Origin of the sequence: Alistipes sp. DJF_B185, assembly GCF_964250025.1 — a bacterium.
Taxonomy (GTDB): domain Bacteria; phylum Bacteroidota; class Bacteroidia; order Bacteroidales; family Rikenellaceae; genus Alistipes; species Alistipes finegoldii.
The window spans coordinates 1-57671 of sequence record NZ_CAXUDY010000014.1 but is presented as its reverse complement, the minus strand read 5'-3'; the positions used below and the strand labels follow the sequence as shown (position 1 = coordinate 57671).

The following is a 57671-nucleotide window of genomic DNA, read 5'->3' as shown; positions in this document are numbered from 1 at the left end:
CGTGCCTTGGCACGACAAAGTCGTCGTCGGCACCACGGACATCGTGCGTCCCAAGGCAGAGGAAGACCCGCGCCCGCTCAAGGAGGAGATCGACTTCATCCTCGGCACGGCGGGACTCTACATGAACCCGGCTCCGACCTACAAGGATATTCTTTCGGTCTTCGCGGGCCAGCGTCCGCTGGCGGCGCCCAAGAAGGAGGGCAAGAACACGAAGGAGATTTCGCGCAGCCACAAGATCATCGTATCGGACAACGGTCTGGTTACGATCACGGGCGGCAAGTGGACCTCGTACCGTCTGATGGCCGAGGACACGGTGGACAAGGCGATCGAAGTCGCGAAACTTCCGGCCCGCAAGTGCGTCACCAAGAAACTGCACATCCACGGTTACCGCAAGAATCCCGATCTGACGGACCACATGTACGTATACGGCAGCGACGAGCCGAAGATTCTGGAGCTTATCAAGCAGCAGCCTGAATTGGGCGAAAAACTCTCGCCGAAGTACGGCTACACCTATGCCGAAGTACTCTGGGCCGTGCGCGAAGAGATGGCCATGACGGTCGAAGACGTGCTTTCGCGCCGCGTACGCCTGCTCTTCGTCGACGCCCGCGAAGCGATGGCCGCGGCTCCGAAGGTGGCTCAGCTCATGGCCAAGGAACTCGGACGCGATCAGGCATGGATCGACGGGCAGGTAAAAGATTTCACGGAATTGGCGAAAACTTATATCTTTGCAGGAGAAGCCGAGGCTTAGACCGAACGAACGAAACAACTTTTATAGGGAACAAATCCGAAGAATCCCGAATTTCTCCTCTCCGCGAGGAGGGATTCGGGAGGATTTGGAAAATGACCGGGCGTAGCCGAACGCCCCGACGCGGGTCCGACGCAGGGACGCACGTCGCCATGAATGAACCAATACCAACTTCAACTCAATCGGGTTCCTGCGTCGAGCCCCACGTCAATTATGTGGAAAATTCTTCAACCCCCTGCCTATAAACCGGAAATGGAGGCCGACAAGGTCGATGCGAAATACAAACGCATGCGTCTGCAGGTGTTTCTCGGCATCTTCATCGGGTACGCCGGATTCTACATCGTCCGGAAAAATTTCTCGATGGCGATCCCGGAGCTCGCCCTGCTCGGCTTTGACCAGAGCGAACTGAGCATCGTGCTGGCAATGAACGCCGTGTCCTACGCCCTGTCCAAATTCCTGATGGGAAGTGTCTCCGACCGCAGCAACGCGCGCGTATTCCTGCCGCTGGGACTGGTGCTGGCCGCCCTGTCGATGATGTTCATGATCGTTCCGGTTACGCTGCTCGGCCCGGAGCACAAGCGGCTGGCCATTTTCATCATGGCGGTCCTGAACTTCCTCGTGGGCTGGTTCAACGGAATGGGCTGGCCTCCGTGCGGCCGCGTCATGACCCACTGGTTCTCGATCAAGGAGCGCGGCACGAAGATGTCGATCTGGAACTGCGCCCACAACGTGGGCGGGGCTTTGGTCGGCCCGATGGCCGTCTACGGCGCCATCTGGTTCGGCTCATGGTTCTGCGGCAGCCACACAGAACTCTATTTCCTGATAGGAACCTATCTTTTCCCGGCGGTCGTCGCGATCTTCATCGCCATCCTCGCCTACGTGCTCATCCGCGACACGCCGCAGTCGTGCAGCCTTCCCTCGGTGGAGAAATGGCGCAACGACTACCCGAAAAATTACAGCGCCAAGCAGGAGGAAGTGCTCACGACCCGCGAAATCTTCTTCAAATACGTCCTGAACAACAAACTGCTGTGGTTCATCGCCATCGCCAACGCTTTCGTCTACATGGTACGCTACGGATGTCTCGACTGGGCCCCGACCTACCTCCGCGACGCGCAGGGTTACGACATCAAGCAGGCCGGCTGGGCCTACTTCGCCTACGAGTTCGCCGCCATTCCCGGCACGCTGATCTGCGGCTGGCTGAGCGACAAGGTATTCCACGGACGGCGCGCCGTTCCCACGATCCTCTTCATGGCGATCGTCGCGGTATTCATCTTCCTCTACTGGCAGTTCTCGTCGAACTATTTCATCGTCACCATGTCGCTGATCGCCATCGGATTTTTCATCTACGGTCCGGTAATGCTCATCGGCGTGCAGGCGCTCGACCTCGCTCCGAAAAACGCGGCGGGAACGGCCGCCGGACTGACCGGATTCTTCGGTTACTTCCTCGGCACGGCCATTCTGGCCAATATCGTGATCGGCTCCGTGGCCGAAGCCGCAGGCTGGGACTGGACGTTTATCCTGCTCATCGCGGCCTGCTTCCTCTCGATCGTATTCATGGCGTTCACCTACAAGGGTGAAAAGGAGATACTCGGCCAGAAATAGGACTGCCGAGGCTCAACGGATTGCGAAAGCCCTTAACTCACGGTTAAGGGCTTTTTCATTGCCCCCGACCATGCGGTCCACGAGCGCATGGAAACGCGGCGAATGGTTGTGGTGGACGGTATGGCAGAGTTCGTGGACGATCACGTAATCGCGCAGGTGTTCGGGCAGGGTCATCAGAAAAAGGCTCAGCGAAATGGTATTACGCCCCGAACAACTCCCCCACTTGGTACGCGAAGCCCGAATCGTGAGTTTGGCGTATTTCAGCCCCGTCAGCTGCGACAGCCGCTCGATACGCGCCGGGAGATCGGCTTTGGCGGCGCGGCGCAGCTCTTCGATGCGGGCTTTGGCCTCGGCGGGCGGAAGCGGGGGTTCCACAGGCATCCGGGCCGCCATACGCACGCGGGCCTGCTCGACCCAGTCGGCCTTCAGGTCGAGGAACTCCATGGCCCTGCGGACCGAAACGCCGTACGGAAAAGAGACCCGCACGGCCCCCGTACCGCGCACGCTGATCGAGATACGGCGTGCGCGCCGCGTCCGGGAAAGAGTCACCTCGCCCAGCCGGGGATGCGTCACGGTCGAAATCATCGCATCAGCACGGCATTGATCGACAGTCCCTGTATTACAACGGCCGAATCCGTACGTTCCAACTTGATATTCTCGAACAGAATCCGGCAACGGTCGTCGCGGTAGTCCAGCAGCCGCAACAGTTGATCGGACGTCGGCTCACACCCTTCGGAGGGTTCGAATCCGCTCTCTTTCAGCTGGCGTTCGAGCAGTTCCCGGCAGGGAATCCGGTGCACGGCACGCTCCTCGCCCAGAAACAGCCGGAGCGTATCGCCACCGAAATGATAGCTGCAGTCGCTCCAGCCCCGAAGATTCATATAGTAATGCGGATATTCGGCATTTACCTCGAACCGGGCATTGACGGGCGCTTCCAGTTCGATGATATTATTGACGCAATATGAATTGCAGTAATCGCAACCCCACCTCACGTAGCTGCGCATCCGCTCCGGGAATATTGCGGCAAACTCGTCAAGTTCGGTCCCGAACCGGGCAAAGACCGCAGTATCGCGCCTCTCGACGAACTTCAGCGATTCATAAAGTCCGTGATACGCCTCCCGATATACGCTGTCGGCCGGCGGCACGGGGGTCAGGATCAAACGCCCGTCGTTGCCGAGCCGTCCGAGGGATTCCGCAATGCGGACGGCGCGGCCGACCTGCGAGCGCACGGCCAGCCGTTCGGGTTCGAGCGACGGCACGTAAGCGAACGCCGCGAAGACCGCGAAAGCCGTCAGGCAGACATACATATAGCGTCCCGCGCGCCGGGAGAGGAACAGCACCACGCAAAGGGTCATCAGACCGCCGCAGACAAGCAGGTAGATACGCGGCGAGGTAAGCCCGTATTCGCTCGTACGGCGAATCGCACCGACCCAGAACAGGAGCTGCGTCGGCAGCGAGATCAGGCTGAACCGGTCGAAAAACCAGTCGTAAAGCCGCTTCCGCATCAGGAACTGCAGCGCCTTCTCGGCCAGCGCGAAAAGCGTGAATCCGAACACGAGATAGGCGACGCCGCCTTCGGGCAGCGACCACGTAACGAGGATTTTGGCCATATAGAGGTAGAGAATGGCCGTATAGATCAGCAGCGCCGGAGCGACGATGTAGTTGAGCAGGATTTCGAGAATGCGGTTGCTCTCGTACCCGGCTTCCCGCCAGCGGTCCGCCATCATCAGGAAGAGTACCGGCACGGCGAAGGTCTCGAAAACGATCAGCGCATAGGTCCACACATGGTCGATCCACGCCCCCTCCAGCCCGAAGATATAGGTCGTGGAGAAGAGAATCGCCCCGAACAGTCCGAGGGCGACATTGGCGAAGAACACCGCCAGCACGCCCGACCGCAGCCACAAAAGCGCGTCGCAGACGAAACGTTCGTTGTGCACGGCGCGGCGGCACATCAGCAGCGCCAGCGGGACCAGTATGCCGAAGGTCAGGAAAGCCGGCTCCGAGACTATCCACGCTTCGAGTCCTCCCCAGAGCGACAGCGGGACGATCGGTGTCCAGCTTACCCAGTAGACGCGCCGCCACGGGCCGCGGCCCGCAAGGTTATTGACGACCAGCGCGACGGCGAAAAACAACGCCGCGAGGGCCAGTTTCGGAAGGGAGTGGTCCCAATCCAACTCATAGGTGAGCAGGCATCCGGCGCAGGCGTATACAGTAAGCGCGCTCTCGACGGGATGCAGGCGCAGCATCTGCAGAAACCCCTCCCGGAGCCAGCGCAGATAACGTTCCAGTTTCGCTTTCATGGTCTTCGGTCAATTATACGGTTCGATGAATTATTCGGCAATTCGCTGGCGCACCGCTTCGAACAGCATCACGGCGGCGGCCGCCGAGACGTTCAGCGACTCGATATGGCCGATCAGCGGAATCGCCAGCTGCTCGTCGCAGAGTTTCAGCACCTCTTTCGAGATGCCCGTATCCTCGGCGCCCATCACCAAAGCCGTCGGCTTGCGGAAATCGGCGTCGTAAAGCAGTTTGCGGCTCTTCTCGGTCGCGGCGACGATCTGGAATCCCTCGGTTTGCAGCAGTTTGACCGTATTGCGGATCGAACCCACGCGACAGACCGGAATCGCCGTCAGCGCCCCCGCCGACGAGCGGATCGCCTCGGCGTTCACCGGCGCCGAATTCTTCAGCGGCGTAATCAGCCCGTGCGCCCCGGCGCACTCGGCCGAGCGGGCGATGGCTCCGAAGTTGCGGACGTCGGTCACCCCGTCGAAAATCACCACCAGCGGCGTTTCGTCTTCGGGCACGCGCTCCAGAATATCGGCCAGCCCGACATATTCGATGGCCGAGATCTGCGCCACGACACCCTGATGGTTGCCGCGCGTCAGGCGGTTGAGTTTCTCGACCGGCACCTCCTGCACACGCACCTTATGCCGGAAGCAGAGGTCTCTCAGCTCCGACATCAACTGCCCCTCGGCGCCCTTGCGGATGTAGAGCTTTTCGATCTGTTTTCCGGCCTCGATCGCTTCGGCCACGGGACGTATCCCGAAAATGATATTGTCCATATCCGTATGATTTACTGTTTTTCAATCGCTTATCCCGAATACCGGAAACGCGGCCGAGCAGGCTATCCCTGCTCTTCGACTATTTCAAGTTCGTACGACGCCTTCTCCCACTCGTGCATCTGGTGGTCGTAGCGGGCTTTCAGGTCGTTGTAAGCCTTGTAATCGGCTTCGTTGTATTCGGTCGCGGCGGCGAATTTCGCATCGTACGCCGCGATCTGCTTCTCGATTTCGGCCAGCTCCGCTTCGACCGTCTCGACCGCCCGGCGCAGTTTGCGGAGCTGCTTCTCCTGCTCCTTGCGCTGCTCGTAGGTCAGTTTCCCCGACGCCGCGGCGTCCCTGTTCGCAGCGGGCTGCGCGGCGGATTTCGCCGCGGGATTCGCCGCCGGATTCGCCGCCGGTTTTGCCGGAGCGTCGCGGCGTTCGATCTCCTGCAGGGATTCCAGCTTGCGCTTTTCAAGGAAGTAATAGATGCCGCCGAGATACTCCTTCACCCCGCCGTCGCGGAACTCGTAGACCTTCTGCACCATGCCGTCCAGAAATTCACGGTCGTGCGAAACGACCACGACCGTGCCGTCGTACTTCATGATGGCGTTCTTCAGGATGTCCTTCGAACGCATGTCCATATGGTTCGTCGGCTCGTCGAGAATCAGCAGGTTGCGCGGTTCGAGCATCATGCGGGCCATCGCCAGACGCGCCCGCTCGCCGCCCGACAGGACCTTGACCTTCTTGTCGATGTCTTCGCCGCGGAACAGGAACGCTCCCAGAATATCGCGCAGGCGGGTGCGGATATCCCCCACCGCCACCCGGTCGAGCGTATCGTACACCGTGAATTCGCCGTCCATCAGGTCGTCCTGATTCTGCGCATAGTAACCGATATTGACGTTGGCGCCGAGCCGCACCGAACCCTCGGTCGGCGTCAGCTGGCCGATCAGCATGCGCGCCAACGTGGTCTTGCCCTCGCCGTTGCGCCCTACCAGCGCGATCTTGTCGCCCTTTTCGATGATAAAATTCGCACCGCTGAAGACATGCTTCGTCCCGAACGACATACCAGCCTCGTTGATCTCGGCTACGATCTGTCCCGAACGGGGCGCAGGCGGGAATTTGATGTTGAGCGTCGAAAGATCCTCCTCCTCGATTTCGAGCCGCTCCAGCCGCTCCAGCTGCTTGATGCGCGACTGCACCTGATTCGACTTGGTGGGTTTATAGCGGAACTTCTCGATGAACTCTTCGGTCTTTTCGATCATCCGCTGCTGATTCTCGTAAGCGGCCATCTGCTGCGCCCGGCGCTCGGCACGCAGCACGACGTATTTCGAATAGGAGACCTTGTAGTCGGTAACCTTGCCCAGCGACAGCTCGACCGTGCGGTTGGTCACGTTATCCAGAAAAGCGCGGTCGTGCGAGATGAGCAGCACCGCCCCGTTGTAGTTTTTCAGGTACTCCTCCAGCCATTGGATCGACTCGATGTCGAGGTGGTTGGTCGGCTCGTCCAGCAGAAAGATCGAAGGACGGCGCAGCAGCAGTTTCGCCAGCTCGATACGCATGCGCCAGCCGCCCGAAAACTCGCTCGTGGCGCGGCCGAAATCCGTGCGCTTGAATCCGAGGCCCAGCAGCGTCTTTTCGATGTCGGCTTCGCGGGTGTCGCCTCCGAGGATATGGTAGTGGTCCTGCGCGTCGTTCAGACGATGCAGCAGCTGTTCGTATCCGGCGCTTTCGTAATCGGTGCGTTCGGCGATCTCGCGCGTCAGGGAAGCGATTTCCGCCTCCAGCCGCAGCACCTCATCGAAGGCTTTGGCCGTCTCTTCGGCCAGCGTCGTGGTGTCGGCCACGCGCATCGTCTGCGGCAGATAGCCGATCGTACATTCGCCGTTCAGGGTCACATGACCCGACGTGGGCTGCTGTTCGCCCGTGATGATGCGCAGCAGCGTGGTTTTTCCCGCACCGTTGCGGCCCACCAGACCGATGCGGTCCTTCGGGTTGATCAGAAATGAGATATTGTCGAAGAGGGTCCAGCCCCCGTAGCTTACAGTAAGGTTGTCTAACGAAATCATGGTGTCTGTAAAATCACCGCAAAGTTAATGATTTAATCCGACATATCGCTATCTTTGCAAGTCCTAAGATAGGATACTCCCCGGAGAAGCCCGAAAATGAATTGGCCCTGTCTCCCGGTTTTCGCTATCTTTGAAATCCGAAACGAAGTCCTGCCATGGAAAAATTGATCCGATACCTGCAGTTTATCCGCGAAGCCGAACGGCTGAAAAACGTCCTGCGCACCGCCTACACCTCGGAAGGACGGCACGAAAGCACGGCCGAACACTCGTGGCGGCTGGCGCTGCTGGCCGCCGTGCTGACCGGCGAGCGGCCCGAACTGGACATGCAACGGGTGGTGCTGATGTGTCTGATTCACGATCTGGGCGAAGCCTTCGACGGCGACGTTCCGGCCATTGCGCAGACCGCGCCCGGAGTCAAAGCCGCCTCGGAACTGGCGGCCATGGAGCGGCTGACACGACTGCTCCCGCCGGAAGCGGGAGCCACGATACGGGAAATATGGGAAGAGTACGAAGCCTGCCAGACGCCGGAGGCACGCTGGGTGAAGGCCCTCGACAAGGCCGAAACGATCATCCAGCACAATCAGGGCGCCAATCCCGCCGGATTCGATTACGCATTCAACCTCACCTACGGAAGCGAATACTTCGACGACGGAGCGCTGCTAAGCGATCTGCGGCTGCTACTCGACGAAGAGACCGGACGGCACGTCAGGCGTTGAGCATCTTCACGATCTCGGCCTGCGGGTCCTCGGCCCCGAACACGGCGTTGCCGGCCACCAGCACGTCGGCGCCCGCTCCGAAAACCTCGTGCGCGTTGTGCGACGAAATGCCGCCGTCCACCTCGATGATCGTTTCCGTCCCCAGCTCGTCGGCCAATGCGCGCAGCTGCGCGATCTTTTCGAGCGACGCGGGAATGAACGCCTGCCCGCCGAAACCGGGTTCGACGCTCATGATCAGCACCAGATCGATCTGCGGCAGAATGTCGCGCAACACCTCGACCGAAGTGGCCGGCTTGATCGACACCCCCACCTTTGCACCCGCGTTGCGGATCATTTCGATACATCCCTTGGGGTTGTAGGTGGCTTCGTAATGGAACGTCACCACGTCGGCGCCCGCCTCGGCGAAGCGCGCCACGTAACGTTCCGGCTCGACGATCATCAGATGCACGTCGAGACACTTCGCCGTCGCCTTGCGAATGGCTTTCAGCACGGGAAATCCGAAAGAGATATTCGGCACGAAAACGCCGTCCATCACGTCTATATGGACCCATTCGGCCGCACTGCGGTCGATCATCTGCGTATCGCGCTCCAAGTGGCCGAAATCGGCCGACAGCATCGAAGGTGCTACTATTCTGTTCATTGCTCGGTTAATATCGTGTTCTACAGACAAAGATAGTCATTTTTCGCGGATTCCCGCACTCCGGAGCGGGATTGCGCCGCGGAATATACAATTCGGCAGGCTCTGCGGCCATGCGTTTCCGGACAAACCGCCCGGACTGCCGCGCCTCAGCGCCTCACCCGATTCAGGCTATTGATTTTCCGGCGGATCGCCGCCCCGTTGAACAACGAAAGCAGAAGCGCAAGCGCAACGCCGCACAAAACCGTAAGCCCCAATCCCGCAGGCCGGTAACCCTCCTGCAGGGCGGCCAGCGAGGGCAAATAGCAGAGACGCACCAGCCACACCGCCAGCAGAGCCACGCACAGCACGCCCAAATTCAGTCCGAGCGTCAGCAGCTGATAGGGCCGCGCCACACGGGAGGGGGCATATCCCAGCAGGAGCAGGTTCTCCATTTTGCCGCTGTTCTTCTGCAACAGCAGGAAGATACTCAGCATCAGGATATAGAACGACATCGCACTGAACACCAGTCCCACGCCGGCCACGCCGCCCGCGGCGATCCGCAGGAAGCGGGCCGCCCTGCCGTCGTCCCGGCGGTCCCCCTCGGCTTCATAGCCCTTGCGGGCGAGGTAATCCGTCACGGCCGCATCGACCGGACGGTCGGTCTCGACGATAATCCGCGCCGGCTGTTTCGCGGCTCCGCTCCCGAAGCGCCCGTTCGACCAGCGGATGAACGCATCGGGCACCAGAATCGTATTCAAACGGTTGGACAACCCGACGATCCGCCCGCGGAACTGCTCCCGATGTCCGTTACCCGCAATCTCGATGCCGAGTGAGACCCGGCGGAAGATGCCTTCCGATATCTGCGGCAGTCCCTGCGACCGGGCGAATCCGTAATTATAGAGGTTCAGGTAGTTGCGCGGAATGATGATGGGAATATCCCTGTCCCCGGCCTTGTAATCCCAATTTTCTGCCCCGACGTCGAGGAAGCGGTCGGGCACCGACTCGAAAAACAGGTAGGTCGAAAGCTCCACGCCGCCCATGCCGACCGTTCCCTTTATCCGGTAATCGGCAGGCGTGAAGGCCCCGGCTTCGCGCACGAAGGGCTGCGCCCGCAGGTCGGCCAGCTCTTCAGCCGTAAAGTCGCTGCTGCCCAGACCGATCGCCTGAAGCGCCCCGACCTGCTTCGACAGCACCAGATAATCGCCCCGCATGAACGAATCGGGCCGGTCGAAAACCGGCAGGACGTCGCGGTATGCCTGCAAAGCCGTCAGCACGATCGCCATGCCGACCAATCCGGCGAGGGTGAATCCGACGGTCTGGGCCATGCTCAGATGACAGCGCAGCAATTTCCAAAGCAACCTCATAACGTAAAGATTTTATGGTACGGCAGCCGGAGCCGGCTGCCGACCGAGGTGACGATCACTCCCGCTCCCTGCGCCTGCGCGCCCTCCAGCAGCAACGCAGAGAGCACCTCCCCGTTGGCGGCGTCGAGATGGCTCACCGGCTCGTCGAGCAGGATGAAATCGAAGGGCTGGCACAAACAGCGGATGAATGCGACGCGCTGCTGCTGCCCGAACGAGAGCTTCCCGGCCGGAGTATCCCGCTTGCCGGCGATCCCCGCAGCTTCGAGCAGGCGCTCGATCCGGTCCGGTGTCAAAAAGTGGGTAAGTTCGTTCTTCAGCGCGAGATTCTCCGCCACGGTCAGCTCCCCGAACAGACGCAGGTCCTGAAAGAGCATGCTCAGCGACCGGCGGCGCAGTTCGCCCCACTGCGCCACGGAAAGCGTCCGGCAGTCCGCAGCGTCGAACAGGATGCGGCCCGCATAGTCGGTTCTGGCCCCGTACAGAAAACTGCACAACGAAGACTTTCCGGTTCCCGAAGCGGCTTCGACCAGATAATACTCCCCCTTGCGGAATGTCACGTCATGCAGCCACAAGTCCGATTTCGGCGGCTCCGGATTGCCCGCAAAGGCGTCAGGCAGCACCTGCTGCAAAGTAATCGACTCCATACATCATCTGTTTCAGGAAAAGCGGCCGTTCTTCGAGGACGGCCGCTTTTCTCTGTTTCCACGGATATTACAAATTCGCTTCCGGCACGTACTGACGAATCAGCTCGCCGGTCTTGCCGCAAATGGTCTTGAACGAGTTCTGCTCCTTGTCCACCATGTTTACGATCATCGTGCCGCCCTTCATCGTACCATAGGCTTCCATGTCGTCGAACATGCCGAGCACGGAGAGCGCCGCTTCCGCCTGCGGAGTGACATTGCCGCCGAGCAGTTGGGCGATCATCGCGTTCAGCCCCTCGAAATCGAGGTAGAAGGTCGAGGACTGACCTTTGAAAATCTTATCCATCGACTCCATCGACGCGATTTCGCCGCCGTCGAGCGCCATCTTCACGACCGCGTCGGTCGTGCAGTAGAGCACGTCGCCCTTCACGCCGAACAGGATCGTCACGCCGCCCATGTTCAACGTGTATTCACCCTCGGCGGTCTGCTGAACCGGCATGCCGGCCATGTTGGTGACGATCGTCTGCAGCACGGCAGGATCTTTCACCTGCGCCAGCATCGACGCCACGGGATATTTGCCGTCGATGCCCATTCCTGAGAAGGAAAGCAGGAAGTCGCCGTCGAAGGGTTCCATCACCTGCTTGACCATCGGATTTGCCATCAGCATGCCGTAACCGGGCATCGCCGAGAGCATCGAATAGAGCTTTTCGCCGTTGAGTCCCAGCGACATCGCGCCGATCGAAGCGGCCGGCACATAGCGCAGCAGCGCTCCGGTCTGGGGCTTGACATAGGCGTAGAAATCCATCATCTTGGCTTCGCTCTCCTTGTCCTTGTACGACACGGCGGCCTCCGTAACGATCCGGCCCTTCTCGAAATTGACCGAACCGACCATCGTCGTCCCCTTCAGCGCATCCATCATGGGCATCGAGCTGAGCATCGGATTGTTCATCATGGGGAGTATCTCACCGTACGAAAGCACCATGTTGATGTCGTTCTTCCGGGCGAGCTGCTCCGCAACGGCCTTGTCGCCCATCAGGCTCTCGCCGCTCTGCTGGGCGAACAGCTTGCGCACGTCGCCGGCCAGATCGTCAACGCCGTTCTGCACGAAATAGACCATGAACGCGATGTCGTTGTAGGCGCACAAAACGCCGGCATCGCCCTCTTTACCCAGATCGACGACCGAAACGCCGCCCTTGGTTTCGGGCGCGACACCGCTCTTTTCGTTGATCCGCGCAAGCAGAGCGTCGAATTTGGCCTTGTCGCCGATCGGCAGCAGCAGACCGCCCCGCATAACGGGAGCATCGACAGTGCCTTCCATCGCCGCAAAGAAGAAGAAATCCTTTTTCACGTCGATACCCGATTCGCCCGGATTCTTCAGCAAGGCGAGCAGGTACTCCTTCTCCTCGGCGGAGAGGTTCTGGTCTTTATCCAGTTCGGCCTTGATCCGGACATAAAGCGGATGCTGGTCCAAATCGCCGGCTTCGCACTTCTGCATCAGCGATGCGGGATTGACCGACACGGTCATAAACGAGTCTGCGGGCAGGATGCTGCGGTAATCCGCGCCGCTGCCGCAGGAAACAATCAGCATGGACGCCGCCGCAAGGCAGACCAGCTTCAAAGGTCGTAAGAAATTCTTCATATGCTTCAAATTTAAAATGAATCCGATTAAGGAACAAAACTATAAAAAATCGGCAAACCGCACGCTGTTTCAGGCAAATAAATTCGCATTCGGCGCCAAAATATTCCGCATGCGCTCCGAACGGCTCGTTTTCCGGGAATAAATTGCTATTTTTGCATGGAATAGATTACCGCACAAGCCATGACCCCGACCTCGCTTTTCACACTGACAACCTGCTGCCTGACAGCCATCCTCGCCATCGTCCTGCTGCTCTGGCACCGGGAATCCCGCCGTCTCGGCGCGTCGAACGCCGACGCCGAAGCGCGCGAACGCGCCGCCGCCCGTCTTTCGGCCGCCGAAGCCCGGCTGGCCGCAGCCGAGCAGGCCGTGTCGGCCGAAAGGGAGCTTCGCCAGCGGTACGAAGCGCAGGCACAAGCACTGACCGAACAGCGGACCCGCACCGAAGCGGAGTTGGCGGCGCTCCGGGCCTCGTCCGAGACTGAACTCGCGTCGCTGCGGGCGAAAAACGCCGAGGAGCGTGCGGCCGAGAAGGCCGAGCGCGAAAAGCTGGAGGAGACCTTCCGGGCGCAGTTCAAAAACCTCGCGACCGAAATTTTGGGCGAACACTCGGTGCGCTTCCGCCAAACCAGTCAGGAGCAGATCGACAGTCTGCTGAAACCCTTCCGCGACAACATCACCGACTTCCGCAAGCGGGTCGAAGAGATCTACACCACGCAGACCTCGCAGCGGGGCGAGCTGAAAGCCGAGCTGAAAAACCTCATGGAGCTGAACCGCCGCATCACGGCCGAGACGACCAACCTCACCAACGCGCTGAAAGGCAACTCGAAGGTGCAGGGAGACTGGGGCGAGATGCTGCTCGAAACCATCCTCGACAGCTCGGCCCTCATCAAAGGCATACATTACCAGACCCAATACAACATCAAGGACGAGGAGGGCCGCAACCTGCGCCCCGACGTAGTGCTGCACCTGCCCGAAAAGAAGGACATCGTCATCGACTCGAAGGTTTCGCTCACGGCGTTCGTCGGCTACACCTCGGCCGAAAGCGAGGAGGAGCGCCGCCGTCACCTCGCGGCGCACGTGGCCTCGGTGCGCCAGCACGTCGCCGAGCTGGGCCGCAAGGAGTACCAGCGGCGGCTCAACTCGCCCGACTTCGTCATCATGTTCATACCCAACGAACCGGCATTCCTCGCCGCCCTGCAGAACGATCCGGCGATCTGGGCGGACGCCTACGACCGGAAAGTCATCGTCTCCTCGCCGACGAACCTCTTCGCCCTGCTCAAGCTGGTGGCCGACCTCTGGAAATACAACGATCAGGACAAGAACACCAAGGAGATCGCCGCCTGCGGACTGAAACTCTACGAACAGCTGGTAGCCTTCACCTCTTCACTCGAAGGGGTCGGCACCGCGCTCGACAAGGCCCGCGACGCATACGAAGACGCCCACAAGCGGCTTTGCACGGGCAACGACAACATCGTCCGCGTCGGGGAACGGCTGCGCAAAACGGCGAGCCTGCAAACCAAGAAACGCCATTCGGCCCGCACGCTCGAAATCGCCGGAGCCGACGAAGACCCGGCGGCCCTCTCCGCAACGGAATCCGCGGCGGAAACTGCTGCAAAATCCGCGGCGGAAACTGCTGCAAAATCCGCGGTGAAAGCCGCTGCGACCGATACGACGGCGCAATAGCCCTCCGGCAAAACTTGCTTTCCGAAACCAATAATTTTCGTTTTGAAAGAAAAATATTTGCGGATTCGTTCCGAATTGCGTATCTTTACCCGGTAACCAAGCTAACCAAATAAAGATGAAACGATTTCTTGCCCTTTTGACAGCGCTCGCCTGCACGCTGTCGCCTGCAATCGCAGACAACCCGAAGGCCGACGCCAAAGCCGTCGTAACTTCGGGAAACGCCCGGTTTACGGTGCTCACACCGCAGTTGATCCGTATGGAGTGGAGTGCCGACGGACAATTCGAAGACCGTGCGACGCTGACGTTCGTCAATCGCGAGACTCCGGTTCCCGAATTCAAGGTCCGCGAAAGCAGATCGAAACTCACGATCACGACCCCGGCGCTGACGCTTACGTATCTTAAGAACGGCAAGTTCAGCGACAAAAACCTGAAAGCCGTATTCACGCTCAACGGCAGGGAGGTGGTCTGGACTCCCGGCATGGAAAATCCGCAGAACCTGCTGGGCACGACCCGCACGCTCGACGGCGCCGACGGTTCGAAACTCAAGGAGCCGATGGAGCAGGGCATCCTCTCCCGCGCGGGCTGGTCCCTGATCGACGATTCGCAGCGTCATGTGCTGACGCCCGACGGTTCCGAATGGGAAGAGTGGATCGAAGCGCGTCCCGAAGGCGACCGTCAGGACCTCTACCTCTTCGCCTACGGACACGACTACAAACAGGCGCTGGCCGACTACGCGCTCGTCGCCGGCCGCGCGCCGATGCCTCCGAAATATACGCTGGGCTACTGGTGGAGCCGCTACTGGCAGTATTCGGACAACGAATTCGTCGATCTGGTGAACAAACTCAAGTCGATGGACGTGCCGATCGACGTGCTGATCGTCGATATGGACTGGCACGAGACATGGGGCCTGCGCAAGAGCAATTCGCCGAAGGACGAATACGGTCAGCGCATCGGCTGGACGGGCTACACGTGGCAGAAGGAGCTGTTCCCCTCGCCCGCGAACTTCCTCAAGTGGACCGAGAACGAAGAGCTGAAGGTGGCGCTCAACCTCCATCCCGCTTCAGGTATCCAACCTTACGAAGCTGTATACGATGACTTTACCAAGGAATACGGATGGTCTGAGAAGGGCAAGAGCGTACCGTTCAAAATCGACGAACGGAAATGGGCCGACGCCTATTTCAAAACCGTACTCGAACCGATGGAACGCAACGGCGTGGACTTCTGGTGGCTCGACTGGCAGCAGTGGAAAGAGTCGAAATACACCCCCGGACTGAGCAACACCTTCTGGCTCAACCACACCTTCTTCAACCATGCGGAGCGTCAGAACCCCGGACTGCGCCCCTTCATCTACCACCGCTGGGGCGGGCTGGGCAGCCACCGCTATCCGCTGGCATTTTCGGGCGACACCTACGCCACATGGCCCATGCTCGCCTACCTGCCCTACTTCACGGCTACGGCTTCGAACGTCAACTACGGCTGGTGGGGCCACGACATCGGCGGCCACATGTTCCACAAGACGCAGAAGGCGACCGACCCGGAACTTTACACGCGCTGGCTGCAATACGGCGTGTTCACTCCGATCTTCAAAACCCATTCGACCAAAGACCCGCGCATCGAACGCTGCATCTGGTGCTTCCCCGACCATATGTTCCTCATGCGCGACGCCATCCGCCTGCGCTACACGCTGGCACCCTATATTTATAATGCGGCCCGCGAGAATTACGACACGGGCGTCGGCATGTGCCGCCCGATGTACTACGACTATCCCGAATCGGACAAGGCGTACGAGACGCCCGAACAGTTCATGTTCGGCAACGACATCCTCGCCACGACCATCACCCAGCCGGTGGACAGCATAACGGGTCTGGCTCCCCGCACGATCTGGTTCCCCGAAGGGGCGTGGTTCGACTGCGCGACCGGCTCGATGTACGAAGGCGGCCGCACCGAAGAGTTGCACTACACGCTGGCGGAGAATCCCCATTACGCCAAGGCAGGTTCGATCATTCCGATGAACCCGGCTACGGTGAAGAACCTCCAGCAGCCGTGCGATACGCTGGTGCTGACCTTCATTCCGGGCGGCGACGGGCAGCTGCGCCACTACGAGGACGACGGCATGAGCCAGCAGTACAAGACGAACTACGCCGTGACGACGGTCACCAAAAAACAGGAGGGCAACACGGTGCGCGTACGCATTTCGCCCCGCGAGGGTTCGTTTGCGGGCGCGTCCGACAGCCGCAGCTACGAACTGCGCTTCCCGGCCGTCTTCCCGCCCAAGTCTGTAAAGGTCAACGGCAAAGAACTGGCCTACTCGCGCTTTCCGAAGGCCGGGGAGTGGACCTACGACGGCTACACGCTCGCACCGGTGATCTACACGGGCACGACGGCCTGCGACGCTCCGGTGGAGATCGAACTCGCGTTCGACGACTATGCGACGGCGCATCAGGCCGACCTGTACGGCATGAGCGGCGTCTTCAAACGCTGTCTCGACCTGACCGTCGAATTCAAGACCGAGCAGGGCGCCCACAGCGAACCCTACCTGATGCTGCCCGAAGAGTACCTGCGCGTTTCGCAGTGCCCCAACTTCATCCTCGAAGAGCCGTTCCGCATCGCCGAATTCATCGGAGCCTATGCGAAGAACAAGGCCGCACTGTTCGAAAAGACCGATTCCATGACCATTATCGGCGACAACTTCAAGCAACGCCTGAAGGCCGTGATCGGCAGCGTGAAATAACCGGACGACATACCGCAACAAAAATCCCCGCGAAGCAAGTTCGCGGGGATTTGTTTTACGAAGTATTACATGCTCCGGACTCATCCCGTGGTCCGAATTAATCCCGGATTATTTTTTCAGGCTTTGTCGCTCCGACCCGGCTTCCAGCTCTTGCGCATCCGGCATTCGATGCCCGGCGTCGCGCCGTGCGCCATCGTCTCGACAAGATCGTCCCACGCCTCCGCTACCCAGCCGACCCGCTCACGGCAGTGTTTCAGCACCTCGACGGCCCAGATCCGCACCGCGACCTTCGTGCCGGGATCGACGGCCCACTGCGCCGCCGTCTCGGCGATCCGCTCCAGCGAAGAGGAATCGGGCGTATAACGTCCCAGCAGGTCGGCCATGATCTTTGCGAAATGGCGCTGCGCGCTCCGGTCCGTACAAGCGGGGAAGTCCCTGTCGCAGAACGCTCCGGCGAAGGGCATGAACGCATCGGGAGCGGCGAAATAGATCTTTTCGAGCACATAGGCGCTGCGGAAGGCCACTTTGTGTCTCGCAGGCTTCGGCAGGTTAGCATACGGCGAGGTCGCCACCCGATAAAGCAGCTCCACCGCCCCCGCATCGCGCACCCGCCGGGCCACCGTGTCTGCGAAGTCCGAATAGAACCGCTCCGAAAGACTCTTTACCAGTTCCGCTTCGGTCATATGTCGGCAACGGAACTAAAACAGACTTTTCTTCGAGGTCGTGACGACGAAATCCTTCAGGTAGAAAGGTTCGAAGTAAGCGATATCCTCCGTACGGCCTTCGTCGAGCGCCTGCTGGGCCAGCCGCGCAAGACCGCGGGCCGAAGGGGCCACCTCGACGAACTCGGCGCCGGCAAGCACGTCGGCGCATTTGCGGGCGCCGCTGCCGAAAATCACGAACGGACGGCCCTGCTCTCGGAATTCCCGGAAGCTGCCGGCATCGATCACCTCGGCCGTGACCTCGTTCTGCGGACGGCCCTCCGCATCGAAGACCTGCGCATAAACCTCCATGCGGCGGGCATCGACCATCGGGCAGAGCAGCGCACGGTCCCAGTCGGAAACAGAAAGAATACCCGCTTCGTAATCTTCGCGGGCAACCTCCGTCAGCGCGTCGAGCGATCCCACGGCGATCAGCGGCTTCTGCAATCCGTAACACAATCCCTTGGCGAACGACACGCCGATGCGCAGTCCCGTATAGGAGCCGGGACCTTTGCCGACCGCCACGGCGTCCAGCTCGTCGGGCGCAATGCCCGTTTCGCGCAGAAGCTCATCGACGAACACGCCGACCTTGCGGGCATGGTCGCGCCCCTCGTCGCTCTCGCGCAGCGAAAGCAGCTCCCCGTCTTTCGCAATACCGACCGAACAGATGTCCGTGCCGGTCTCGATACAAAGAATAAGACTCATATGATTTTGTAATTTACCTCACCAACTTCCGTTCCCGCCGGCGCATGCGCCGCCCCGTCAAATCACCCCCAGATGCGCCAGCGCCTTTGCGATACCGTCGTCATCGACCGAAGCGGTCACGTAGTCGGCGGCGTTCAGCGCCTCGTCGCAGGCGTTGCCCATCGCCACGCCTACCCCTGCGGCACGCAGCATCGCCACGTCGTTGCCGCCGTCGCCGAAAGCCGCGACCTCGGCCGCCGAGAAGCCGTAACTGCGCATAAACTCCTCCATTCCGGTCGCCTTGTCGATGCCGGCGACATTGACATCGGCGAAAATCGGGCACCAGCGGCTCGCTGCGAGCGTCGGCAGCTCGGCCATAACCCGCCGCTGGGTCTCCGCGTCGAAGTAGAAACAGAGCTGACAGCATTCGACCCGGCCGAAAAGCTCGCGCAGGTCGGTCTGTTCGGGCACCGGATGCGCCACCATATGCGCGACCCGCTCGACGTCGGGCGTCACGCGATTGACGAAAACGCCCTCCTCCAGTTCCAGCCCCATTGCAAAGCCCTGCTCCTCGGAGAGCGCCAAAGCGCGTTCGAAATCAGCCCGCGGAATCGGATGCAGGCTGACGACACGCCCGTCGTTGGCTACACAACGGGCGCCGTTGAGCGACACCACGCCGTCGTAAAGAATTCCTTCGAGCGGTCCGAGATCGTTCGCGGCGCGCCCCGTGGCGATAAAGAGCCGTACGCCGCGCTCATGCGCCTGCGCCAGCGCCCGAAGCGCCGAAGCGGGAATTTCATGCGTACTGAAACTGATCAGCGTCCCGTCCACATCCAGAAAAATCGCCCGTATCATCGTCTGTAGTTTTTCATCGCCTTGTCGATCTCCCGTTTGGCGTCGTTTTCCTTCAGGTATTCGCGTTTGTCGTAGGTTTTGCGGCCGCGGGCAAGCCCGATGACGACCTTCACCAGCCCGCGCTCGTTGAGAAACATGCGCAGGCCCACGATCGTAAGGCCCTTGTCCTGTCCGGCGCGCTGGAGTTTGTCCAGCTCGCGGCGGTTGAGCAGCAGCTTGCGGTCGCGGCGCGGCGTGTGGTTGTTGCAGGTCCCCCACGCGTACTCGGCGATATTGACGCCGCGGATCCAAAGCTCGCCGCGGTCGAAATAGCAGAACGAATCGGTCAGCGAAGCCCGGCCCGCACGGATCGACTTGATCTCGGTGCCGACCAATACGACGCCCGCAACGTACTCTTCCAGAATCTCATAGTCGAACGTCGCGCGCTTGTTGCGGATATTTATATTTTTCTGTTCACTCATATACTCGGAAACGGCACAATAATTGCCCATTTATTCGCAGGGGTGGGAATCGGTCAAGGTAACTAATTCTTTTATCTTTGATATGTTTTACACATCTTTCTGTTTATTTTCTGTTTGCACACGGTATGCGTAGTGATACGTGTACGACCCGATACCCGCCCCTTTTTTCGTTAAAAATTCAAAACACCACATATATTATTCCGGCGGCTACAAGATCAGCCGCTGCAATTTCCTTGCAATGGTCACCTTCACCTTGTTGAAGCCGGCCAGCCGCTGGATCACCTCGTTCTGCTGCTCCTCGGTCAGGCTCTCGTCGGCAAGTTTGGCCTGCCACTCCTTGATATAACCCTCGATCACCTTCGACTTGTAGAGCGTCACGGCCTTCGGCACACCCACGGCCAGCATCTCGGCATCGGTGTCGATATGAATCTCCTTGCGCCGCCACAACTCGCTGGGAACATAATTGTCGTCCGACGTAAGGATGTCCACCGACACGTTGCACACCTCCGGATCGGGGTGGTTCAGAAAAAAGTGCGCCGGCACCTCCGCTCCGGTGCCGAGCAGCTTCCACTGCTCCCGGTAGGTCGCCAGAATCTTGTCATACAGCGGATTGCTGAACGACAGTCCGTCGCTGTCAAGTTCCATGAAGATCACCTCGGCGACGTTGCACGCCACCATCGTACGCCCCTCCTTGAAGTCGAACGAGCAGTGGCCGTACTTCAGCAGGTATTTCACCAGTTCGCGTTCGAGCGCCTCGACGCTGCTGCCGGCCTGCACCTGCTTCACAAACTCGACCTCCGGCTCCCGCACTTCGGCACGCCGCTGGGCCGTCTGACGGCGGACGAATTCGTCCGTCTCGCGGTCCCCCGTGGTGGACATGCGCTTGCGGGCCACCTCCGAGATGAGGATGTTCTCGTCGATGTCCATGATGCGGGCGCACTCCTTGATATAGACCGACCGCTGGATCGGATCGGGAATCTGCGCGATCGACTGCACCATGTCGCCGATAAGGGCCGCCTTCTTGATCGGGTCGCCCTCGGCGTCCTGCAACAGCAGTCTGGCCTTGAAAGCAAGGAAATCCTGCTCGTTGGCGCGGATATACTCCTGCAGCTCGGCGGCCGTATGCGTCCGGGCGAAGGAGTCGGGGTCTTCAGGTTCGGGCAGCAGCACCACGCGCACGTTCATGCCCTCCTTGAGGATCATGTCGATACCGCGCAGCGAAGCGTGGATACCCGCCGAGTCGCCGTCGTAAATGACGGTGATATTCTTCGTAAAGCGGTTCAGCAGGCGTATCTGCTCGGTCGTAAGCGAAGTGCCGGAAGAGGCGACGACGTTTTCGACACCGGCCTGATGCATCGAAATCACGTCGGTATATCCTTCGACCATAATGGCGAAGTCGAGCTGCTGGATCGCCTTTTTGGCGAAATAAAGTCCGTAAAGCTCCCGCTTTTTGCTGTAAATCTCGCTTTCGGGGGAATTCTGGTACTTGGCGACCGTCTTGTCGGTACGCAGCGTACGGCCGCCGAAAGCGACGATGCGGCCCGAAATATTGTGGACCGGGAAGATCACGCGGTCGCGGAAACGGTCGTAGAGCGATCCGTCGCTCTCGCGCTGGAGCGAAAGTCCCGTCGCAACCAGAAACTCCTTCTTATACCCCGCCGCCAGTGCGTCTTTCGACATCCGGTCGCCTTTGGCCGGACAGAAACCGAGACCGAACTTCTTGATCGTGGCGTCGGTCATGCCGCGCTTCTGGCGGAAATAGGTCATGCCCGCGCTCATGCCTTCGGTCTCGTGGTGGAGGTAATCGGCGAAGTAGTCGGCCGCCCAGCCGTTGAGCGCGAACATGCTTTCGCGGTCGTCGTTGCGGCGCACCTCCTCGTCGGTCATCTCCTTCTCCTTGACCTCGATGCCGTAGCGCTTGGCCACCATCTTCAGGGCTTCGGGATAGGTGATGTTCTCGTGCTCCATCAGGAAAGTGACGGCGTTGCCGCCCTTGCCGCAGCCGAAGCACTTGTAGACGCCCTTCGAGGGCGAGACGACGAACGAAGGGGTCTTCTCGTTATGGAACGGACAGCAGGCCTGATAGTTCACGCCCTTGCGTTTGAGCGTGACGTATTCGCCGATAATATCCACGATATTGGCGGCGGCGTAAATGCGGTCTACTGTTTCCCTGTCAATCATACCTGCAAAGATAGGAATAATTCGGGAAAAGGAGCGGAAGAGCGGGCCCCTCGGCGCAAAATTCCCGCAAAAAGGCGACGGCGCCGCACCCGGCCCGAATACGGGTATTTTAAACGAGTATTCGCTCCGGCCGCAATTTATTTCGGATTTTATCGTTATTTTTGTCCTATGGATTTCAAACTCGTATCGGATTACGCCCCGATGGGCGACCAGCCGGAAGCGATCGAACAGCTCGTCGGCTCGATCCGCCACGGCTCCAAACATAACACCCTGCTGGGCGTCACCGGTTCGGGAAAGACCTTCACCGTGGCCAACGTCGTCGCGCAGCTGAACCGGCCGACGCTGGTCCTGAGCCACAACAAGACCCTAGCAGCGCAGCTTTACGGCGAATTCAGGAACTTCTTTCCCGAAAACGCCGTGGAGTATTTCGTCTCCTACTACGATTACTACCAGCCGGAGGCCTACCTGCCTTCGACGGACACCTATATCGAAAAAGACCTTTCGATCAATGCCGAGATCGAGAAACTGCGTCTGCGCACCGTCGCCACGCTGTTGTCGGGGCGCCGCGACGTGATCGTCGTGTCGAGCGTGTCGTGTCTCTACGGCGCGGGCAATCCCGCGGATTTCCACGCCACGGCGATCGACATCAAGGTCGGACAGATCGTCAGCTACAAGCACTTCCTCTACAAGCTGGTAGAAGCGCTCTACACCCGCACCGAGCGGGAGCTGGAGCCTGCGACATTCCGCGTGAACGGCGACACGGTGGACATCATGGCGGCGTTCGGCGAGTTCGGCAGCCAGTGTTTCCGCGTGATGTTCTACGACAACGAGATCGAAGCCATCCAGACCATCGACCCCGTGACGGGACAACGCATCCATTCGCTCGACAACCTGACGCTCTACCCCACGAGTCTCTTCGTAACCACGAAGGAGCGCATCAACGGCGCCGTACAGCAGATATACCTCGACCTCGGCCGGCAGATCGAATTCTTCGAGCGGGCCGGGCGGCCGATGGAGGCCCAGCGCATCAAACAGCGCGTGGAATACGACATCGAAATGATCAAGGAGCTGGGCTACTGCCCCGGCATCGAGAATTACTCGCGCTACTTCGACGGCCGCAGCGAGGGTACGCGTCCGTTCTGCCTGATCGACTACTTCCCGAAAGACTACCTGCTGGTCGTGGACGAGAGCCACGTGACCATCCCGCAGGTACACGCCATGTTCGGCGGCGACCGCGCGCGCAAGGAGAACCTCGTGGAGTACGGGTTCCGGCTCCCGGCGGCCAAGGACAACCGTCCGGTGACCTTCGCCGAGTTCGAACAGCTGCAGGGCACGTCGATCTACGTCAGCGCGACGCCCGCGGATTACGAGCTGATGAAGAGCGAAGGCGTGATCGTCGAGCAGCTGATCCGCCCCACGGGGCTGGTCGATCCGCCGCTCGAAGTGCGCGTAACGATAAACCAGATCGACGACCTGCTGGAAGAGATCGACAAGCGGGTGAAGAACGACGACAAAGTGCTCGTGACGACCATCACCAAGCGGATGGCCGAGGAGCTGTCCAAATATTTCGACCGCGTGGGGGTGCGCAACCGCTACATCCACTCGGACGTGGATACGCTGGAGCGCATACAGATTCTGGAGGACCTGCGGGCCGGCATGTTCGACGTGCTGGTGGGCGTGAACCTGCTGCGCGAAGGTCTGGACCTGCCCGAAGTGGCATTGGTGGCGATCCTCGACGCCGACAAGGAGGGATTCCTGCGCAACGTGCGTTCGCTCACGCAGATCGCGGGACGTGCGGCGCGTCATTCGCAGGGCAACGTGATCCTCTATGCCGACACCTGCACCGATTCGATGCGCTACGCCATCGAGCAGAGCAACCGCCGCCGCGAGAAGCAGGTGCGCTACAACATGGAGCACGGCATGCTGCCGCGCCGCGCACAGCGAAGCGGTTCGGGACAGAGCACGCTGCTGAGCACGCGGACCGACGTACCGGAAATCGCGGCGGTCTACCCCATCGCCGAGGATCATTACATGGCTGCGGCGGACGTGCAGAAAACTTATGCCGCGAGCGAAAACCTCGATGCGCTGATCGTCAAGGCGCGCGAAGACATGGAGCGTGCGGCCAAGTCGCTCGACTTCCTCGCCGCGGCGAAATTCCGCGACCGGATGTACGAACTGCAAAAACTCAGGGAAGAGACCGGAAACGGGAGCTCCCGCAAAACAGCACGGCACGAAACGCTGTAAAATCACCATTCTCAAAACGACGATCCACGAGGACCTCGCCCGCCAATATGCCGGGGCGGGGTTCACGAAGTGTCCCATGATGCACGAAGGGCAGGTATTTTACGCCGATTACGCAAAGCCCGCAGGATTTTGCGACGAAGCGTGGAAAGCCGTATACCAATACGTGTTCGCCCTCTCCCACGGGACCGGGCAGGTTATAATAGAGTAAGGATCGGGGGGGGGTCAGACCTCCGCATGGCGGAAGGTGAAGTATTTGGCGGCCAGATAGCTGTAGATCATCGTGACGAAAGTCGCCAGCATCTGCGACGGCGTGGCCCACAATCCGCAGAACTCCACGAAAAATTTCAACCCGGCATAATTCACGACCACCGAGCCGCCGATCGACAGCAGGTAACGGAACAACTGCGTCCCGGTCGGCAGCGGCGAGTGACGGAATGTCACATAGCGGTTCAGCCAGAACCCGGTGAAGAACGTGAAGGGAAAGATCAGCAGCATCGTCGCGACATACGCAGAGACAACCACGAAACCGAGGTCCAGCTGCTCCTTGTCGAGGACGAAATTATAAACCAGAAAGTAGCACACCCAGCTGAACACCACGTTCGCACCGCCGCAGACGATATAACGGAACGTCTGCCGCGGCAGGATCGCCGCGACGGGCTTGCGGTAGAACCAGTCGATCAAACGGATTATCAGCTCGGAAATGCGCATCAACGGGCGGTATAGGTCCAAAGGCCCGGAAACCGGTCGCTGTAATTGCGGACGAAGAGCGCACATGCCTCCATATCGGCCGATTCGAACGGCGAAACCATGAATTTCGTCCCGAAACGGTAGATTCCGCAGCGCACCGAAGGATCCTTTTCCGCCGCCGCATCGACGGCGCGCGCCGCATTCTCCGGCGTGCTGAACACTCCCAGCACGACATAACGGCGGCCCGAAACAAGCGATGCGGGCGCATCGGCCGTCCCTGCGGAACGGGTTTCAGGGCGTTTCGCCGGGGCAATATCCTTCTGCCCGGCAGGAGCGTTCCCCTGACCGCCGACCGACGAGGCGGCAGTACCGGCATTCGCACCGGACGCAGCGGGTTCCGATCGCGTTTCGGCGTTCGTCCCCGATGCAGTGTCAGCCGTCGTGCCCGCGGCCTTTGCGGCGTCCGCACCGGGCGCAGATGCCGCCGATCCGGTTGTCGCACCGGAATCCGCAGCAGCCGGAATCGCGGCCGGACTGTCGGCCGTCGCCGCGCCAGCGGTTGCCTCCGGTCCCGGAATACCGGTTGTCTGCGCGATCTCCTCCGGGCCTTCGTCATAGAGCTTCAGGAACTCATACCCCCCGAAACCGAGGGCGACCAGAATCGCCGCAATGCCGATCCACAAGGCCCAGTCGAACTTGCGGGCGGGTTTTATCCGCACCGGCTCACGCCCCTGCGGATTGAGTCGCCTGTCGAACGCCGCATCGGGCGTAAAATGTTTGAGTTTGAGCACGCCGACGCCCTCGATCGTCAGCACGCCGTTTTCGAGCGTGCGGGCCAGCCAGCGGTCGTATACATCCTGCGCTTCGGCGGCGTCGCACTGCACGGCGCCGGAGATTTCAGCGACCAGCGACACGCCCCGCTCCTGCGAGGTAAACGACACGGCCCGGCTCGGCGGCACCACGCTCCGCCGCGAAATGCGCCGCGCGCCGCGGCGTTCCGTATAGAGCGATCCCACCCCCGGCAGGAACACCTCTCCGCCCCCGGCGAGCAGGTCGCCTACGAGACGGTTGATCTCGTTTACCATCGGATAATTACTCATTTTCTCTTCTTTTTGGCAGTTGCAGCCGGGGATTTCGGCACAACCGGAACCACCTCCGGCTGCGTCGCACCCCGGTAAATCATATAGATACCCAGCAGAATGAACGGAATGCTCAGCCACTGTCCCATGTCGAGCAGCCATCCCCGTTCGAACGCCTCCTGCTCGGTCTTGATGAACTCGATGAAGAAGCGCGTCAGGAAGATGCCGATCAGTCCGATGCCGAACAAAATGCCCGGACGGCGGCGGGCCATGTCTTTCGCATAATAGAGCCAGCAGAGCAGACCGAACGTCGCCAGATAGCAGAGCGCTTCGTAAATCTGGGTCGGATGCACCGCCGCCGGGGCGAACTCGTTCACCCATTTGGCCGAGCGGACGAACTCGAAACCCCACGGCAGGGTCGTCGCCATGCCGAAAATCTCCGAATTGAAAAGATTGCCCAGACGCACGACTGCGCCGCCGATACCCACCGCGATCATAATGCGGTCCAGCGACCAGACGTAAGGCAGCTTGTTCTTGCGCGAGAAGAGCCAGAGACCGATCAGCAGGCCGATGGCGGCGCCGTGGCTGGCCATGCCGCCGTCGCGGAAGCCCGTGATGATGGTCCACGGCTTGCTCAGGTACTCCATCGGATCGTAGAACAGGCAGTGCCCCAGACGTGCGCCGATGATCGTCGCCAGCGTACCATATATAAATATAGACTCGGAGACTTTCGACGGAAGTCCCTCGCGTTTGCAGAAATTGTCGAAAAATTTGGCGCCGATCAGGATTGCCAGCGCCCACATCAAGCCGTAATAACGGATGTCGAGCGATCCGATGGAAAAGAACACCGGATTGAAATCCCAGACGATGCTTAGCGGTTGTATCATATTACTTGGAATGGGTTCTATGGATTTCTGCCGTTATTTGATGTCCTGCAGATTTACTTTCTTGAGCGTGAACGAGAAGGTGCTTCCCACGCCCAGTTCGCTGCGGCCGGTGATGCGCTCGCCGTGCGCCTCGATGATATGTTTCACGATGGCCAGACCGAGTCCCGTGCCGCCCTGCTCGCGCGAGCGGCCCTTGTCCGTGCGGTAGAAACGTTCGAAAACGCGCGGCAGGTCCTCCTTGCCGATGCCCGAACCGTTGTCCTCGACTTCGATCAGGATTTTGTCGAGCATGTCGCGGAAATGGACGCGCGTCTGCCCGCCCTCCTTGCCGTAACGGATCGAATTGATGATCAGGTTTACCATCACCTGACCGATATAGTGTTTGTCGGCAAGCACCCAGAAAGGCGACGGCAGGTTTTCGGCCCCTTTGACCGAAATCTTGATCCCCTTTTTGTCGGCCTCCATCTCGGCCTGCTCGGCAATCTCCTTGGTCAGCGCAACGATGTCGAACCGCTCCATGTTCAGGCGGTTCATGTTGCTTTCGAGTTTGGAGATCGTATCGAGGTCGTTCACAATGTTGATCAGGCGGTCGATGCTCTTTTCGGCCCGTTCGAGGTATTTGCGGTTGATCAGCTCGTCCTCCAGTCCGCCGTCCAGCAGCGTCGAGATATATCCCTGAATATTGAAGATCGGGGTTTTCAGCTCGTGCGCCACATTGCCGAGGTACTGTTTGCGGAACTGCTCGGTCTCCTTCAGGCGGGCGATCTCCTTGTCGTTGGTATCGGCCCACGCCGTAAGCTCCTCGCCGATATTCTCGACGTGCTTGTCCTTCAGTTCGGAGAAGATCTCATTGGTGTGCACGTCGCGCGAAAGGACGATCGAATAGATCGGCTTGAGCTTGTAGGCCACGTACTTGCGGATGATGAACAACGCCACGAGAGCCATGACGACGAAAACGCCGGCGACGGCGCAGAGCGTCATCCACCAGACCACATCGAGCAGGATCATCGTCACGGCGACGATGACCGCTGCGAGGAGTGCGACCAGAAGCGACGCCCCCTCCTTTGTTTTAATGTACACCATAGCTACTTCGTATATTGTTGCATGAGACGGGCGATGTATTTGCCCACGATATCGAATTCGAGGTTTACGACCGAGCCGACTTCGATGCGGCAGAAGTTCGTATGCTCGAACGTATAGGGAATGATCGCCACGCGGAAGCTGGATTCCTTCGAATCGCAGACCGTCAGGCTCACGCCGTTCACCGTCACCGAGCCTTTCTCCACGGTGCAGAGACCGCCGCCCTGCGGTTCGTACTCGAAGGTGAAGTACCAGCTGCCGTCGGCGTCTTCCTTGGCGGTGCAGACGGCCGTCTGATCGACGTGCCCCTGCACGATGTGGCCGTCGAGCAGCGCATCGGGTTTCATCGAGCGTTCGAGGTTCACCAGATCGCCCGTTTTCAGCAGGCCGAGGTTGCTTTTGTCGAGCGTCTCCTTCATCGCGGTAACGGTATAAGCGTCGTCGCGGATGTCCACAACTGTCAAACATACGCCGTTATGTGCTATGCTCTGATCGATTTTCAGCTCTTTGCAGAAGTCCGCGCGAAGCGTAAAATCCTTGTTCTGACGGTCGGTGCGGATCTCCACGACCTCCCCCATGCGTTCCACGATACCTGAAAACATACTTCTCAACTGTTAATTATCAACTTGCCTTTTACTTTGTAGACCGACTTTATGTCGCTGACATTCAGAATTATGTCGTCATAATTCTCTTTGTCTCCGGCCACCAGACGGAGTTTATCGTCCCCGTCGGAGAGCCGAACTATCCGCAAAGTTACAATTTTTCGGCTGACAATCACATATTCGCCCCCCGGAATAATCGCATCCGGGTCCACAGCTTTCAGCAGAACCACCGCACCGGGCGGCAGCGCGGGTCCCATGGCGCGTCCCATGTAGCACATCGCCAGATCGCACTGCCCGGCCTGCGGCACCATCAGGCTGCTCTCGGCTTCGAGGTGCGCGACATGGGCGACGGCCTGTTCGACATCCACATTATAAAAAGGTATCTGCACGCCGCGCAGCTTCTCGTCGGAGAACATCTGTCCTTCGCCCGTCAGCAGCCACAACTTGTCCACCTGAGGAAATTTAGAGACGATTCGGTCGGCGACATCGAGTGATATGCCGTTGTTGCCACGTTTGATCTGATAAAGGTTTTCCCCGCGGGCCAACCCGATATAACGCGCAAAATAGTTGGTCGACATGTTCGCCCACTTGATTACGGCCTCGATTCTTTGCCAATTATTCTGCTTTTCTCGCATTTTTTTAGCAATAATTAAAAAAAAATTTGCATCTTTGCACTCCCGGTCCCGTAGTTCAATGGATAGAATATAAGATTCCGGTTCTTACGATATGGGTTCGATTCCCGTCGGGACTACAAAGCACAAGTGCAGAGATTCAAGCACTTGTGTTTTTTTGTTCAACTCCAGTCACAATCTATTATTCAACAAAAATAATAACAAATTTCCATTAGACAATAGAAAATAGCACAATTAAGCTTTTTAATAACATATTCGGACACGACCGAAAAAAGTCCGCGCAACAGAAGATACGGACTTTTCCGGTCGTATTTCGTGCCTGAAAGGCACTGCAAAAGCCTGTTTCAGAGGGATTGTCAGAAGGAAAGACGCACGCCCAGCCGCAAGGTAAGCGACAGCGGCGAGTCGGTACGCGAGGTCCGCAGATCGGTTTCCGTGAAATAATAGGAGACTTCAGGCTCGAAATAAAGCCCGACAAGCCCGCCCAGATCGTACTGCGCGCCCGCGGCGCCCAGCACGGACCATTGCACGCCCGGCTCGTCCATCGCCCTCGAACCGAATTTCGCGGAGACGCACTTCTCGATCATACCGCCGGCGCCTGCATACAGCGAGAAGCGCCCCGTATCCAGAAACTGCCAGTTCATACGCAGCGGCACGCCGATAAAATGGAGTTTCTGACTGATGTCCTGCCGGCTGGACTTCATGCGGACATCGGCCCAGAGCAACGTGTAATTGACGCCGCTTTCGAGCGACAGACCGTGCGCGAATTCCTTGCGCACCGAGAGTCCGAAACTGAGCGGCTGGTGATGTTTGAAGGAATAATCGTCGTAATTGTATTTCAGCTGGGCCATCGTGCCGGCGCCGCCGCCTACCGGAGCGTCGGACATCATCATGCCGGGGCCGGGCCCCGCCGACACGGTTCCCCCGCCCGTCACGCTGCCTGCCGCAAAGAGCGACACGGAAGTCCGCCTGCGGGATTTCGGCTGCTCGAAGGCGATCTGGTCGCCGTAATAAGAAGTGGTGCTCGGATAGGTCCTCGCCGATGCAGCGTTTTCTTTTGGAGCCGTCCGTTCCTGCACGCCGGAAGTCTCTGCGGCGGCCTGTTTCTGCGCGATCGTTTCTTCCGACCGCAAAGTTGCGGCAGCTTCATTCTCCGGAACGGGTTGCGGCCGGGAGTCCGTCACATCAACCGCCACGACCGTCGGCGCAGCGTTCCGCGCAACGGCAGTCGCAGGATACGCCGCCCGCACCGCCTGCCGGGCTTGGGCCTCTCGGCCCGGAAGCGACTCGGCCCGCACCGCCTCCTGCGACGGCACGACGGCCCGAAGCGACTCTTCGAGCGTTCCGATCCCCCCGGCCGGATATGTCCGATTGTCCGCGGCGGAACTGCCGCCGTCTGTTGCCGATGCGATAACAAACCCTTTATCCCCCAAACTACGATTTTCATGCAGCAGCAGTTCCCCGCCTCCGACAAAAATCAGCACGGCAGCAGCAGCGGCAGCAATCCGCGGCCAATATCTGCGCAATACGGAAATCCGGGGCGCCGGAGTTTTCAGCTCCCGCTCCAGACGCGCCCATCCGTCGGCCGGGGGTGTTACCTCGGCGTCCCGGAGCGCGCTCCGCATTACATCTGTCCAGTCTTTATTTTGTTTCATAATCTAATGTGTCTCCATATACGCCGCAATCCTGCGGGCCAGCAGCGTCCGCGCCCGGAACAACTGCGACGAGGAACTTTTTTCGTTGATCCCCAGCATCTGCGCGATATCGCGGTGCGAATACCCCTCGATGCAGTAAAGGTTGAACACCGTACGGTAACCGTCGGGCAGCTCGCCCACGAACTCCATCAGCACGTCGCGCGGAATACGCGCCACCTCCGACGGATCGGGTTCGGGAACGTCGGGAAGCGCCCGGCCTTCGTCGAGCGTCCTGAAGTTGAGTTTATTCCGGTTCCGGAGCCATTCGAGCGCCACATTCACCGCTATACGCTCTATCCATGCGCGCAGCGAACCGGGTCCGCGGTAGGAGAATCGGTCGAAAGCCCCGTATATCTTCAGGAACGCATCGTGCATGAGGTCCTCGGCGGTAGCCCGGTCGCCCGAATAACGGAGACAGACGGCCAGCAAACGGGCTGCATAGCGGTCGTACAGCTCACGCCGGGCCGTATCTTCCCCCTCTCTGCACCCCTCGGCCAGTATCTGTTCCTCCATTTCCATATTTGCGTTCACTCTTATAAATGGTATAAAGACCAAAAGACTGCACGGGATCAAAAAAAATTTTAATCCGCATGCAGTATTATCCTCCAGAATACGTTTACTGACATGAAAGATAATACAAAAATAGTATAAAAATATGAAAAGATTCGGATTTATCACGCTTGCGGTCCTGACCGCAGTATTCTTCTCCTCCTGCAACGATTCGGACGGAGATTACGCGAGCAGCTGGGCATTCGCCTCGGCAGAGACGCTCAGCAACGACTACTACTTCGTGCTGGACGACGACAAAACCGTCTATCCGAGCGACAAATCGCGCGTAGCCGGCTACAAGCCCGAAGACGACCAGCGCGTCATCATCTTCTTCAACCTGCTGAAAACGGGAGTCGAAGGGTACGATTACAACATCGCGCTTTACGACGTGAGGAACATCTACACGGGAGAGACCAGAATCGTGACCACGCAGGAAGAGGTGGAGGAACTGCCCGACGCACAAACCAGCTATTTCGGCGGCAGCATGAACAGCAACTGGCTCAACGTGGGAATCGGCTTCAACGCTTCGGATCTCTCGAAGCATAAGTTCCTGCTCGTGCGCAACGACTTCACGCAGATCGACCCCGACAACAAGAAGGAGGGATACCTCAACCTCGAACTGCGCCACGACGCCGGCACCGACACCAGCGGAGTATACAGCTACGACGACCGCTACGTCTCGTTCAAGCTGGATCAGTTCAAGGAGGACCTCGAAGGCATGAACGGCATCATCCTGCGCATGAACACCCGTCAGAACGGCGTAATATATCTTCAGATCAACATGTCGAAGGAGAAGTAGCCACTCCCGAAACATGACCGCCCCGGCCCGCAGAATCTGCGGGCCGGATTTTTTTGTCTTGCCGCGGAAACCCCGCAACACCCCATCCTTTCAGGCCAAAACCGGGCCTTCCGGCGCGCCGCAAATAAATTTGTTTTTGGCCGCGGCATGTGCTATCTTTGCGTCATGTCTATCGTACGCAACACCGAGAGCGATCTCGAATTCGAAAACAAGATCCGCCCGCAGGAGTTGGAAACCTTCTCCGGGCAGGATAAAATCGTCGATAATCTCCGCATCTTCATCAAGGCGGCGCTCATGCGCGGCGACTCGCTCGACCACGTACTGCTGCACGGCCCTCCGGGACTGGGAAAAACGACCCTTGCCAACATCATCTCCAACGAGATGAACGCGCAGCTGCGCGTCACGTCGGGTCCCGTGCTGGACAAGCCGGGCGATCTGGCGGGACTGCTCACGAGCCTCAATCCGGGCGACGTGCTCTTCATCGACGAAATCCACCGGCTCAGTCCGATCGTCGAGGAGTACCTCTACTCGGCCATGGAGGATTACAAAATCGACATCGTACTCGACAAAGGACCTTCGGCGCGTTCGATCCAGATCGAGCTGGCGCCCTTCACGCTCATAGGCGCCACCACACGCAGCGGCCTGCTGACCTCGCCCCTGCGGGCGCGCTTCGGCATCCAGTGCCATCTGGAATATTACGACGCCCCGGTGCTGGCCGGCATCGTCAAACGCTCGGCGCGCATTCTGGACGTCTCGATCGACGACGACGCGGCGCACGAGGTGGCGCTCCGCTCGCGCGGCACGCCCCGAATCGCCAACGCGCTGCTGCGCCGGGTGCGCGACTTCGCCATGGTCAAGGGCGAAGGGCACATCGACCTCGAAATCACACAGATCGGACTCGCGGCGCTCAATATCGACTCGCGCGGACTCGATCAGATGGACAACAAGATCCTCGGAACGATCATCGAAAAGTTCGGCGGCGGTCCCGTAGGACTGAACACCATCGCCACGGCCGTCGGCGAAGACGCCGGAACGATCGAGGAGGTTTACGAGCCGTTCCTGATCAAGGAAGGCTTCCTCAAACGCACGCCCCGCGGCCGCGAAGCCACCGAGCTGGCGTACCGCCACATGGGATTCACTCCGCCCGGCGGAAGCGATACCCTGCTGTTCTGACCCGTCCGCCCGCCTAACCCTCAAAAATCCCATAGCATGCGCCATTTCTCCGCTTCACTGCAGGCCTTCGCCGCCGGAGCACTGTTTCTCACGACAGGCTGCGCCCCCTCGGTTTACACGAGCATTCAAAAGAGCTATCCGGCCCGCATCGAAGGTTCGACTGTGCTGGTTTACGACATGGCGGACTCGCTGCCGGAACCGGCCGAAGTCTTGGGCAGCGTCACGGTCAAGGACAGCGGATTTTCGGTCAACTGCAATTATGCGAAGGTCATGCAGCGGGCCAAGGACGAAACGAACAAAATCGGCGGCAACGGGCTTCATTTGTTCTGGCACAAGGAGCCGTCGGTGCTGGGCAGCTCGTGCCACCGCATCGCGGCCCATATGCTTCTCCTTCCCGACTCGGTCTACACGGCTTCCTATTTCGACAACGTAGCGGCCCAGAACGCCCGGCTGGCGGCATACGGTCTCATACCGGCAGACGGAACAGTTGCGCCGGGGAGGGAGACGCCCAAGGCGGCAAACAACAACACGCTGACATTCAATGCAGGATACGCCTTTATCACCAGTGACTTCTACCTTCCGGCAGGAGTCTCAGGCAATCCCAAGCAGGGACTCGACATCAACGCCGCCTATCAATGGACATCGCGTATCGGAATCGGTTTCGGACTGCGCTATTCGGGGTATTTCACATCGGTCATGAGCGAAGGGGCGAAATTAAAGGTCCGCCTGCACTACTTCGCCCCGGAATTCGTACTGCGGCAGGAGGCAGGCCGCAACCGCAGATGGGCCTTCCACGAGTCGGTCGGCTTGGGATACGCGCGTTATACGGAGCAAATGGGAAGTCTGTCAGGCGGTATCGGCGGACTGGGCTTCCATGTCGAGGTCGGCTTTGAATACAAATTGGCGCAAAACGTCGGAATCGGAGCCAGCGTCGGAACTTACGGCACACGGTTCAGTTCGATGGACGACGCGGTGTCGCAATACAACGACGACCAGAAAGGCGGCATTTCGCGCATCAGCCTCAACGGCGGCCTGCGTTTTTATTTTTAGCGGCAAGTCCCATTAGGGGACGTAGCATAAAACAGATGCGACTATGATTCAACGATCATCACTGACTTCACGAATCTGCGGCACGGCGGCGCTCGTCCTGCTGACCTGCTGCGCCGCGCGGCTCCATGCGGCCGCCCCCGGAGCGGCCGTATCCGGCACGAGTGGGTCTGCGGCGGCTTGCACGCCGGCGGAAGAGCGGGGCCGGACAACGGAAGAGCAAGCCCGGAGACCGGCAATGCAGGTAAGGACCACGGGAGAGCGGGGCCGGACAACGGAAGTGCAAACCCGGACGGCGAAAGTGCAAACCCGGACGGCGGAAGTGCAAACCCGGACGGCGGAAGTGCCGCTCAGAACGGCGCCGTCGGACGACCGGAGCAAACGCGCCCGGCATCTCGCCCCGCGGGGCCGTTCGCAGCACACGTTCTTCGCCAACGCCGGGTACACGGCGATCCTCTCCACGATCTACCTCCGCGAGAGTTCTTCCGGTTCGCTGAACGAGGGACTGGAGATCACCGCGGGATACAACTGGACGTCGCGCCGGGGTTTGGGCGTCGGCGTCGTCTATTCGGGCGGGTTCATCTCGGCCCGGCGCGGAGGTTTCGAACGCACCAGCCGCATTCATTACATCGCCCCCGAATTCGTCGCGCGGCAGCGCGTCGGACGCAGGTGGCTCTTCCGCGAAAGCGCGGGTATCGGCTACGGCCGTTACATCCGCGGCTACGCCGGCCTGACTGGCAGCAGGGGCGGCGTAGGCATTCACGAGTCGGTATCGGCCGAGTTCATGCTGACGCGCTTCCTCGGACTGGGAGTCACCGTCGGCGGGCAGTGGCTGATCGTCGATTCGCCCGACGTGGACGACGGGGCCGAGCTGAACTTGGCCGGCATCTTCCGGGTTCAGCTGGGCGGAGGCATCCGGTTCTATTTTTAATGCCGGCCGGGCGCAATAATTGCAGGTTATTTAACGTTGTGTCTTTTAGACGCAAACAAAACAGTTAGGATAATGAGCAAAGGTAACAAAATGGATCAGGCGGCGCTTCGCTATCATAGTGAGGGCCGTCCGGGGAAGATAGCGGTCGTACCGACGAAGCCCTATCACACGCAGCATGACTTGTCACTGGCCTATTCGCCCGGCGTCGCAGCCCCGTGCCGCGCCATCGAGGCCAATCCCGACGACGTGTATCGCTACACCAACAAAGGCAATCTGATAGCAGTCATTTCGAACGGCACCGCCGTCCTCGGACTGGGTAATATCGGCGCTCTGGCAGGCAAGCCCGTGATGGAAGGCAAAAGCATGTTGTTCAAGACGTTCGCAGACATCGACGCTTTCGACATCGAAGTCGATGAGACCGACCCCGAAGCGTTCATCCGCACGGTCAAGGCCATCGCCCCGACCTTCGGCGGCATCAACCTCGAAGACATCAAGGCTCCGGAGTGCTTCGAAATCGACCGCAGGCTGAGCGAAGAGCTGGACATCCCCGTGATGCACGACGACCAGCACGGCACGGCCGTGATTTCGACGGCCGCGCTGCTCAATGCGGCGAAAATCGCCGGCAAAGCGCTCGACAAACTCCGCGTCGTAGTGAACGGCGCCGGTGCGGCGGCCATCGCCTGCGCGCGGCTCTTCATCGCCGTGGGCGTCCGCCGCGAAAACATGATTTTCTGCGACAGTCAGGGCGTGGTCACCACCTACCGCACGGACATCAACGAAATAAAACGCGAATTCGCCACCACCCGCCGCATCACCACCCTCGCCGAAGCCATACACGACGCCGACGTATTCCTCGGCGTATCCAAGGCCGACGTGCTGACCCCCGAAATGCTGCGCACGATGGCGACCAATCCGATCGTCATGGCGCTGGCCAATCCCGATCCGGAGATCGCCTACGACAAAGCCGTCGTTTCGCGTCCCGACATCATTTTTGCGACGGGCCGCTCGGACTATCCCAATCAGGTAAACAACGTGCTGGGCTTCCCCTACATTTTCCGCGGGGCGCTCGACGTGCGGGCCACGAAGATCAACGAAGCGATGAAGCTCGCCGCGGCACGCGCCTTGGCCGAACTGGCGCAGGAGCCTGTACCGAGCATGGTGCTGCGCGCCTATGCGCTGGGCAAACTGGAATTCGGCCGCGGCTACCTCATTCCCAAGCTGCTCGACCCGCGTCTGCTCTGCACCGTGACGCCCGCCGTGGCACGCGCCGCGATCGAATCGGGCGTAGCCCGGCAGCCCATCACGGACTGGGACGCCTACATCGAAAAGCTGAGGACCATGACCGAGATTTAACGATAGTAGTACATAGAAAAGACCCCGCCGTCGAGCGGGGTCTTTCTGTTTATGGATATGCGTCGTATGCCCTACGCAAAGAGCGCGGCGAAATCGGCAATCGGCATCGGGCGCACCTCGCAGTCGCCGATTCCCACGGGCAGCACGATGCGCAGCATGCCGTCCTCGCTCTTCTTGTCCTTGCCCACCTCTTTGAGCAGGCGTTTCACATCGACAGGCGGCGTGAGGTCGAAACCCAGCTTCTCCAGCACGTTCACGATCCGGTCGCGGTCGGCAGGCAGCAGAACGCCCAGCTTCACCGCAGCGTCGGCGATCAGGGCCGTGCCGACGGCCACCGCTTCGCCGTGATTCATCCGGTTCGAGCACTTCTCGATGGCGTGGGCCAGCGTATGCCCCAAGTTGAGCTTGCGGCGGTCGCCCGTCTCGTGCTCGTCGCGTTCGACAATATCGGCCTTGACGCGGACCGCGGCGGAAATAGCGTCCGTAAGCAGGTCGGTATCGGTGCGCAGGGCCTCGAAAGAGACGTTTTCGATCCGGGTGAAAAGATCGGCGTCGGCGATGACGGCCGCCTTGACGACCTCGGCAAGCCCCGTGCGGAACTCCCGGTCGGAGAGCGTGCGCAGCATTTCGGGATCGCAGATCACGAAGCGCGGCTGTTTGAAGGTTCCGGCCATATTCTTGTACCCGTCCACATTCACGCCGTTCTTGCCGCCCACGCTGGCGTCCACCTGCCCCAGCAGGGTGGTCGAGACGAATCCGAACGACAGTCCGCGCATGTAAGTCGCCGCGGCGAAACCCGCCACGTCGGTCACGATGCCGCCTCCAACGGCGAGCACGAACGTGGAGCGGTCCGCGCCCAGCTCGATAAAACGCCGGTAGATGGATTCCACGGTCTGCAGGGTCTTTATGCTTTCGCCCGCACCGATGAGCACCGTGTCGTACGGCGCCAGCAGCGGATGGTAAAGGCGGTCGATCGTAGCGTCGGAAACGACGATCACGCGCCCCTCAGGCAGCACCCCGGAGAGGATGTCGGCCGTGGGACCGATGTAAATCTCGCTTTGTTCCCGAACGTTGAAGGTGGGTTTCATGATCTTTAACTTTTTTAAGAAGCCAACAAATTTAGTACATTTTCCGGAGAAATTGTTACCTTTGCACCACAAAATCTATTCACATGCAAAAACTACGCAATATCGCAATTATTGCACACGTGGACCACGGCAAGACCACGCTCGTCGATAAAATGATCCTCGCCGGCAACATTCTGCGCGACAACGCCAAACAATCCGGAGAGCTGATCCTCGACAACAACGACCTTGAGCGTGAACGCGGAATCACGATTCTCTCGAAAAACGTCTCGGTAATTTACAAGGATTATAAGATCAACATCATCGACACTCCGGGCCACGCCGACTTCGGCGGCGAGGTGGAGCGCGTCCTGAACATGTGCGACGGCGTGCTGCTGCTGGTCGATGCGTTCGAAGGCACCATGCCCCAGACGCGCTTCGTACTGCAGAAAGCGCTGGCGCTGGGCAAGAAACCCATCGTCGTCGTGAACAAGGTCGATAAGCCCAACTGCCGCCCCGAAGTGGTGAACGAACAGGTTTTCGACCTTATGTTTTCGCTCGACGCCACCGAGGAGCAGCTCGACTACAAGACCATCTACGGCTCGGCCAAGCAGGGCTGGATGTCGCACAGGTGGAACGAGCCGACCGACTCGATCGTTCCGCTGCTCGACGCCATCATCGACGAGATTCCCGAACCGAAGATCGTCGAGGGAACGCCCCAAATGCTCATCACGTCGCTCGAATACTCCTCCTACACGGGCCGTATCGCCGTGGGCAAGGTGACGCGCGGCTCGCTCAAGGCGGGCCAGAACGTCACGCTGGCCAAGCGCGACGGCGTGACGATGCAGAAGACCAAGATCAAGGACCTGATGGTCTTCGAAGGTCTCGGCAAGAAGAAGGCGGACGAAGTACCCTGCGGCGAAATCTGCGCCCTGATGGGCATCGAGGGATTCGAGATCGGCGACACTATCTGCGACTACGAGAATCCCGAACCGCTGCCCCCCATCGCCATCGACGAACCGACGATGTCGATGCTCTTCACGATCAACAACTCGCCCTTCTTCGGCAAGGACGGCAAATACGTCACCTCGCGCCACATCAAAGAGCGTCTCGACCGCGAACTGGAGAAGAACCTCGCCCTGCGCGTGACTCCCGGCCCCTCGGCCGACAGCTTCAACGTCTTCGGCCGCGGCGTGCTGCACCTCTCGGTGCTGATCGAAACCATGCGCCGCGAGGGTTACGAGCTGCAGGTGGGCCAGCCCCGCGTAATCGTCAAGGAGATCGACGGCAAAAAATGCGAACCGATCGAGGAGCTGACCGTGGACTGCCCCGAAGAGTATTCGGGAACGGTCATCGAGCTGGCGACCAAACGCAAAGGCACGCTGACGAACATGGCGTCGAACGGCGACCGCACGCGGCTGGAATTCAGCATCCCCTCGCGCGGCATCATCGGCCTGCGGTCGAACATGCTGACGGCGACGGCCGGCGAAGCCATCATGACCCACCGGCTGAAAGGCTTCGAACCGTGGGTCGGCGATATCGAAATGCGCGTCAACGGCTCGATCATTTCGGGCGAGACCGGCACGGCCTACGCCTACTCGATCGACAAGCTGCAGGACCGCGGACGCTTCTTCATCAGCCCGATGGAGCAGGTGTACGAAGGTCAGGTGATCGGCGAGCACACGCGCCAGAACGACATCACGGTAAACGTCACCAAAGCCAAGCAGCTGACCAACATGCGCGCGTCGGGTTCGGACGAGAAAACCTCGATCGCCCCGCCCAAGATCTTCTCGCTCGAAGAGGCGCTCGAATACATTCAGGCCGACGAATACGTCGAAGTGACGCCCCATTCGATGCGTCTGCGCAAGATCCTGCTGCACGAGGTGGACCGCAAACGGGCATCGAAATAAACTCCGGGATATGGACCACTTCACCCTTTCGCTGGCGGTAGGCGCCGTGGCCGGAGCGCTCGACGTGATTCCGATGATTTTCCAGAATCTGTCGGCACGGTCGTGTTTCTCGGCGTTCTTCATCTACTTCTTCGCCGCGGTCATCGTCTTCTACAGCGACCTGCCCTACCTGCCGTGGTGGGCCGACGGCATGGCCGTCACGCTGATGCTGATGATTCCGGTGCTGTTCACCTTTTCGGGCAAGGACCGCAAGGCGATCCCGGTCGTGGTGTTCAACGGCCTGCTGTTCGGTTTCCTGATCGGCGTGGCGGAACGCTATTTGGGGTAAAAGATGCAAAAAACGGACACTTGTCCGTTTTTTGCATATATCCCATGCAGTATCAGGCGGTTGTCTCCGTTTATACAGATGAAACGACACGGAAAACCATGAGAAAATACATCATACTGCTCTTCATCTCCGCCTTTGCGCTCGGCGCATGCGACAAGAACGACGATTATACGGTTCGGGAGTGGACCGTCGCATCCCAGCTGGGCATCTCCCACGGGTTCCACACGCTGCAGCCCGTGCTGCTCGTCAAAGCCAACGACGACACCTCGTGGCGCGCCGTATACGAGGGCATCGAGGGATTCGACTACGAACCCGGATACGAATACAAACTCCGCATCAAGGCCAAGCAGCTGGCCGAACCGCCGCAGGACGCATCGTCCGTACGGTACTCGCTGCTGGAACTGATCTCGAAAACCCCGGCGCGGTCCAATATTCCCGACAGCTACTACCCCACGTTCACGATGGAGGTAGCCCCCGAACCCGTCAGTTACTACGGCGAATTGTACCTCAGCGTCCGTTTCCCCGAAGTCGGCCTGAACGACTGGCAGCGGTGGCCGTTCCGGATCGAGGGATTCGACTACGAACAGGGCTACAGCTACAAGCTGAAAGTCGGCACCTCGGTCGTCGGAGTGGACGAAGGATACTACACGGTACAGTATTCGGTGCTCGAAATGCTGGACAAACAGCCGGCGCAGGAGTAAACCGGCAGAGATACCTAAGAACCGGCCCTTCTTACGAGGGGCCGGTTTTTACTATCCGGACGCCGGGCGGTTTTCATCCGCGCCATTCGTCCGGCGTTATTCATCCGACGCTTATTGCCCGGCGCCATCCGTCCGGCGCCATTCATCCGACATTATCCGTCCGACATTCCCTTCAAGCCTCATTTCTTCAGCGTCGCAAACGAAAGAATATGCCAAGTAACGCCCACGGCGACGGCGAGCAGCGCGGCCTGCGCCCACCACCATCCGGAGAGCGGCGCAAAAACGCAGTAGAGCATCGTTCCCCACATCAGCGTGAGCGAAACGATCTTGGCGCGAAGCGGTATGGCGCGATTTTCGCGGAAGTTGCGGACATACCCGCCCAGACAGGGGTGCGCCAACAGCCAATCGTAAAGCCGGGGCGAAGAGCGGACCCACAATGCGGCGGAGAGCAGCAGAAACGGCGTAGTCGGGAGCAGCGGCACGAAAATACCGACGACACCCAGCACGAACGACAGACACCCCAAGGCGGCGAGGAAAAATTTCATGGAGCAAAAATAGCATAAATTCGGAACCCGGAAGAGCGGCGACCGTTATTTTTGCCTATCTTTGTATGACAGAACCTAAAAACAACACAAAAACAAAAATACGATGACTAAAATAGGTATCGCCAGCGATCACGCCGGCTACGAAATGAAAGAATTTCTGGTGGGCTACCTCTCGGCCATGGGTTACGACGTCCACGACTTCGGCCCCGGCTCCCCCGAAAGCGTCGATTATGCCGACTACGCACACCCGCTGGCCGAAGCGGTCGAGAAAGGCGAATTCGAATGCGGCATCGCCCTCTGCGGTTCGGGCGAAGGGATGACCATGACCCTCAACAAACATCAGGGCATCCGCGCCGGACTGGCGTGGGAACCGGAGATCGCATCGCTCATCCGCCGTCACAACAACGCCAACATTATCGTCTTCCCGGCCCGCTTCATCACCAACGACGAGGCCGTGGCGATGCTCGACGCCTACTTCGCGGCGCAGTTCGAAGGCGGACGCCACCAGCACCGCATCGAGAAGATGGCCGTACCCTGCGGCGGCGCGGCTGAAAAATAGCCGATCGGGAAACGCCTGCGGATCAGAAACGAATGCGGGCAGCACAGATGCGATGCGGACAAGTGCCATGCGCGCAACCATAGATGCAATCCGGACAGGCGCGCTGGACAGCGGATGCGATAGGGGCAAAGGCCACGCAGACAGAACAGATGCGATGCGCGGACAGCGAATGCAGCAGGTACGGATCGACGGATACAACGATCCGCAAACGCGGCAAACGTTCCGGCAAAAGCAGGGTGAAAACCGGACGCCGCCTGCGCGCACGGCCAGCCGGGCAACGCACCGGCAAGCGCCGGAATCACATCCGCCCAAGACCGGGCAACGCCTACAACGAAAAGATGAAGGGAGTCTGCGACCGCAAGCTCTCTGCTTTTTCGGGACGGTCGAACAGCCCGAAAACTGCAGAGCCGCTGCCCGACATCGAAGCGTAAAGGGCACCAGCATCGAGTAAGTTCCGCTTGGATGCGCGGATGGCGGGATGCGCGGCGAAGATATGCGGTTCGAAATCGTTGGTCACGACCTCCTGCCACTCCGCGACGGGACGCCGCAGGCGCTCGGCAAGCGGCACTGAGGGCACCCGGGGCCGCACGCCGGCATAGGCTTCGCGCGTAGAGACCCCCTCGTCCGGCTTCACGATCACGAGGGTCAGCCCCCCAAGGCTGAGCGGAAAGGGCGACATGATCTCGCCCCGTCCGGTGCAGAACTGCGGGGTGTTGCGCACGAAGAACGGCGTATCACTGCCCAGCTCGGCGGCGCGGGCGATCAGCTCCGCTTCGGACAGGTGCAGGTCGAAAAGCCGGTCGAGAGCCAGCAGAACCGCCGTGCCGTCGGACGAACCGCCGCCCAGCCCGGCGCCGAACGGCACCCGCTTGTCGAGCCGGATCGAGACGCCGTCCACGCCGTAACGGTCGTGCATCAGCCGGAAAGCCTTGATACAGATATTCTGTTCGGGTTCGCAGTCCACCGCCAGCCCTTCGGCACGGAAATCCACGCCCGCCCCGGCCGTGCGCACGACCTCGACTTCGTCGTAAAGTCCGCGCACGGGCAACATCACCGTTTCGAGGTCGTGATAACCGTCCGCACGGCGGCGCAGGATATCCAGCCCCAGATTTATTTTGCAGTTTGCCCGTAAGATCATACGGCAAAGATATAAAATTTGTACTTTTGCAGTATGAAATTCCGCACCGAAATCGAAATTGCACCCCTTGGAACGAAGATAGGCTACGAGAACCGCATACTGGCCCTCGGCTCCTGTTTCGCGGAACACATCGCCGGGCGGCTGGCACAGGCAAAATTCCGCGTCACGGCCAATCCTTCGGGCATTCTGTTCAACCCGCTCTCCATCGCCGCCGCGCTGCGCAGCTACGCAGGGGAGAAGCCCGTACGACATTCGGAATTGGGATTCGACGGCGAATTGTGGTTCCATTACGGGTTCCACGGCTCTTTTTCCGCCCCGGAAGCGGACCAAGCCCTCGCGGCGATGAACGCCGCCCGGAAGAGCGGAGCCGAAGCGCTGCGCGCGGCCGACCGGATCGTGCTGACCTTCGGCACGGCGTGGGTCTACGAACACGACGGCGCGGTGGTCGCCAACTGCCACCGCCGGCCCGCCGCGGAGTTCACGCGGCGCAGGCTGGGCGTGGACGAGATCGTCACCGCTTTCGCAGACCTCATGGCAGGTCCGCTCGGCGGCAGGGAGGTGATCCTTACGGTCAGCCCCGTGCGGCATCTCGGCGACTCACTGGCGGGCAACGCCGTGAGCAAAGCCGCGCTCCGTCTGGCCGCCGAAGAGCTGGCGGAGCGTTTTCCCGACGTTCACTATTTCCCCGCATACGAAATCCTCAACGACGACCTGCGCGACTACCGGTTCTACGCCGACGATCTGGTGCATCCGTCTCCGCAGGCCGTGGAATACGTCTGGGAGAAGTTCTCGGCGACGGTTCTCTCGGAGCAGGCCCGGCGTCTGCTGCCCGACGTCCGCCATATCGTCGTGGCCGCGGCGCACCGGCCCCGCAACCCGCAGAGCGCAACCTACCGCGAGTTCTGCCGCCGCAGGCTCGAAGAGATCGCGGCGCTGCCGCAGATCGATTTTCGGACCGAAGCGGAATATTTCCGCCGATGTATCGAAATAAATTCGTAAATTTGCGGTCTATCATTCGCACACCATGAAGCACAAAATCATTTTACTCGCCATAGCCGCCTTCGCGGCCCTCGAAGTCTCGGCCGCACGGCCCCGGCTGGTCGTTAATATCGTCGTCGGCTCGATGCGCGCCGAGGATCTCTCGCGTTACGCCGACAATTACGGCGAAGGAGGACTCCGGCGCCTGATCGACGGCGGCACGGTCTTCGCCGACAGCCGTTACGACTACCAGCAGACCACGACGCCCGTGTCGCTGGCCACGTTATCGACGGGCGCGATGCCCTCGACACACGGGGTCATCGGCTCGCGGTGGCGCGACTACGTCGCCAACGAGGCCGTGGAACTGATCGCCGGACGCAACGGCGCAGGCCCCTACAACCTGATCGCCCCGACGCTCTCCGAAGCGCTCCTGCAGCACGAACCCGGCAGCAAGGCCGTCACCGTGGCGGCCGAAGCCACGTCGGCGATCGTCTTGGGCGGACGCGGCGGCGAGGTCTTCTGGCTCGACTCGGCGCGCTGCGGCTGGACCACCTCGCCCTACTACGCCGCCGACGTTCCCGAATGGGTGGCGCGCAGCAACCGCGAACGCTACAACCTCTCGTACATCGCCCCCGAATGGCGGACGCTCTACGAAAAGGGCCGCTACGTCAACTCCCGCAACTGGGACGTAATCCTCACGGGCAAGAACAAAAAGGAGAAGGACGAGACGGGCAGCGGCCGCCTGAAGCTCACCACCGATTTCGACCGGATGCTCTACACCCCGGCGGGCAACACCGCCGTATTCGGCTTCGCCAAGCAGGCCATCGCCCAGCTCAAGCTCGGCACCGACGGCACGCCCGACCTGCTGAACATCTGTCTCGATTCGTCGCGCCGCATCAGCGAAGCCTACGGTCCCGAATCGGTCGAGGCGGAGGACATGTATTACCGGCTCGACCGCGATCTGGCCGACTTTTTGACGTTCGTATTCGCGCAGGTCAAGAACGGCGAAGTGCTCGTCGTATTCACGTCGGACCACGGAACCAGCCCCTCGTACGACGCGGGCCGCGAAGAGGCCGACCGGTTCAACGCCCGGCAGTTCGAGGTGATCGTAAACGGGTTCCTGAACGTCCGCTACGGCATGGGCAACTGGGTGCTGGAGTACGAAGACAAATGCCTCTACCTGAACCACAACCTCATCTACGAGCGGGGGCTCAATCTGGCCGACGTGCAGAACGAGGTGGCGATCTTCGCCATGCAGTTCCGCGGCGTCTCGCACGCCCTCTCGGCCACGGCCATGCGCACGAGCTACTTCGGCAGCGGCTACGCCCGCAAGATGCAGAACAGCTTCTATCCCCGGCGTTCGGGCGACGTGATCATGAACCTGATGCCCGGCTGGATCGAGGAGAACGACCGCTGCGCATCGTCGTCGGGTTCGATGTACGGCTACGACACGCAGGTGCCGCTGGTATTTTACGGCTTCGGAGCCGGTCCCCTGCGCGTGAAGCGCCGCGTGGACATGACGGCCGTGGCGCCGACCGTGGCGCGGGTGCTGGAGATCACCGAACCTGCGGCGTCGGAGGGCGAAGTGCTCCCGGAAATCATCGATTTTTAAGGATTAAAAAATATACGGACATGGATAAGATACAGGAGGAGATCATCGAGGAGTTCTCGGTATTCGACGACTGGCTCGACAAATACGACTACCTCATCGGTCTGAGCGATTCGTTGCCGGCCATCCCCGCCGAGCACCGCACCGAACAGTACCTGATCGAGGGGTGTCAGTCGCGCGTATGGGTGGACGCCCGCATGGAGCAGGGCCGGGTCTATTACGCCGCAGACAGCGACGCCATAATCACCAAGGGCATCATCGCCCTGCTGATCCGCGTGCTGAACGGACGCACGCCGCAGGAGATTCTCGACACGGAGCTCTATTTCATCGACGCCATCGGCCTGAGCGCAAACCTCTCGCCCACGCGGTCGAACGGCTTGTTGTCGATGGTCAAGCAGATGCGGCTCTATGCGCTGGCCTTCGCGAGCAAGGACGGTGCGAACGAAAAATAAAAAATCGGAAACCAACGTTTCTTTCGGCAGAAGAGGCGTCCGGCCCTGCGAATCGGCCGGAACCGGGAAGCCGGAAGGGAGAGTTTCCGGCGGTTTTTAGTTTTCAACGCTTAATTTCAATGTCACGATGACACCCGAAGAGATACTGAAGGTCGAGAAGGAGATCGTCCTTACGCTCAAGAACATATACGATCCCGAAATCCCGGTGAACATCTACGATCTGGGACTGATCTACGAGATCGACTACACGCCCGACGGCGTCGCCAACATCCGCATGACGCTCACCGCGCCCAACTGCCCGATGGCCGACATGCTCGTCGAAGACGTAAACCAGCAGGTAGCCAAGGTCAAAGGCGTGAAGTCGGTGAACGTGATTCTCACGTTCGATCCCGTATGGGACAAAAGCATGATGTCGGAAGAGGCACTGCTGGAGCTCAATCTGTTTTAGCATGACGGCGGAGCGGGAACAGCGCGCGATGAACCGGCTTCGGGCCGGAGCCGGGGCTTACGCCTGCGGCGGATTCCTCGCGGGACAGTCAGCCTTGCAGCGCAGCGAGATATGCACGTCGCTGCTCTTCGACCGGCTCGAACGCAAAATGCGCATGGTGGAGGCGCTGCGGCACGAAGCGGCGGAGAACTGGAACCAGACCTTCTACCTGCTCTACTTCCGCACGCTGGGCGACCGTCAGAATCAGGAAGCCTACCTCACGCTGGCGCGGCGCGTATCCTACAAAACCGTTCTGCGCGAACGGCTGGCGCCGCATGCCGTCGAATCGCTGCTTTTCGGAGCGTCGGGACTGCTGGCGCTCTATCCGCACGACACCTACACGCTCAACCTCGCCCGCAATTTCGAATATCTGGCGGCCAAATACGACATCGAACCGATGCAGGCCGGAGCTTGGCAGCTGGGCGACATACGCCCGGCCAACCACCCCGTACTGCGGCTGGCGCAAGCCGCGGAATTCTTCGCTCAGGACGAATTCGTCATGGAGCGCGCCATGGCCTGCCGCACGGAAGAGGAGATCCGGCGGCTCTTCTGCGTCGAAGCCTCGGATTACTGGCGGACGCACCATATTCCGGGAATCTCAGGCGACGACAGGCCCAAGCGTCTGGGGACTTTCAAGGCCAACATCATCGGCATCAACCTCGTCTCGGTGCTGCAATTCGCCTACGGCAGCTACACCGGACGCGAAGCCCTGCGCGACAGCGCCCTGACGCTGCTTGAACGCCTGCCCGCGGAGGACAACCGTTACATGCGCGGCTGGCACGACGCGGGGCTGACGCCCCGCAGCGCCTTCGAGTCGCAGGCCCTGTTGCAGCTGGCGACGGAATACTGCGCCGCCAAACGGTGCGCGGAGTGCCCCGTCGGACGGCGCATCCTGAACAATCTGAAAATCGGCAACAACTAACCCTACAGCCATGCAAAAACAAACACCACTGATCAGCGTCATCATGCCGCTCTACAATGCGGAGCGATTCGTCGGCGAAAGCATCGAGAACGTCCTCCGGCAAACGGTCGGCGACTTCGAACTGATCGTCATCGACGACGCATCGACCGACGCTTCGGCCGAGATCGCACGCGCCTACGCCGCAAAGGACGACCGCATCGTACTGATGCACAACGAACTCAATTCGGGAGCCGCACGCACCCGCAATCGGGCGCTGGACGCCGCCCGCGGAAAATTTATCACCTTCATGGATGCGGACGACCTCTGCTCTCCGGAACGCTTCGCCAAACAGCTCGCCTTCTTCGAACGACACCCGCAAACCGACATCTGCGGCAGTTACTACACGATGTTCGGCACAAGGGGGGGGGGAAATGACGAACTGAAAATCCAAGTGCCGCTCACCCACGAGGAAATCCAGTACCAACTGTTTTTCGGGTGCCCGTTCGGCATGTCGTCCGTCATGCTGCGCAGCGAACCTTTCAAACGGACCGGCATACGCTTCCGGGAGTGTATGGCCGAAGACTATCAGCTATGGGTCGATCTTTCGGAACACCTCCGCATGGCCAACATTCCGGAGTACCTGACCTTCTACCGCCGATGGGAAGACCAAATCTCGACACGCCAGCTGGACCGCCAGACCCTCAGCGCCCAGCTTACCCAGCAGGAACAACTCGCGCGCAAACTGGGCGTCCGGCTCTCGGACGACGAAGCCCGCATCTTCACCCGTTTCTCCCTGCGGACCGGGGAGGTGAAGAAAAGGGAACTCGCCTCGTACCGCCGCATTCTCACACGTCTCTACAAGACCGGCATCCGGCATTCACACGATCCCAAGCTGCTCAAACGGCAGCTTATGCGCCGGTACAAAATGGCCTGCGGACTCTTCTATCCGTCGTGGAGAGTCTGGATTCACAAACGTCTGTTCCTCGTCCGACTTCTCGCGTCATGAAAAAAATCAGCATCATAATTCCGCTGTACAACCTCGAAGGGCTGATCGGCAAGTGTATCGCTTCGGCCCTCGATCAGGACCTGCCGCCCGAAGAGTACGAAGTGATCGTAGTGGACGACGGATCGACCGACGGTTCGTTGGCCGCAGCGCAGCGGGCGGCCCGCGGGCATGCGAACGTCCAAGTGCACGCCAAGCCCAACGAAGGCGTAAGCATGGCCCGGAATTACGGCACGGAGCGCGCCGCGGGCAGATATGTCATGTACGTGGATGCGGACGACTACCTTTCGCCCGGCGTACTCGGAGGGCTGACACGGATCATGGACCGGGAGCGGCTCGACATGCTCTGTTTCGACATGGCGGGCGTCGACGAACACGGCGGCGACCTTCCGCTCTGGAGCGACGGGCTTTTCGCACGCGGCGGCGGGGAGGTGCAGAGCGGACGCGATTTCCTGCGTCGGGACTGCTTCCTGCCCATGGCCTGCGCCTACGTCTACGACCGGGCGATGCTCGAACGGCATGGACTCGGCATGCTCCCGATGCGGCACGAGGACGAAGAGTTCACCCCGCGCGCCATTTACTTCGCAAAACGGATCCGATATGTCCCGATCCGGGCGTACAACTACCTGCAACACAACGGATCATTCATGGGAAGCTACGATCCGCAGCGCCGCTCGGACTTTGTCCGGGCGATGAAAAGCCTGACCGACTTCGCGGCCCGTATCGAAGAAGGCGATCCGGAAGGCGCACGCCTGATGCGGCTGCACGTGGGCAAAACGATGTTTTTCGCCTGCAAACAGACGATACTCGGCAGACAGGGCAACGCCCGCGAAATGCTGCGCGACGCCCGGCAGCGGGGAGTCATGCCGCTCGCATTCCGCAAATACAACTTCCGCCATTTCCTGATAAACCGCGCCCCCGCGCTTTTCGTCCTCTATTACCGGCTCCACAAAAGACGGTGACCCGTCGGCCGGAATGCGGCTCCGAATCGCGGAAACCCCGCATTGGGTCCCTTTATAGGGACCTATTTTTTTGTGCATTCGGGAAAAATAAGTATCTTTGTAGGATTTACAACCACAACCCCGAAATATCAGAAAACGAATATGGATATAGCTGCCAGTTTAATCAAACTCATCTTCGGCTCCAAAGCCGACAAGGACCGCAAGCAGATCGAGCCTTATCTCGAAAAGATCAAAGCCGTCTACCCTGCCATAGAAGCCCTTTCCAACGACGAACTGCGCGCCCGAAGCGAAGCGCTGAAGAAGCAGATCGCCGATTTCATCGCAGCCGACGAAGCCCGCATCGTGGAGCTGAAAGCCAAGCTGGAGTTGGCCGAGACGTCGCTCGAAGAGAAGGAGAAGGTCTCGAAGGAGATCGACGAGACGACCAAACGCATCGACGAAAAGATCGAGGAGAAACTCGACGAAATACTGCCCGAAGCGTTCGCCATCATGAAGGACACGGCGCGCCGCTTCGCCCAGAACGAGACGGTAGTGGTCACGGCCAACGATTTCGACCGCGATCTGGCCGCCGCCAAGGATTTCGTAACCATCGAGGGCGACAAGGCCGTATACGCCAATCACTGGATGGCCGGCGGCAATGACGTGAAGTGGGACATGATCCACTACGACGTACAGCTGTTCGGCGGCGTGGTGCTCCACAAAGGCAAGATCGCCGAGATGGCGACGGGCGAAGGAAAGACCCTCGTGGCGACGCTCCCCGTATTCCTCAACGCCCTCGCAAAAAAGGGCGTGCACCTCGTGACGGTCAATAACTATCTGGCCAAGCGCGACTCGGAGTGGATGGGGCCGATGTACCAGTTCCACGGTCTGTCGGTGGCCTGCATCGACGACACGCAGCCCAACTCCGACGCCCGGCGCAAGGCATACATGGCCGACATCACCTTCGGCACGAACAACGAATACGGCTTCGACTACCTGCGCGACAACATGGCTTCGTCGCCCGCCGACCTCGTACAGCGCAAGCACCACTTCGCCATCGTCGATGAGGTGGACTCCGTATTGATCGACGACGCACGTACGCCGCTTATCATTTCGGGTCCCGTGCCCAAAGGCGACGACCAGATGTTCGAGCAGTACCGCCCGGCCATCGACCACCTCTACAACCTGCAGAAGAACCTCGTGACGGGGCTGCTGGCGGAAGCCCGCCAGCTCATCGCCGAAGGCAAGAACGACGAGGGCGGCGTGAAACTCTACCGTGTGCACAAAGGTCTGCCCAAATACAAGCCGCTGATCAAATACCTCTCGGAAACGGGCGTCAAGGCGCTGATGCAGAAGACCGAAAACACCTACATGCAGGACAACAACCGCCGCATGCCCGAAATCACCGACGACCTGTTCTTCGTCATCGACGAGAAACTCAACTCGGTGGAACTGACGGACAAAGGCCATGAAGTGCTGTCGAAATACTTCAACGAGGACGGATTTTTCGTGATGCCCGACATCGGTGCGGAAGTGGCCGAGCTGGAAAAGAGCGATCTCTCGGCCGAGGAACGCGCCCGCAAACGCGACGAGGTGATCAACGACTACTCGATCAAGTCGGAGCGCGTGCACACGGTGCATCAGCTGCTCAAGGCCTACGCCATGTTCGAGAAGGATGTCGAATACGTGGTGATGGACAACAAGGTGAAGATCGTCGACGAGCAGACGGGCCGTATTCTCGACGGACGCCGCTATTCGGACGGACTGCATCAGGCGATCGAAGCCAAGGAGCACGTCAAGGTCGAAGCCGCGACGCAGACATTCGCGACGATCACCCTTCAGAACTACTTCCGCATGTACCACAAGCTGGCCGGTATGACCGGTACGGCCGAAACCGAGGCTTCGGAGTTCTGGAGCATCTACAAACTCGACGTCGTGGTGATTCCGACCAACCGTCCCGTGGTCCGCGACGACCGTCAGGACCTGATCTACAAGACCAAGCGCGAGAAATACAACGCCGTGATCGAAGAGATCGTGAAGCTGGTCGAAGCGGGCCGTCCGGTGCTGGTGGGTACCACGTCGGTCGAGATCTCGGAGTTGCTGAGCCGCATGCTCAAGCTCCGCAACATCAAGCATAACGTTCTGAATGCCAAGCAGCACCAGCTGGAGGCCCAAGTCGTGGCCGAGGCCGGACGTTCGGGACAGGTGACCATTGCGACCAACATGGCCGGCCGCGGTACCGACATCAAGCTCACGCCCGAAGTCAAGCAGGCCGGAGGTCTGGCGATCATCGGCACCGAACGCCACGAAAGCCGCCGTGTGGACCGCCAGCTGCGCGGACGCGCCGGACGTCAGGGCGACCCCGGATCGTCGCAGTTCTTCGTATCGCTCGAAGACGACCTGATGCGTCTGTTCGGTTCGGGCCGCATCGCCTCGATGATGGACCGCATGGGACTCAAGGAGGGCGAGGTGATTCAGGCCGGCATGATGACGCGCGCCATCGAGCGTGCGCAGAAGAAGGTCGAGGAGAACAACTTCGGCATCCGTAAGCGTCTGCTGGAATACGACGATGTGATGAACTCGCAGCGCGAGGTGATCTACACCCGCCGCCGTCACGCACTCTACGGCGAGCGCATCGAGATCGACCTCAACAACATCATGTACGACTACGCCGACAATTTCGTGGAGACCAACCGCGGCATCGAGTTCGAGGATTTCCGCTTCGAGCTGATCCGCGAAGTGGCCGTAGAGCCGTCGTTCAGCGAAGAGACCTACGGTTCGGCGAAGCCCGCCGAACTGGTGGAGCTGATCGTCAAAGACCTCAAGGAGACCTATGCACGCCGTGCCAAGGCCGTGGCCGACACGGTACGCCCCGTCATGGAGCGCATCTACGAGGATAAGAAGGATCAGCTGGATTCGAACATCTACTTCCCGATTACGGACGGCCATCTGGGCTACAACGTCCCGGTGAACCTGCTGAAATGCAAGAATACGGACGGCGCGGAGATCTACAAGATATTCTCGAAAGTGGTGATGTTCACCACCATCGACGACGCATGGCGCGAGCACCTGCGCGAAATGGACGACCTGCGACAGAGCGTGCAGAACGCCACCTACGAGCAGAAAGACCCGCTGCTGATCTACAAGTTCGAATCGTTCGGACTGTTCTCGAAGATGATCGTCAAGGTCAACCGCGACGTGCTGGCGATCCTCAACAAGGCCTATATCCCCGTGCGCGACCAAAACGCCGAAGCCGTACAGCGTCAGCGTCAGGAACGCGCCAAGGTGGACGTGAACAAACTGCAGGCTTCGCGCATGCAGGCGGCGGCGCAGGCAGGACAGCAGGACAAGCAGAAACCGATGCCGATGCACGTCGAGAAGAAAGTGGGCCGCAACGATCCCTGCCCCTGCGGAAGCGGCAAGAAATACAAACAGTGCCACGGCAAAGGAATGTAAACCGGCAATGGGCTACAACGAAGAGAAACAACGTCAGCTGGATATCCGCTACCTGCGCATGGCGCGCATCTGGGCGGAGAATTCGTACTGCGTGCGCCGCAAGGTCGGAGCATTGATCGTCAAGGACAAGATGATCATATCCGACGGTTACAACGGCACGCCTTCGGGCTTCGAGAACATCTGCGAGGATGAAAACGGCCACACCAAATCCTATGTCCTCCACGCCGAAGCCAACGCCATCACCAAGGTCGCCAAAAGCGCCAACAACTGCGACGGCTCGACGCTCTACATCACCGCCGCCCCCTGCATCGAATGTTCGAAGCTGATCATTCAGGCTGGTATCAAACGGGTGGTGTACTGCGAGGAATACCGCTCGGAAGAGGGGCTGAATCTGCTGCGCAAAGTAGGCATAGAATGCGTCCAGCTCGAAGTGAAAGACTACTAATCGGAATGAGAATGAAGCCGGCGGTGATTCTGCTGACATGCCTCTATTGCTGGCTCCCCGCAGCCGGACAGGCTCCTGCGCAGGACGCGGTGGGCAAAGTGCTGCTCGCGACACCGCCCGCACTTCCCGAATATGTCTACTGCGAAATCAGCGGGTACAAAGGAGCGGGACGCAACGGCATTTATGTCGCATTCGATTTCGGGCAGCCTATGACGAAAAAGAACCGTCTCATAACAGATGCCGGAGGACGTGCGATCACGTTCAACTCGTGCATCGACGCATTGAACTACATGGTATGCCGCGGCTGGGAATTCGTGCAGGCTTATGCGGCGGGCGAAGACAATGATTTCAGCTGCATGCTGCTGCGAATGCCGACATCGAAGATGAGCGCCGCACAACGGCAGGTTATGCTCGAAGCAGCGATGAAAACGGGCGAGTAAACGGATACGGTTCAATTTTTCTGCATGTTTTATATAAGGAGTCCCCGCGACTCCTTATTTTTGTAATTCCGCCGGGCGGCGGACGGTCCCAGATGTCTCCGAGAACGGCCTTCCCCTTGACAAGCGTTTCGAGCGGCATTCCGGCAAATGTTCCGACGACTATTCCCACAAGCGTTTCCGGTATGTTCGGACCGGGATTTGCATTTCCCGGAAAGAATCATTACTTTTAAGGTATAAACCACTAAAACCGCATCGGTATGAAACGCATCGTCATCGTCGGAGCGACATCGGGCATCGGACTCGAAGTCGCAAAACTCTGTATTCAGGCGGGTTGGCAGATCGGGGCCGCAGGCCGGCGCGAGGAGGCGCTCGAAAAGCTCCGCACCCAAGCTCCGGACCTGATCGTGACCGAATCGCTGGATATCACGCGCGACGATGCGCCCGAACATCTGTCACGCCTGATCGACAAGCTGGGCGGAATGGACATTTACCTGCACTGTTCGGGCATCGGGAAACGCAACACCGAGCTGCATCCCGACATCGAGATCGACACCCTGCGCACCAACGGCGAAGGATTCGTGCGCATGGTGACGGCGGCTTTCGGCTATTTCCGCGCTCACGGAGGCGGGCATTTGGCCGTCATCAGTTCGATCGCAGGCACCAAAGGACTCGGCAGCGCACCGGCCTACTCGGCGACCAAACGCATGCAGAACACCTACATCGACGCACTGTCGCAGTTGGCGCATATGGAGAGACTGAATATCCGCTTTACGGACATACGACCGGGGTTCGTGGCCACGCCCCTGCTGGCCGGCGACGGGCATTATCCGATGCTGATGCAGGTCGGGAAAGTCGCCGCACGGATTATGAAGGTCCTGAAGCGGCAGCGCCGCCGCGTGGTGATCGATCGCCGCTATGCGGTCATGGTATTCTTCTGGAAGATGATTCCCGAATGGCTTTGGGAGCGGCTCAACATCCGCAAGAACGACTGACGGCAAAACACCCGTAATAAGATACCCTTAATGAAGGGTTCGCGGCTACACCCCTGCGGACCGACGGCAGACCGTATCCGATACAGATGCGGCTCGAAAAGGTGCCGCCAGAAACTCTCAACGAGGCCGACACATAAAAACGAAACGGAGGTGCGGCTGAACGGCAACAGCAAGAAAAGCCCCCTATCTCCCGAATTATCGGTGCATCCGGTCCGTAAATCCGGTTCTTCACCGAGGTCGGATTCCACACAAACAGATTCCACACAAAAGTCGGCCTCCGGCCCAAACGGGTCCGGCGGTCAAGACGATGCAGATAAAACGAACCCCCGGTCTCTGCGGAGCCGGGAGGTCTTGTTTTCATATTTCAAAAACGGCAGGTCATCCGGATCAGAATGACAGGGCGTCCGGATCAGAACGGCAGGTCGTCCGGATCGTCGGCGGGAATCGACGGCGCGGGGGCGGGCTTCGGAGCCGCAGGCTGCTGATAGCCGCCTGCAGACTGTCCGGCAGAGGACTGCTGCGAACCGTAACCCTGCTGCGATCCATAGCCCTGCTGTCCGTCGGACGACGGGTTGTCGCTGCGGCGGCCCAGCAGATTCATCACATCGGCCAGAATCTCGGTCGTATAGCGTTTGTTATTGTCCTTGTCCATCCATTCACGGGTACGCAGACGCCCCTCGACGTAAATCTGCGTGCCTTTGCGGACATACTTGTCCACCACGTCGGCCAGACCGCGCCAAAGCGTGATCGTATGCCATTCGGTATGCTCCTTGGCCTCGTTGGCCTGCCGGTCGAACAACCGTTCGGTCGTAGCCAGACGGATACGTGCGACCTTCACGCCGCCTTCGGTGGTCCGGATTTCGGGGTCGATACCGACGTTGCCGATCAAAATTACCTTATTTACCATAATCTATAACATTAAAATTATCAATAAACACACGACGGACCGGGAGAAATCCACATCCGGCACTTCTGCGGAGCGGCCCGGCGCCAAAGCCGGGATACAGCGGTGAAGATCCAAGTCCCTCCCCGACGACTCCGCAGCGAACGTCCGTGACAAAAATCCGGAAGGCCAGTCCGTCCAACGCCGCAACACAACCGGCACGGCCCGAAACGACATTCCTTCTAAAGCGCTTTTATCATACGCTTGAAGAGCACCTCCATCTTGATTCCGGCCTTTTTGCCCTGACGCTGCACGTCTTCGTGGTCGCCCACTTCGTCCGAGAGTCCGCAGTTGGTGATGACCGAAACGCCGAAGACCGGGATCGACATATGGCGCGCCACGATCACCTCCGGCACGGTGGACATGCCGGCCGCATCGCCGCCGATATTCTTGAAATAGCGGTATTCGGCCTGCGTCTCGAACGTCGGCCCCGTGCCGCCCACATACACGCCGTACTGGAGCTTGATATTCTCCTCCTCGGCGATGGCGGTCGCCTTGGCGATCAGCTCCTTGTCGTAGCAGTTGTGCATATCCGGAAAGCGGGGACCGAGTTCGGCGATGTTGGGGCCGATCAGCGGATTGGGCATCAGGTTGATATGGTCGGTGATGACCATCAGGTCGCCGACGCGGAACGAGGTGTTGATGCCGCCCGAAGCGTTCGATACAAAGAGGTATTTGATGCCGAGCTGCCGCATGACGCGCACCGGGAACGTCACCTGCTGCATGCCGTAGCCTTCGTAATAGTGGAAACGGCCCTGCATGGCCACGACCCTGCGGCCCTCGACCATGCCGAAAATCATACGGCCTTTGTGTCCTTCGACCGTGGAGACGGGGAATCCCGGAATATCCTTGTATTCGATGGCGAAGCGCGTCTCGATCTTATCGGCGAAGCCGCCCAAACCGGTGCCGAGGATGACGCCCACTTCGGGAGCGAAAGAGTCGGTGGCGGCGTCGATGAAAGCCGCCGTTTTTTTAATTTCCTCTAACATCTTCTTCTAGTTTTTGCAGAAAATCCGTAGCCGAATCCTCTATGAATGAAATATTTATCGGTAAATAGTATATGCTGCGCCGGATCTCTTCGGGGATCTTGGCGCGGTTGGTCAGTTTCACGGCGTCCTTTTCGGTCGTCACGATGACCGCACCGGGACAGCGGCCCAGCAGGTCCCGAAGCCGGTTCAGGTCGCGGACCTTGTAAACATGGTGGTCCTCCAACGTCATCTCCTGCACGACCTCGTAGCGTTCGCGCAGCGTCGCAAGGAACGGCTTGGGATTGCCGATGCCCGAAAGCGCGATGACCTGCCGCCCGTGCAGAAGCGGTTCGTCCGGGGCCGCATCGGGATAGAGCGGCTGGGGCATGAAGCTCTCGAAACGGGTGAAATACACCCGCTGGTAGGCGACCTGAATCAGCACCTTGCGCATGATGCGCCGGTCGATGGGGGCCATCTTCTCAGGACACTTCGTGACCACGAAATAGTGGGCGCGGTGCAGCTCTTCGGGCAGGTCGCGCAGCGTTCCGAGCGGCAGCATCCTGTCATGCTGAATGGGGCGCGTCGCGTCGATCATCACGATATTGATCTTCGGCTCCACATAACGGTGCTGGAAGCCGTCGTCCATGATGATGAGGTCTACTTCGGGGTGTTCGGCCCGGATGCGGCGGATGCCCTCGGCGCGTTTCTCGCACACGACGACCACCGTGCCGGGAAATTTGAGTTTGATCTGAAGCGGTTCGTCGCCCACGTCGCGGTAGTGGGAATCGGTCTTCACCTCCCGGTAGCCTTTGGTGCGGCGACCGTAGCCGCGCGACAGCAGGGCCACGTTGTGCATCTGCGACATGTAGGCGATCACCATTTCGGCCATCGGGGTCTTGCCCGTACCGCCGACGGTGATGTTGCCGATGCAGACGACCGGGATGTCGAACTTCTCGCTTTTGAGCACTCCCCAGTCGAACAAGCGGTGACGGAAAGTCACCCCCGCTTTATATAAGAGAGCTGCAGGTGCAAGCAGGCATTTCAACATCTTCGGTCTGTTTATCTACACAATTTTTCAAAGGTAGAAATAAATCTTCGGAACGCAAAACAAAAAAAAGCAAATCTCAGGCCTCACTGACAAACGAATAATAAAATTGGCGGAAGAGTCGTTTTTTTATATATTTGATGTAGTCTGAAGGTATTTAATTGACTACAAATAGATTAAAAGAAACTCGCATGAGAATAGGCAACGGATAAGAAATTGGTAAAGTGCTTTGATACACTATATTTCTCATGCTGTCAAACAACTCTTATTTGTTTGC

53 protein-coding genes, 1 tRNA gene and 1 pseudogene (1 of these 55 running past the window's edge) are annotated in these 57671 nt (G+C 59.7%); 28 read left to right on the top strand and 27 right to left on the bottom strand.

What is annotated here, in order from left to right:
• Together ACESTR_RS13460 and pgtP are read left to right on the top strand one after the other, a co-directional pair.
• Nucleotides 1-748, top strand: the 3' end of a protein-coding gene (locus ACESTR_RS13460; RefSeq protein WP_009596940.1) for a glycerol-3-phosphate dehydrogenase/oxidase. The gene continues 833 nt to the left of window position 1, outside the view; the window shows 748 of its 1581 coding nt (coding positions 834-1581); the start codon falls outside the window, past its left edge; it ends in the stop codon at nt 746-748.
• A gap of 210 nt (nt 749-958) precedes the next feature.
• The gene (gene pgtP, locus ACESTR_RS13455; RefSeq protein WP_039939796.1) at nt 959-2347 is read left to right on the top strand and encodes a phosphoglycerate transporter protein PgtP; all 1389 of its coding nucleotides are present in this window, start codon (nt 959-961) and stop codon (nt 2345-2347) included.
• Nucleotides 2348-2359: 12 nt separating this feature from the next.
• On the opposite strand, the gene ACESTR_RS13450 is transcribed toward pgtP, so the two are convergent.
• From ACESTR_RS13450 to abc-f, 4 genes are all read right to left on the bottom strand, one after another.
• On the bottom strand, nt 2360-2932 hold the full coding sequence (locus tag ACESTR_RS13450) for a M48 family metallopeptidase (RefSeq protein WP_009596985.1): 573 nt from the start codon (nt 2930-2932) through the stop codon (nt 2360-2362).
• The gene (locus tag ACESTR_RS13445; protein ID WP_279182902.1) at nt 2929-4647 is read right to left on the bottom strand and encodes a DUF4153 domain-containing protein; all 1719 of its coding nucleotides are present in this window, start codon (nt 4645-4647) and stop codon (nt 2929-2931) included. Before ACESTR_RS13445 ends, ACESTR_RS13450 begins: the two co-directional genes overlap by 4 nt.
• A gap of 30 nt (nt 4648-4677) precedes the next feature.
• On the bottom strand, nt 4678-5409 hold the full coding sequence (gene rlmB / locus ACESTR_RS13440) for a 23S rRNA (guanosine(2251)-2'-O)-methyltransferase RlmB (RefSeq protein WP_009596975.1): 732 nt from the start codon (nt 5407-5409) through the stop codon (nt 4678-4680).
• A gap of 62 nt (nt 5410-5471) precedes the next feature.
• Nucleotides 5472-7457, bottom strand: coding sequence for a ribosomal protection-like ABC-F family protein (gene abc-f / locus ACESTR_RS13435; RefSeq protein WP_278973459.1), 1986 nt, complete (start codon nt 7455-7457; stop codon nt 5472-5474).
• 155 nt (nt 7458-7612) lie between these two features.
• Between abc-f and ACESTR_RS13430 the strand changes: the two genes are divergently transcribed.
• On the top strand, nt 7613-8173 hold the full coding sequence (locus ACESTR_RS13430) for an HD domain-containing protein (protein ID WP_195290201.1): 561 nt from the start codon (nt 7613-7615) through the stop codon (nt 8171-8173).
• Here ACESTR_RS13430 and rpe read toward each other — a convergent pair.
• The 4 genes from rpe to ACESTR_RS13410 form a co-directional block, all read right to left on the bottom strand.
• Nucleotides 8163-8813 (bottom strand): ribulose-phosphate 3-epimerase, encoded by a 651-nt coding sequence (gene rpe / locus ACESTR_RS13425; protein ID WP_009596956.1) that lies wholly within the window; start codon nt 8811-8813, stop codon nt 8163-8165. The genes ACESTR_RS13430 and rpe overlap by 11 nt on opposite strands.
• Before the next feature lie 146 nt (nt 8814-8959).
• Nucleotides 8960-10156, bottom strand: coding sequence for an ABC transporter permease (locus ACESTR_RS13420; protein WP_195290199.1), 1197 nt, complete (start codon nt 10154-10156; stop codon nt 8960-8962).
• The gene (locus ACESTR_RS13415) at nt 10153-10800 is read right to left on the bottom strand and encodes an ATP-binding cassette domain-containing protein (RefSeq protein WP_009596981.1); all 648 of its coding nucleotides are present in this window, start codon (nt 10798-10800) and stop codon (nt 10153-10155) included. Before ACESTR_RS13415 ends, ACESTR_RS13420 begins: the two co-directional genes overlap by 4 nt.
• A gap of 67 nt (nt 10801-10867) precedes the next feature.
• Complete coding sequence (locus ACESTR_RS13410; RefSeq protein ID WP_337758198.1) at nt 10868-12436, bottom strand: DUF4836 family protein; 1569 nt, start codon at nt 12434-12436, stop codon at nt 10868-10870.
• 180 nt (nt 12437-12616) lie between these two features.
• On the opposite strand from ACESTR_RS13410, the gene ACESTR_RS13405 reads away from it, so the two are divergent.
• Nucleotides 12617-14119 carry a DNA recombination protein RmuC gene (locus tag ACESTR_RS13405; RefSeq protein WP_373179366.1) on the top strand — a complete coding sequence of 501 codons (1503 nt, stop codon included), beginning with the start codon at nt 12617-12619 and terminating at the stop codon, nt 14117-14119.
• A gap of 115 nt (nt 14120-14234) precedes the next feature.
• Nucleotides 14235-16850: a glycoside hydrolase family 31 protein gene (locus tag ACESTR_RS13400; protein WP_302574703.1), complete on the top strand. Its 2616-nt coding sequence runs from the start codon at nt 14235-14237 to the stop codon at nt 16848-16850.
• 116 nt (nt 16851-16966) lie between these two features.
• Here ACESTR_RS13400 and ACESTR_RS13395 read toward each other — a convergent pair whose 3' ends face one another.
• From ACESTR_RS13395 to dnaG, 5 genes are all read right to left on the bottom strand, one after another.
• Nucleotides 16967-17533 carry a hypothetical protein gene (locus tag ACESTR_RS13395; RefSeq protein WP_237959140.1) on the bottom strand — a complete coding sequence of 189 codons (567 nt, stop codon included), beginning with the start codon at nt 17531-17533 and terminating at the stop codon, nt 16967-16969.
• Nucleotides 17534-17548: 15 nt separating this feature from the next.
• On the bottom strand, nt 17549-18256 hold the full coding sequence (gene tsaB / locus ACESTR_RS13390) for a tRNA (adenosine(37)-N6)-threonylcarbamoyltransferase complex dimerization subunit type 1 TsaB (protein WP_195290193.1): 708 nt from the start codon (nt 18254-18256) through the stop codon (nt 17549-17551).
• Between the two features lie 57 nt (nt 18257-18313).
• Nucleotides 18314-19090, bottom strand: coding sequence for a Cof-type HAD-IIB family hydrolase (locus ACESTR_RS13385; protein WP_237959139.1), 777 nt, complete (start codon nt 19088-19090; stop codon nt 18314-18316).
• Nucleotides 19087-19551: an SsrA-binding protein SmpB gene (smpB, locus tag ACESTR_RS13380; protein ID WP_237959137.1), complete on the bottom strand. Its 465-nt coding sequence runs from the start codon at nt 19549-19551 to the stop codon at nt 19087-19089. Before smpB ends, ACESTR_RS13385 begins: the two co-directional genes overlap by 4 nt.
• A gap of 207 nt (nt 19552-19758) precedes the next feature.
• A complete protein-coding gene (dnaG, locus tag ACESTR_RS13375; RefSeq protein WP_278714195.1) occupies nt 19759-21732 on the bottom strand; it encodes a DNA primase in 1974 nt (657 codons plus the stop codon).
• A gap of 168 nt (nt 21733-21900) precedes the next feature.
• Between dnaG and uvrB the strand changes: the two genes are divergently transcribed.
• The gene (gene uvrB, locus ACESTR_RS13370) at nt 21901-23976 is read left to right on the top strand and encodes an excinuclease ABC subunit UvrB (protein ID WP_373179365.1); all 2076 of its coding nucleotides are present in this window, start codon (nt 21901-21903) and stop codon (nt 23974-23976) included.
• A 1-nt stretch (nt 23977) separates the two neighbouring features.
• A pseudogene (locus ACESTR_RS13365) lies at nt 23978-24169 on the top strand (TIGR04076 family protein); the annotation flags it as partial.
• A 29-nt stretch (nt 24170-24198) separates the two neighbouring features.
• Here ACESTR_RS13365 and ACESTR_RS13360 read toward each other — a convergent pair.
• The 6 genes from ACESTR_RS13360 to ACESTR_RS13335 are packed head-to-tail and all read right to left on the bottom strand — an operon-like array spanning nt 24199 to nt 28946.
• Complete coding sequence (locus ACESTR_RS13360; protein ID WP_217729623.1) at nt 24199-24684, bottom strand: GtrA family protein; 486 nt, start codon at nt 24682-24684, stop codon at nt 24199-24201.
• Nucleotides 24684-25763: a hypothetical protein gene (locus tag ACESTR_RS13355; protein WP_130063281.1), complete on the bottom strand. Its 1080-nt coding sequence runs from the start codon at nt 25761-25763 to the stop codon at nt 24684-24686. Before ACESTR_RS13355 ends, ACESTR_RS13360 begins: the two co-directional genes overlap by 1 nt.
• Nucleotides 25760-26629, bottom strand: a complete 870-nt coding sequence (gene lgt, locus ACESTR_RS13350; protein ID WP_130063279.1) for a prolipoprotein diacylglyceryl transferase — start codon at nt 26627-26629, stop codon at nt 25760-25762. Before lgt ends, ACESTR_RS13355 begins: the two co-directional genes overlap by 4 nt.
• Before the next feature lie 33 nt (nt 26630-26662).
• Nucleotides 26663-27712 (bottom strand): sensor histidine kinase, encoded by a 1050-nt coding sequence (locus tag ACESTR_RS13345; protein WP_130063277.1) that lies wholly within the window; start codon nt 27710-27712, stop codon nt 26663-26665.
• 2 nt (nt 27713-27714) lie between these two features.
• The gene (locus tag ACESTR_RS13340; RefSeq protein ID WP_022044665.1) at nt 27715-28311 is read right to left on the bottom strand and encodes a riboflavin synthase; all 597 of its coding nucleotides are present in this window, start codon (nt 28309-28311) and stop codon (nt 27715-27717) included.
• A 5-nt stretch (nt 28312-28316) separates the two neighbouring features.
• Complete coding sequence (locus ACESTR_RS13335; protein ID WP_014776048.1) at nt 28317-28946, bottom strand: hypothetical protein; 630 nt, start codon at nt 28944-28946, stop codon at nt 28317-28319.
• Between the two features lie 44 nt (nt 28947-28990).
• On the opposite strand from ACESTR_RS13335, the gene ACESTR_RS13330 reads away from it, so the two are divergent.
• Nucleotides 28991-29062 (top strand) — tRNA-Arg (locus ACESTR_RS13330).
• 237 nt (nt 29063-29299) lie between these two features.
• On the opposite strand, the gene ACESTR_RS13325 is transcribed toward ACESTR_RS13330, so the two are convergent.
• Both ACESTR_RS13325 and ACESTR_RS13320 read right to left on the bottom strand, forming a co-directional pair.
• Nucleotides 29300-30598 carry an outer membrane beta-barrel protein gene (locus ACESTR_RS13325; protein WP_130063867.1) on the bottom strand — a complete coding sequence of 433 codons (1299 nt, stop codon included), beginning with the start codon at nt 30596-30598 and terminating at the stop codon, nt 29300-29302.
• Between the two features lie 3 nt (nt 30599-30601).
• Nucleotides 30602-31150 (bottom strand): RNA polymerase sigma factor, encoded by a 549-nt coding sequence (locus ACESTR_RS13320; protein WP_009596971.1) that lies wholly within the window; start codon nt 31148-31150, stop codon nt 30602-30604.
• A 142-nt stretch (nt 31151-31292) separates the two neighbouring features.
• Here ACESTR_RS13320 and ACESTR_RS13315 point away from each other — a divergent pair, with 142 nt between their 5' ends.
• The 5 genes from ACESTR_RS13315 to ACESTR_RS13295 all read left to right on the top strand — a co-directional run bounded on the left by ACESTR_RS13315 (nt 31293) and on the right by ACESTR_RS13295 (nt 36489).
• Nucleotides 31293-31985: a hypothetical protein gene (locus ACESTR_RS13315; RefSeq protein WP_195290184.1), complete on the top strand. Its 693-nt coding sequence runs from the start codon at nt 31293-31295 to the stop codon at nt 31983-31985.
• A gap of 165 nt (nt 31986-32150) precedes the next feature.
• Complete coding sequence (gene ruvB / locus ACESTR_RS13310; protein ID WP_009596942.1) at nt 32151-33158, top strand: Holliday junction branch migration DNA helicase RuvB; 1008 nt, start codon at nt 32151-32153, stop codon at nt 33156-33158.
• Between the two features lie 36 nt (nt 33159-33194).
• Entirely contained in the window at nt 33195-34208 is a 1014-nt protein-coding gene (locus tag ACESTR_RS13305) for an outer membrane beta-barrel protein (protein ID WP_009596945.1), read from the top strand.
• A gap of 43 nt (nt 34209-34251) precedes the next feature.
• Nucleotides 34252-35136, top strand: coding sequence for a hypothetical protein (locus ACESTR_RS13300; RefSeq protein ID WP_373179364.1), 885 nt, complete (start codon nt 34252-34254; stop codon nt 35134-35136).
• 72 nt (nt 35137-35208) lie between these two features.
• Complete coding sequence (locus ACESTR_RS13295) at nt 35209-36489, top strand: malic enzyme-like NAD(P)-binding protein (protein WP_130063861.1); 1281 nt, start codon at nt 35209-35211, stop codon at nt 36487-36489.
• A 71-nt stretch (nt 36490-36560) separates the two neighbouring features.
• On the opposite strand, the gene aroB is transcribed toward ACESTR_RS13295, so the two are convergent.
• Nucleotides 36561-37577, bottom strand: coding sequence for a 3-dehydroquinate synthase (aroB, locus tag ACESTR_RS13290; RefSeq protein ID WP_130063859.1), 1017 nt, complete (start codon nt 37575-37577; stop codon nt 36561-36563).
• Between the two features lie 83 nt (nt 37578-37660).
• Between aroB and typA the strand changes: the two genes are divergently transcribed.
• From typA to ACESTR_RS13275, 3 genes are all read left to right on the top strand, one after another.
• Nucleotides 37661-39463 (top strand): translational GTPase TypA, encoded by a 1803-nt coding sequence (typA, locus tag ACESTR_RS13285; RefSeq protein WP_130063857.1) that lies wholly within the window; start codon nt 37661-37663, stop codon nt 39461-39463.
• Between the two features lie 10 nt (nt 39464-39473).
• A complete protein-coding gene (locus ACESTR_RS13280; RefSeq protein ID WP_009596943.1) occupies nt 39474-39791 on the top strand; it encodes a hypothetical protein in 318 nt (105 codons plus the stop codon).
• Between the two features lie 98 nt (nt 39792-39889).
• Nucleotides 39890-40492 (top strand): DUF4377 domain-containing protein, encoded by a 603-nt coding sequence (locus ACESTR_RS13275; protein WP_022044672.1) that lies wholly within the window; start codon nt 39890-39892, stop codon nt 40490-40492.
• A gap of 179 nt (nt 40493-40671) precedes the next feature.
• On the opposite strand, the gene ACESTR_RS13270 is transcribed toward ACESTR_RS13275, so the two are convergent.
• The gene (locus ACESTR_RS13270; RefSeq protein WP_014776039.1) at nt 40672-41037 is read right to left on the bottom strand and encodes a YbaN family protein; all 366 of its coding nucleotides are present in this window, start codon (nt 41035-41037) and stop codon (nt 40672-40674) included.
• A 103-nt stretch (nt 41038-41140) separates the two neighbouring features.
• Here ACESTR_RS13270 and ACESTR_RS13265 point away from each other — a divergent pair, with 103 nt between their 5' ends.
• Nucleotides 41141-41596: an RpiB/LacA/LacB family sugar-phosphate isomerase gene (locus ACESTR_RS13265; RefSeq protein WP_009598346.1), complete on the top strand. Its 456-nt coding sequence runs from the start codon at nt 41141-41143 to the stop codon at nt 41594-41596.
• Between the two features lie 325 nt (nt 41597-41921).
• On the opposite strand, the gene ispE is transcribed toward ACESTR_RS13265, so the two are convergent.
• Entirely contained in the window at nt 41922-42734 is an 813-nt protein-coding gene (gene ispE / locus ACESTR_RS13260) for a 4-(cytidine 5'-diphospho)-2-C-methyl-D-erythritol kinase (protein WP_302574656.1), read from the bottom strand.
• 33 nt (nt 42735-42767) lie between these two features.
• Here ispE and ACESTR_RS13255 point away from each other — a divergent pair, with 33 nt between their 5' ends.
• The 11 genes from ACESTR_RS13255 to ACESTR_RS13205 all read left to right on the top strand — a co-directional run bounded on the left by ACESTR_RS13255 (nt 42768) and on the right by ACESTR_RS13205 (nt 54438).
• A complete protein-coding gene (locus ACESTR_RS13255) occupies nt 42768-43733 on the top strand; it encodes a GSCFA domain-containing protein (RefSeq protein WP_014776036.1) in 966 nt (321 codons plus the stop codon).
• Nucleotides 43734-43758: 25 nt separating this feature from the next.
• Nucleotides 43759-45324 carry an alkaline phosphatase family protein gene (locus ACESTR_RS13250; RefSeq protein WP_302298053.1) on the top strand — a complete coding sequence of 522 codons (1566 nt, stop codon included), beginning with the start codon at nt 43759-43761 and terminating at the stop codon, nt 45322-45324.
• A gap of 20 nt (nt 45325-45344) precedes the next feature.
• Nucleotides 45345-45773 carry a SufE family protein gene (locus tag ACESTR_RS13245; RefSeq protein ID WP_009598371.1) on the top strand — a complete coding sequence of 143 codons (429 nt, stop codon included), beginning with the start codon at nt 45345-45347 and terminating at the stop codon, nt 45771-45773.
• Nucleotides 45774-45900: 127 nt separating this feature from the next.
• On the top strand, nt 45901-46221 hold the full coding sequence (locus tag ACESTR_RS13240; RefSeq protein ID WP_195290175.1) for a metal-sulfur cluster assembly factor: 321 nt from the start codon (nt 45901-45903) through the stop codon (nt 46219-46221).
• 1 nt (nt 46222) lies between these two features.
• Nucleotides 46223-47182, top strand: coding sequence for a DUF2851 family protein (locus ACESTR_RS13235; RefSeq protein ID WP_373179363.1), 960 nt, complete (start codon nt 46223-46225; stop codon nt 47180-47182).
• Between the two features lie 10 nt (nt 47183-47192).
• Nucleotides 47193-48167, top strand: coding sequence for a glycosyltransferase family 2 protein (locus ACESTR_RS13230; protein ID WP_373179362.1), 975 nt, complete (start codon nt 47193-47195; stop codon nt 48165-48167).
• Nucleotides 48164-49126, top strand: a complete 963-nt coding sequence (locus ACESTR_RS13225; protein ID WP_302268753.1) for a glycosyltransferase — start codon at nt 48164-48166, stop codon at nt 49124-49126. Before ACESTR_RS13230 ends, ACESTR_RS13225 begins: the two co-directional genes overlap by 4 nt.
• Before the next feature lie 141 nt (nt 49127-49267).
• The gene (secA, locus tag ACESTR_RS13220) at nt 49268-52561 is read left to right on the top strand and encodes a preprotein translocase subunit SecA (RefSeq protein WP_302268751.1); all 3294 of its coding nucleotides are present in this window, start codon (nt 49268-49270) and stop codon (nt 52559-52561) included.
• 7 nt (nt 52562-52568) lie between these two features.
• Nucleotides 52569-53006 (top strand): deoxycytidylate deaminase, encoded by a 438-nt coding sequence (locus ACESTR_RS13215; RefSeq protein WP_278994528.1) that lies wholly within the window; start codon nt 52569-52571, stop codon nt 53004-53006.
• Between the two features lie 5 nt (nt 53007-53011).
• On the top strand, nt 53012-53446 hold the full coding sequence (locus tag ACESTR_RS13210) for a hypothetical protein (RefSeq protein ID WP_195290171.1): 435 nt from the start codon (nt 53012-53014) through the stop codon (nt 53444-53446).
• 257 nt (nt 53447-53703) lie between these two features.
• Complete coding sequence (locus ACESTR_RS13205; protein ID WP_014776030.1) at nt 53704-54438, top strand: SDR family NAD(P)-dependent oxidoreductase; 735 nt, start codon at nt 53704-53706, stop codon at nt 54436-54438.
• 409 nt (nt 54439-54847) lie between these two features.
• On the opposite strand, the gene ACESTR_RS13200 is transcribed toward ACESTR_RS13205, so the two are convergent.
• The 3 genes from ACESTR_RS13200 to lpxK form a co-directional block, all read right to left on the bottom strand.
• A complete protein-coding gene (locus ACESTR_RS13200; protein ID WP_009598352.1) occupies nt 54848-55345 on the bottom strand; it encodes a single-stranded DNA-binding protein in 498 nt (165 codons plus the stop codon).
• Between the two features lie 218 nt (nt 55346-55563).
• Complete coding sequence (locus ACESTR_RS13195; protein WP_014776029.1) at nt 55564-56370, bottom strand: purine-nucleoside phosphorylase; 807 nt, start codon at nt 56368-56370, stop codon at nt 55564-55566.
• Nucleotides 56354-57397, bottom strand: coding sequence for a tetraacyldisaccharide 4'-kinase (lpxK, locus tag ACESTR_RS13190; RefSeq protein ID WP_009598348.1), 1044 nt, complete (start codon nt 57395-57397; stop codon nt 56354-56356). Before lpxK ends, ACESTR_RS13195 begins: the two co-directional genes overlap by 17 nt.
• Nucleotides 57398-57671 lie beyond the last annotated feature (274 nt).

Coding starts and splice junctions, on each gene's coding strand:
- pgtP (WP_039939796.1), top strand. CDS start 959: ATGTGGAAAATTCTTCAACCCCCTGCCTATAAACCGGAAATGGAGGCC.
- ACESTR_RS13450 (WP_009596985.1), bottom strand. CDS start 2,932: ATGATTTCGACCGTGACGCATCCCCGGCTGGGCGAGGTGACTCTTTCC.
- ACESTR_RS13445 (WP_279182902.1), bottom strand. CDS start 4,647: ATGAAAGCGAAACTGGAACGTTATCTGCGCTGGCTCCGGGAGGGGTTT.
- rlmB (WP_009596975.1), bottom strand. CDS start 5,409: ATGGACAATATCATTTTCGGGATACGTCCCGTGGCCGAAGCGATCGAG.
- abc-f (WP_278973459.1), bottom strand. CDS start 7,457: ATGATTTCGTTAGACAACCTTACTGTAAGCTACGGGGGCTGGACCCTC.
- ACESTR_RS13430 (WP_195290201.1), top strand. CDS start 7,613: ATGGAAAAATTGATCCGATACCTGCAGTTTATCCGCGAAGCCGAACGG.
- rpe (WP_009596956.1), bottom strand. CDS start 8,813: ATGAACAGAATAGTAGCACCTTCGATGCTGTCGGCCGATTTCGGCCAC.
- ACESTR_RS13420 (WP_195290199.1), bottom strand. CDS start 10,156: ATGAGGTTGCTTTGGAAATTGCTGCGCTGTCATCTGAGCATGGCCCAG.
- ACESTR_RS13415 (WP_009596981.1), bottom strand. CDS start 10,800: ATGGAGTCGATTACTTTGCAGCAGGTGCTGCCTGACGCCTTTGCGGGC.
- ACESTR_RS13410 (WP_337758198.1), bottom strand. CDS start 12,436: ATGAAGAATTTCTTACGACCTTTGAAGCTGGTCTGCCTTGCGGCGGCG.
- ACESTR_RS13405 (WP_373179366.1), top strand. CDS start 12,617: ATGACCCCGACCTCGCTTTTCACACTGACAACCTGCTGCCTGACAGCC.
- ACESTR_RS13400 (WP_302574703.1), top strand. CDS start 14,235: ATGAAACGATTTCTTGCCCTTTTGACAGCGCTCGCCTGCACGCTGTCG.
- ACESTR_RS13395 (WP_237959140.1), bottom strand. CDS start 17,533: ATGACCGAAGCGGAACTGGTAAAGAGTCTTTCGGAGCGGTTCTATTCG.
- tsaB (WP_195290193.1), bottom strand. CDS start 18,256: ATGAGTCTTATTCTTTGTATCGAGACCGGCACGGACATCTGTTCGGTC.
- ACESTR_RS13385 (WP_237959139.1), bottom strand. CDS start 19,090: ATGATACGGGCGATTTTTCTGGATGTGGACGGGACGCTGATCAGTTTC.
- smpB (WP_237959137.1), bottom strand. CDS start 19,551: ATGAGTGAACAGAAAAATATAAATATCCGCAACAAGCGCGCGACGTTC.
- dnaG (WP_278714195.1), bottom strand. CDS start 21,732: ATGATTGACAGGGAAACAGTAGACCGCATTTACGCCGCCGCCAATATC.
- uvrB (WP_373179365.1), top strand. CDS start 21,901: ATGGATTTCAAACTCGTATCGGATTACGCCCCGATGGGCGACCAGCCG.
- ACESTR_RS13360 (WP_217729623.1), bottom strand. CDS start 24,684: ATGCGCATTTCCGAGCTGATAATCCGTTTGATCGACTGGTTCTACCGC.
- ACESTR_RS13355 (WP_130063281.1), bottom strand. CDS start 25,763: ATGAGTAATTATCCGATGGTAAACGAGATCAACCGTCTCGTAGGCGAC.
- lgt (WP_130063279.1), bottom strand. CDS start 26,629: ATGATACAACCGCTAAGCATCGTCTGGGATTTCAATCCGGTGTTCTTT.
- ACESTR_RS13345 (WP_130063277.1), bottom strand. CDS start 27,712: ATGGTGTACATTAAAACAAAGGAGGGGGCGTCGCTTCTGGTCGCACTC.
- ACESTR_RS13340 (WP_022044665.1), bottom strand. CDS start 28,311: ATGTTTTCAGGTATCGTGGAACGCATGGGGGAGGTCGTGGAGATCCGC.
- ACESTR_RS13335 (WP_014776048.1), bottom strand. CDS start 28,946: ATGCGAGAAAAGCAGAATAATTGGCAAAGAATCGAGGCCGTAATCAAG.
- ACESTR_RS13325 (WP_130063867.1), bottom strand. CDS start 30,598: ATGAAACAAAATAAAGACTGGACAGATGTAATGCGGAGCGCGCTCCGG.
- ACESTR_RS13320 (WP_009596971.1), bottom strand. CDS start 31,150: ATGGAGGAACAGATACTGGCCGAGGGGTGCAGAGAGGGGGAAGATACG.
- ACESTR_RS13315 (WP_195290184.1), top strand. CDS start 31,293: ATGAAAAGATTCGGATTTATCACGCTTGCGGTCCTGACCGCAGTATTC.
- ruvB (WP_009596942.1), top strand. CDS start 32,151: ATGTCTATCGTACGCAACACCGAGAGCGATCTCGAATTCGAAAACAAG.
- ACESTR_RS13305 (WP_009596945.1), top strand. CDS start 33,195: ATGCGCCATTTCTCCGCTTCACTGCAGGCCTTCGCCGCCGGAGCACTG.
- ACESTR_RS13300 (WP_373179364.1), top strand. CDS start 34,252: ATGATTCAACGATCATCACTGACTTCACGAATCTGCGGCACGGCGGCG.
- ACESTR_RS13295 (WP_130063861.1), top strand. CDS start 35,209: ATGAGCAAAGGTAACAAAATGGATCAGGCGGCGCTTCGCTATCATAGT.
- aroB (WP_130063859.1), bottom strand. CDS start 37,577: ATGAAACCCACCTTCAACGTTCGGGAACAAAGCGAGATTTACATCGGT.
- typA (WP_130063857.1), top strand. CDS start 37,661: ATGCAAAAACTACGCAATATCGCAATTATTGCACACGTGGACCACGGC.
- ACESTR_RS13280 (WP_009596943.1), top strand. CDS start 39,474: ATGGACCACTTCACCCTTTCGCTGGCGGTAGGCGCCGTGGCCGGAGCG.
- ACESTR_RS13275 (WP_022044672.1), top strand. CDS start 39,890: ATGAGAAAATACATCATACTGCTCTTCATCTCCGCCTTTGCGCTCGGC.
- ACESTR_RS13270 (WP_014776039.1), bottom strand. CDS start 41,037: ATGAAATTTTTCCTCGCCGCCTTGGGGTGTCTGTCGTTCGTGCTGGGT.
- ACESTR_RS13265 (WP_009598346.1), top strand. CDS start 41,141: ATGACTAAAATAGGTATCGCCAGCGATCACGCCGGCTACGAAATGAAA.
- ispE (WP_302574656.1), bottom strand. CDS start 42,734: ATGATCTTACGGGCAAACTGCAAAATAAATCTGGGGCTGGATATCCTG.
- ACESTR_RS13255 (WP_014776036.1), top strand. CDS start 42,768: ATGAAATTCCGCACCGAAATCGAAATTGCACCCCTTGGAACGAAGATA.
- ACESTR_RS13250 (WP_302298053.1), top strand. CDS start 43,759: ATGAAGCACAAAATCATTTTACTCGCCATAGCCGCCTTCGCGGCCCTC.
- ACESTR_RS13245 (WP_009598371.1), top strand. CDS start 45,345: ATGGATAAGATACAGGAGGAGATCATCGAGGAGTTCTCGGTATTCGAC.
- ACESTR_RS13240 (WP_195290175.1), top strand. CDS start 45,901: ATGACACCCGAAGAGATACTGAAGGTCGAGAAGGAGATCGTCCTTACG.
- ACESTR_RS13235 (WP_373179363.1), top strand. CDS start 46,223: ATGACGGCGGAGCGGGAACAGCGCGCGATGAACCGGCTTCGGGCCGGA.
- ACESTR_RS13230 (WP_373179362.1), top strand. CDS start 47,193: ATGCAAAAACAAACACCACTGATCAGCGTCATCATGCCGCTCTACAAT.
- ACESTR_RS13225 (WP_302268753.1), top strand. CDS start 48,164: ATGAAAAAAATCAGCATCATAATTCCGCTGTACAACCTCGAAGGGCTG.
- secA (WP_302268751.1), top strand. CDS start 49,268: ATGGATATAGCTGCCAGTTTAATCAAACTCATCTTCGGCTCCAAAGCC.
- ACESTR_RS13215 (WP_278994528.1), top strand. CDS start 52,569: ATGGGCTACAACGAAGAGAAACAACGTCAGCTGGATATCCGCTACCTG.
- ACESTR_RS13210 (WP_195290171.1), top strand. CDS start 53,012: ATGAGAATGAAGCCGGCGGTGATTCTGCTGACATGCCTCTATTGCTGG.
- ACESTR_RS13205 (WP_014776030.1), top strand. CDS start 53,704: ATGAAACGCATCGTCATCGTCGGAGCGACATCGGGCATCGGACTCGAA.
- ACESTR_RS13200 (WP_009598352.1), bottom strand. CDS start 55,345: ATGGTAAATAAGGTAATTTTGATCGGCAACGTCGGTATCGACCCCGAA.
- ACESTR_RS13195 (WP_014776029.1), bottom strand. CDS start 56,370: ATGTTAGAGGAAATTAAAAAAACGGCGGCTTTCATCGACGCCGCCACC.
- lpxK (WP_009598348.1), bottom strand. CDS start 57,397: ATGTTGAAATGCCTGCTTGCACCTGCAGCTCTCTTATATAAAGCGGGG.